The organism is Streptomyces sp. B21-105 (assembly GCF_036898465.1).
GTDB lineage: Bacteria > Actinomycetota > Actinomycetes > Streptomycetales > Streptomycetaceae > Streptomyces.
Map to the genome: position 1 here is coordinate 3,897,975 of NZ_JARUMJ010000001.1, position 57,671 is coordinate 3,955,645.

The following is a 57,671-nucleotide window of genomic DNA, read 5'->3' on the forward strand; positions in this document are numbered from 1 at the left end:
GTGCTCGGGATCCACGGCGGTCGGGCAGACGACGACCTCGGCGCCGTACGCCCGCAGCACGTTGATCTTGTCCGTGGACACCTTGTCGGGGCACACGAAGATGCAGTGGTAGCCCTTCTGCTGGGCCACGATGGCGAGCCCGACGCCGGTGTTGCCGCTGGTCGGCTCGACGATCGTGCCGCCGGGCTTCAGTTCCCCGCTCTGCTCGGCGGCCTCGATCATGCGCAGGGCGATGCGGTCCTTCACGGAGCCGCCCGGGTTGAAGTACTCCACCTTGGCCAGGACGGTCGCCCGGATGCCCTTGGTCACGCTGTTGAGCTTCACCAGCGGGGTGTTGCCGACGAGGCTGATCATCGAGTCGTGGAATTGCACCGTTGTCTCCGGTTGCTTGCAAAAACAGTGGTCGTAGTGGTTACGCCAGAGTACGGGGCGGGCTCCGACCGTAGCGGCATGTTCACCCCTCGTCGAGATTGGACGACCGTCCGTACGGGGCAAGGAGTGGGTGTAAGGACACGAGGAGGTGGCGTCGAGGCATGACGAGCATGTCGAGGGCGAGAGTGGCCCGGCGCATCGCGGCCGGCGCGGCCTACGGTGGCGGCGGTCTCGGGCTGGCCGGTGCGGCGGCGGCCGGTCTGGTGCTGGCGGAGATGCACCTGGCCCGGCGCCAGGTGAACAACGGGGCGCATCCGCACGTCCCCCAGGCGGACGGCCGCTACGGCGTCGCCTATGACGCCCCCGGGCCCGGCAGGGAGCCGCTGCGGCTGACGATGCTGGGCGACTCCACCGCGGCGGGCCAGGGCGTGCACCGCTCCGGTCAGACGCCGGGCGCCCTGCTGGCCTCCGGGCTGGCGGCGGTCGCCGAGCGCCCCGTGGAGCTGCGCAACGTGGCGCTGCCCGGGGCCCAGTCGGACGACCTCGACCGGCAGGTCGCGCTGGTCCTGTCGGACACCGACGGGGCGCCCGACGTCTGCGTGATCATGATCGGGGCGAACGACGTGACCCACCGGATGCCCCCGACCCGCTCGGTGCGGCATCTGTCCGCGGCGGTACGGCGGCTGCGCACGGCCGGCGCGGAGGTCGTCGTCGGCACCTGCCCGGACCTGGGCACCATCGAGCCGGTCCAGCAGCCCCTGCGCTGGCTGGCCCGCCGGGCCTCCCGTCAGCTGGCGGCGGCCCAGACGATCGGCGCGGTCGAGCAGGGCGGCCGCACGGTGTCGCTGGGCGACCTCCTCGGCCCCGAGTTCGAGGCGAACCCGCGTGAGCTGTTCGGCCCCGACCACTACCACCCGTCGGCGGAGGGGTACGCGACGGCCGCGATGGCGGTGCTGCCCACGGTCTGCGCGGCGCTCGGCCTCTGGCCGGCCGACGAGGAACGCCCGGACGCCTCCCGTCACGAGGGCTTCCTGCCGGTGGCCCGGGCGGCGGCGGAAGCGGCCTCGGAGCCCGGCACCGAGGTGACGGCCGCGATACCGACGGGCCCCCGGGGCCCGTGGGCCCTCCTGAAGCGCCGTCGCCGGCGGCGGGTGTCGGAATCGGAGCCGACCTCCTCGACGAACGCCTGACCGCCGAGCAGGCATACCAGCCCGTCCGGCGATCGAGGACGAGACCCCTTCAGGGCCGACAGGGGGCCTGGGGGCACAGCCCCCGGGCCGACCTGGGGGCACAGCCCCCAGGTCCGCCCGGCAACCCGCCCGCACGATTCCGGCCCCACCGCCGAAGGCAAAAGCAAGCGCTTAGTAAATTGCGGCCAGGGTCACACCGTCACCCCCGTGACCCAGCCCATACGTGCGGGTAACTTCCCAGGGAAGCCGTCCCCGTACGACGCCGTAAGAATCTCGCCAATGGAGCCGTGATGCCCGAAGCCGTCATCGTCTCGACCGCCCGCTCGCCCATCGGCCGCGCTTTCAAGGGCTCCCTGAAGGACCTGCGCCCGGACGACCTCACCGCCACGATCATCCAGGCGGCCCTCGCCAAGGTCCCCGAGCTCGACCCGAGAGACATCGACGACCTGATGCTCGGCTGCGGCCTGCCCGGCGGCGAGCAGGGCAACAACCTCGGCCGGATCGTGGCCGTGCAGATGGGGATGGACCACCTCCCCGGCTGCACGATCACCCGCTACTGCTCCTCGTCCCTGCAGACCAGCCGGATGGCGCTGCACGCCATCAAGGCCGGCGAGGGCGACGTCTTCATCTCGGCGGGCGTCGAGATGGTCTCCCGGTTCACCAAGGGCAACTCCGACAGCCTGCCGGACACGCGCAACCCCTTCTTCGCCGAGGCCGAGGCCCGCACCTCGGCCGTCGCCGAGCAGGAGGGCACGACCTGGCACGACCCGCGCGAGGACGGCCTGGTCCCCGACGCCTACATCGCCATGGGGCAGACCGCCGAGAACCTCGCCCGCACGAAGGGCGTGACCCGCCAGGACATGGACGAGTTCGGCGTCCGCTCGCAGAACCTCGCCGAGGAAGCCCTCAAGAACGGCTTCTGGGAGCGCGAGATCACCCCGGTGACGCTCCCCGACGGCACGGTCGTCGCCAAGGACGACGGCCCGCGCGCCGGCGTCACCCTCGAGGGGGTCCAGGGCCTGAAGCCGGTCTTCCGCCCCGACGGCCTGGTCACCGCCGGCAACTGCTGCCCGCTGAACGACGGCGCCGCCGCGGTCGTCGTGATGAGCGACACCAAGGCCCGCGAGCTCGGCCTCACCCCGCTCGCCCGCATCGTGTCGACCGGTGTCTCCGGCCTGTCCCCCGAGATCATGGGCCTCGGCCCGGTCGAGGCGAGCAACCAGGCCCTGCGCCGGGCCGGCCTCACCATCGACGACATCGACCTGGTCGAGATCAACGAGGCGTTCGCCGCGCAGGTGATCCCCTCCTACCGCGACCTCGGCATCGACCTCGACAAGCTGAACGTCAACGGCGGCGCCATCGCCGTCGGCCACCCCTTCGGCATGACGGGCGCCCGCATCACCGGCACGCTGATCAACTCCCTCCAGTTCCACGACAAGCAGTTCGGGCTGGAGACGATGTGCGTCGGCGGCGGCCAGGGCATGGCGATGGTCATCGAGCGCCTCAGCTGAACCAGCCCTGAGCGACGCGCCCGAAACCAGCCGTGCGTGACCTCTTCGGCACCTACTGTGACGAAATGGCCCGGAGTCCGGAAAGCACCCGGACTCCGGGCCGTTCTGTGATCCAATCTCCCCCAGGATGTGACCTATCTCCCTCCTAGGAGGGGTTCACCCAGCTCAGCGCCGTTCGGCAGTAAACCGGAGGACCAAAGTCCTGTCCGTTTCGTGACGTTACGCACTGACAGCTGGATAGTCCGCCCTTCAAGCTGATGTAGGAAGTCGGGGGTCGACTTGAAACCGGGAGTACGTCAGTGAGCGCCATGCCGATCGCGTTGCTGGTCACCACGGCCGCCACGGGCGCCGTGGGCGTCGCCGTCCTGCGCACCCTCATGCAGTTGCGCCGACAGGTCGCCGCCCTGCACCTCCAGCTCGCCAGGAATGCCGAGGACACGGCTGCGGATCTGCGCGGCTTCGTGCCGGCCGCCCGCACCACGGCCGACGCGGCCGAGATACGCGCGGCGGTCGCCGAGGCGCTCGCGGAGGAGCGGGAGCGGGAGCTCGCCGAGGCGCGGGCGTTCTGGGCCGCCCAGGAGGCGCGGGACGCCTCCGACGCCCCGTCGCTGCTGGGTCTGCCCGACAGCGAGCTGTTCCTGCCCCGCCAGGCCGACCTGCTGGGCCTGGAGCCGCTGGAGCCGGTGGCCGAGTCGGCCGCGGACGTTGACGAGTTCGCCGGGGAGCTGGCCGGAGAACTGACCGGGGACTCGCCCGAACTGGCCGCCGCCCGCCGCCGCCACCCGTCCCACCCGGACTTCGTGCCGGTGCAGTCACCCGTGGTGAACGACCACGAGCGCACGGTCGCCGCCCTCGAGGAGCTCGCCTCGTCGCAGATCGAGCTGACCGACGTCCGGCCGGGCCCGCTCGGCACTCTCGACGTCTACGTCTTCGCCGACGGCACCACGCTCTGCATGACCCCGGGCCACCGCGAGACGGCCGAACGGCTCTCCGCGGCCCTGACCGCGGGCCAGACGCCGTTCCTGCTGGGCGGGTCGGGCATCTCGGGCGCCTACACCCTGACGTTCCAGTGCGGCGGGGACAGCGTCTACATCCTGGCGGACCGCGTCATAGCGAGCCTCTGAGCGTTTGCCGGGTCCCGCGGGTCCCGGGCGTTTCTCGGGATCCGGGCGTCACACACCCGCCCGCTTCTGCGCCTGCGCCACCAACTCCACAGCCTCGTCGACCTGGCCCTCGTCCGTGAGTACGAGGGCCAGGTCGTGCGCGGCGACGGTGATCTGGTCGGCGGCGGCGAACATGCCGACGTCGGGCATCTCCCGCAGGGGCGTTCCGGGCTCCTCGACGATCTGGGCCCGCCGGGCCAACTCCCTGGCCAGAGCCAGCGCCTCGGCGGCCGCGCCGCGCTGCAGCCGGCTCTGCGGGGCGGCCCGCAGGCGATCGGCGAAGTGATCCACCGCACGGGTCAGGGACGTCGTATCAGCCACGCCGCGAGACTACGCGTCGCAGCGGGACTGTTGCCAACGGGCGAACAGTCAGGCACGGTGACCTGAGGACCGGCTTACATCCCCTTTGCTACCGGAGGCGCCGATGTCCCATGTCCTCTCCGAGGAGACCCACCGCAACATTCTCGCCCGCATCCCCCATTGCACCGGTCGTGAAGTCGCCGACTGGCTGCGCACCGTCGACGAAGGCCCCGCTCTCCGCTTCGAGGAGAAGGTCAGCTGGCTGCGCGCCGAGCACAATCTCGCGTACGGCCACGCCAAAGCGATCATCCACGAGTACGACCTGAGGAGGGCCGCGCGCAAACTGCTCTAGGCGCGCACGCGACAGACGAAGAAGGGCCCCGGGATCGTGATCCCGGGGCCCTTCTCACTCTCGTGCGCCGGCGCTCGCGCGCCGCCGGTCAGCCGCTGTCGGCTCAGTCGCTGTTGAGGATCGACAGGAGTCGCAGGAACTCCATGTAGATCCAGACCAGCGTCATCGTGAGGCCGAAGGCGGCCAGCCAGGCCTCCTCGCGCGGGGCGCCGTAGGCCACGCCGTCCTCGACCTGCTTGAAGTCCAGGGCGAGGAAGCACGCGCCGAGGATGATGCCGATGATGCCGAACACGATGCCGAGGCCGCCGCTGCGGAAGCCGAGGCCGTCACCGCCGCCGAAGACGGCGAACAGCAGGTTCACCATCATCAGCAGGACGAAGCCGATCGCGGCGGCCATCACGAAGCCGTAGAAGCGACGGTTGACGCGGATCCAGCCCGCCTTGTACGCCACGAGCACGCCGGCGAAGACCGCCATGGTGCCGAGCACCGCCTGGGCGACGACGCCGTCCGCGATGTACGTGGAGACCGCGCTGGAGATCACGCCGAGGAAGACGCCCTCGAAAGCGGCGTACGACAGGATCAGCGCGGGCGCCGGGCGCCGCTTGAACGACTGGACCAGGGCGAGCACCATCGCGACCAGACCGGCGCCGATGGCGATGCCGTACGACTTGCCGATGTTGGCCTCGTCGACGGGCAGCAGCAGCCACGACAGGATCGCCGTGACGACCACGGTGCCGAGCGTGGTCGCGGTGCGCGCGACGACGTCGTCCATCGTCATCCGGCCGGTGGCGGCCGGGGCCTGCGGCGGGGCGCCGTGCTGCAGGTCCTGCTGGGCGTACGGGTTCTGCGCGTACGGGTTGCCGGCCGGCTGGGCGTAGGGGTTGCCCTGCTGCGTGCCGACTGCGGGTCCCCCGGCCTGCGGCGCGGCGTTGAAGCCCGCGTAGCCGTTGTCGCGGCTGAACCCCCGTCGCGAGAAGACCGGGTTTCTGCTCCTCATTGCACTCCTCCATGGCCACACTGCGCGGCCTTGAGCTCAAGGGTAATGGGTAGGCAAAGGATTGACCCTAGTGCTTGGGGAGGATCTTTCCCTCGTAATGCTGCGCAACACGCTACGTGGCGTCGTGATTCCCGGCACGGAAGGGCTCCGATCATGACCAACCCGCGACATGCCCGGTATCTCGCGGAGACCGGACGCGTCACGGCGTTCGGTCATTCGAACGAGAACCCGGTGTACCCCTCCGCCAGATCGGTCTCGGCGGCCCGGGAGGAGGCGATCCGCTCGAGACGGGCGAGCTGGAGACGGCTCTCGAAGGGGTCCGCGTCCGGCGCGGGGTGCAGCAGGGTCGTCATGTCGTAGGAGAACCGCTCGGCCTGCCACACGCGCCGCAGACAGGTCGCGGAGTAGGCGTCCAGGAGCTCGGACGATCCCGTCTCCCGCAGATGGGTCAGCGCCCGGGCGAAGGTGACGACGTCCCCCACGGCCAGGTTCAGCCCCTTCGCCCCGGTGGGCGGCACGATGTGGGCCGCGTCCCCGGCCAGGAAGAGCCGGCCGTGCCGCATGGGCTCGTGGACGTAGGAGCGCATCGGGGTGACCGACTTCTGGGTGATCGGACCGCGCTCCAGCCGCCAGCCGTCGTCGGTGGCGAACCGCCGCTCCAGCTCGTCCCAGATCTCCTCGTCGCTCCACGACTCGGCGTCCGTGCCCTCGGGCACCTGGAGGTAGAGACGGGAGACGGACGGGGACCGCATGGACAGCAGCGCGAACCCGCGGTCGTGGCGGGCGTAGACCAGCTCGTCGTGGGAGGGCGGCACGTCGGCGAGGACGCCGAGCCAGCCGAACGGGTACGCCCGTTCGAAGGTGCGGCTCAGTTCGGCCGGGACGGCCTTGCGGGCGACGCCCCAGAAGCCGTCGCAGCCGACGACGTAGTCGCACTCCAGGACGCCCTCGACGCCCTGGTGCCGGAAGCGGACGCGGGGGCGGTCGGTGTCGGCGTCCTCCACGGCCAGGGCCTCCGCCTCGAACAGCAGCGGTCCGCCCTCCTTCAGCTGGAGGGCGATGAGGTCCTTGCACACCTCGGTCTGGGCGTAGACGGTCACCGACCGGCCGCCGGTCAGCGCGGGGAAGTCGACGCGATGACGTCGGCGGTCGAATCGCAGTTCTATACCGTCGTGCCGCAGGCCCTCGCGGTCCATGCGCTCCCCGGCGCCCGCCGCGCGCAGCACGTCCACCGTGCCCTGTTCCAGGATCCCGGCGCGCTGCCGCTGCTCCACATAGGCGCGGTCACGGCTCTCCAGCACGACCGAGTCGACGCCGGCGTTGTGCAGCAGACGGGCGAGGAGGAGGCCGGCGGGGCCGGCGCCGACGATGCCGACAGTCGTGCGCATCGGGCGTTTCCCTTCAAGGACGGGACGAGGACGGGACGAGGTGTGAGGAGGTGTGAGGAGGACGGCGTGGACCCGCGAGAGCCCGCGAGGAGCCGCCGAGCACTGTTCGCACAGTGAAAATTTCTTCACCATGTGATCCGAGTCGAGTCTGCGCTCCCGCTCCGCGGGTGTCAACGGTCAGTGGTCACGGCACACGTCGGGTACGCAACGCGCGTCAGGGGTCGACCGGCGACGGCCGGCGACCCCTTCGCAACCAAGCGTTCCCGCGCGTCACCCACGGTGACCGCGGAAGTGCCCAGAGCCGGACTTGAACCGGCACGCCCACGTAGGGGCAGCGAGGTTTAAGCTCGCCGTGTCTGCATTCCACCATCTGGGCAGGCCCAAGGCTCCGCTGGAGCTTCCGACCCTATCGGGATCCGTCCCCCGAACAGCGGACGAGCAGACCTCATGTTGTCTTATTTTATTGACGCCTGAGGGTGCATCAGCACACGGAATCGGCCATCCGCACTTGCCAGTAGCCTGACGCGCGGAAACCGCCTGCGCATACGGAATGACGGAATTTCACCGCCCGGACAAGGTTGCTCCACCGGTTCTTGACGAACCGTCGAGGCGAAATGTCCCCCAAGTCGGCCTGGTGACAGCGCCTCTCCGACCGTCTCCGAGACCGGGCGAAGCCGCTCCCGGGATCGCTCGAGACCGCCCCTTGGGGTCGCCCCCGAAGCCGTCACCGGAGGCCGCCCTTCCGGATCCGGGGTCATCCCCAGGTATGACATCGCGGCCTCTGGTCCGTCCCGAGTCTGCCCTCAGAACCGGAACAGCGGCTGACTACACGGCGGCGGACGGGCGGGACGATGGTGCACGTCCCCTTGGCACACCCCACCCTCCCGTCAGGAGCCCGTTTCCCGTGACCACCAGCCCCCTCGCCGAACGGACCACCGCCGTGGCCGCGCGCGCCACGGACCTGTCGAAGATCTACGGGCAGGGCGAGACCCAGGTGGTCGCCCTGGACCGGGTGTCGGTCGACTTCCGGCAGGCCGAGTTCACCGCGATCATGGGGCCCTCCGGCTCCGGCAAGTCCACCCTGATGCACTGTGTGGCCGGTCTCGACACCTTCTCCTCCGGCTCCGTCCGCATCGGCGACACCGAGCTCGGGTCGCTGAAGGACAAGCAGCTCACCAAGCTCCGCAGGGACAAGATCGGGTTCATCTTCCAGGCGTTCAACCTGCTGCCGACGCTGACGGCCAGCGAGAACATCACGCTCCCGATGGACATCGCGGGCCGAAAGCCGGAAAAGGAGTGGCTGGAAAAGGTCATCGCCATGGTCGGCCTCGCCGACCGGCTCGGCCACCGGCCCTCGCAGCTCTCCGGCGGTCAGCAGCAGCGGGTCGCCGTCGCCCGCGCCCTGGCCTCCCGGCCGGACATCATCTTCGGCGACGAGCCGACCGGCAACCTCGACTCGCGCTCGGGCGCCGAGGTGCTGGGCTTCCTGCGCAACTCCGTGCGGGAGCTGGGGCAGACCGTGGTGATGGTGACCCACGACCCGGTGGCCGCGGCCTACGCGGACCGGGTCGTCTTCCTCGCGGACGGACGGATCGTCGACGAGGTGCACGGCCCGACCGCCGAGTCGGTGCTCGACCGCATGAAGCGCTTCGACGCCAAGGGCCGCACCAGCTGATCCCGGTCCGGGGCCGGCACCAGCTGATACCCGGACCGGGACCGACCGCTCGCCGACGAGCAGGACTGAGAAGACGACACCCATGTTCCGTACCGCCTTGCGCAACGTGCTCGCGCACAAGGCCCGGCTCCTGATGACCGTGCTCGCCGTGATGCTCGGCGTGGCCTTCGTGTCGGGGACCCTGGTCTTCACCAACACCTTGTCCAACGCCCTCCAGAACAGCTCCGCCAAGGGCTTCGACCAGGTCGACGTCGCCGTCACCGCGGAGTCGCAGCCCGACGTCGGCGACCGCATCGTCAAGACGCCCGATCTGACCCAGGCCTTGCTGGAGCAGAGCGCGAAGGCCCCGGGCGCCGCGTCCGCGACCGGCGTGGTCACCGGCTTCACCGCGATCGCCGACAAGGACGGCAAGCTCGTCGGCGGCGGCTTCCAGTCGCAGGGCGGCAACTACTGGGGCGAGAAGGACGCCCGGTACCCGCTCGAATCCGGGCACGCCCCGAGCGGCCGCAGCGAGGTCCTGATCGACTGGCGGACCGCCGAGCGGGCCGGGTACGAGGTCGGCGACACGGTGCGGATCTCCGTGGACGGCCCCGTCCTCTCTCCGACGATCGTCGGCGTCTTCACCACCGACGACGGCAACGTCGCCGCCGGCGGCAGCCTCGCCCTGTTCGACACGGCGACCGCGCAGACCCTCTTCGGCAAGCCGGGCACGTACGACGAGATCGACGTCAAGGCGGCCGCCGGGACCTCGCAGAGCGCGCTGAAGTCGGCGCTGGACGCCGCCCTGCCCAAGGACCGGGTCGAGACCACCACCGGCCGTCAACTGGCCGACTCCCAGGCCGAGGCGATCTCCGCGTCGATGAGCGGGCTGAAGCAGGGGCTGCTGGTCTTCGCCGGCATCGCGCTGTTCGTCGGCACCTTCATCATCGCCAACACCTTCACGATGCTGGTCGCCCAGCGCACCAAGGAGCTCGCGCTGATGCGGGCCGTCGGCGCCTCCCGCCGGCAGGTCACCCGGTCCGTGCTGATCGAGGCGTTCGTGGTCGGCACGGTCGCCGGCGTGACCGGGCTGGTCGCCGGCATCGGCATCGGCGCCGGACTGCGCTCGCTGCTGGGGACGCTGGGGGCGACCGTCCCCGACGGGCCGCTCGTCGTCACCCCCGGCACGGTCGCCACCGCCATGGCCGTCGGCGTCGTCATCACCATGGTGGCGGCCTGGCTGCCCGGCCGCCGGGCCGCGAAGATCCCGCCGGTCGCCGCGATGAGCAGTGTGCACGCCGCCGCGACCACCAGGTCGCTGGTGCTGCGCAACACGCTGGGCGCGCTGTTCTCGGCGGCGGGCGTGGCCGTCGTCCTCGCCGCGACGACGATGGACGGCTCCGCCGGCCAGGCTCCGATGGGCCTCGGCGCGGTGCTGCTGATCATCGGTGTCTTCATCCTCACCCCGCTGCTGTCCCGCCCGCTGATCGCGGCCTCCGCGCCGGCCCTGCGGATCTTCGGGGTGTCCGGGAAGCTGGCCCGGCAGAACTCGGTGCGCAACCCGCGCCGCACGGCGGCCACCGCCTCCGCGCTGATGATCGGCCTGACCCTGATCACCGGCATGACGGTGATGGCGGGCAGCCTGCAGAAGTCCATCGACAAGATGGCGTCCGCCTCGATCAAGGCGGACTACGTCGTGTCGATGGCCAACGGCAACCAACTCTCCCCGGACGTCGACGCGAAGCTGAAGACCGCCGACGGGGTGACCGCCACCAGCCCGATGCGCAACGCGCCCGGCCGCATCAACGGCGAGACCGAGTACCTCACCGGCGTCAACGGTCCCGCCTTCGGCGAGCTCACCGACCTCCCGATGGCCAACGGCGCCTTCACGGTGGGCGGCTCGCAGGTCGTCGTCGACGCGGGCACCGCGAAGTACAACGGCTGGAAGGCCGGTTCGGCGTTCACGGTGCACTACGAGGACGGCAAGAGCCAGCGGCTGACGGTCGCCGGGGTGTACGAGAGCAACGAGCTGATCCGGGGCATCCTCCTCGACAACTCGGCGCTGACCCCGCACGTCGAGGACCCGTCCGACATGCAGGTCATGGTCAAGACGTCCGACGGCGTCTCGGACGGCACGAAGGACCGGCTGGAGAAGGCCCTCGGCTCCAACCCGGCCATCAAGGTGCAGAGCAAGCAGGACCTCTCCGACGAGATCGCGAAGATGTTCACGCTGCTGCTGAACATGCTCTACGGGCTGCTCGCGATGGCCGTGATCGTCGCGGTGCTCGGCGTCGTCAACACCCTCGCGATGTCCGTCTTCGAGCGCTCGCAGGAGATCGGCATGCTGCGGGCGATCGGCCTGGACCGGCGGTCGGTGAAGCGGATGGTCCGGCTGGAGTCGCTGGTGATCTCGCTCTTCGGCGGGGTGCTCGGCATCGGCCTCGGCGTGTTCTTCGGCTGGGCTGCGGGCGAACTGCTCGGCACGAAGATGCCCACCTACGAACTCGTCGTGCCCTGGGGCCGGATGGCGGTCTTCCTGGTGCTCGCGGCGGCGGTGGGCATCCTGGCGGCGCTCTGGCCGGCCCGGCGGGCGTCCCGCCTGAACATGCTGACGGCGATCAAGTCCGAGTAGCGGCGGAAGCGGTCGGGCCCGGTGTCGTCCTCACGACGCCGGGCCCTTCTGTCGTGTTGTCGGTCAGTTCCAGGTGCGGGCGCGCAGCGGCAGCCCACAGTGCCCGGAGTCGGGGGTCCGGACGGCCAGGACCTGGTTGACGCCGAGGCGGTTGCGTTCGAAGCCGACCGCGGAGGCGGCCATGTACAGCCGCCAGACGCGGGCGCGGGCGGGCCCGGCGAGGTGGACGGCCCGCTCCCAGCCGTCCTCCAGCCGGGTCACCCAGCGGCGCAGGGTGAGGGCGTAGTGCTCACGGATCGACTCGACGTCGCGGACCTCGAAGCCGGCTCGTTCGAGGTGGGCGACGGTGGTGCCGAGGGGGGCGAGTTCGCCGTCCGGGAAGACGTAGGCGTCGATGAAGGCGTCCACGTCGTAGGCCCTCTCGTCGCGTTGCGGGCGGCGGGCGATCTGGTGGTTGAGGAGCCGGCCGCCCGGCCGCAGCAGTGCGTGCAGGTCGCGCGCGTACGCGAGGTACTTGTCGGAGCCGACGTGTTCGGCCATGCCGATGGAGGAGACGGCGTCGAACGGGCCGTCGGCGACGTCCCGGTAGTCCTGGACGCGGATCTCGACCCGGTCGGTGAGGCCGGCGTCGGCGACCCGCTTGCGGGCGTAGGCCGCCTGCTCCCGGGAGAGGGTGATCCCGACGACGTGCGCGCCGTGCTCGCGGGCCGCGTGGATCGCCATCGAGCCCCAGCCGCAGCCGACGTCCAGCAGCCGCTGACCGGGTGTCAGGGCGAGTTTGCGGCAGACGAGTTCGAGCTTGTCGCGCTGGGCGTCCTCGAGAGTGCCGTCCGGGGTCTCCCAGTAGGCGCAGGAGTACACCATGGACGGACCGAGGACGAGTGCGTAGAAGTCGTTGCCGACGTCGTAGTGGTGGCTGACGGCGCGTCGGTCGGTGCGCCGGGTGTGCAGGTGCCGGGCTCTGCGGACCTCCTCGCGGGGCGGGGCGGGCGGCAGCGGGGGGCCGGCGAGCTTCAGCAGCCCGCGGACGGCGGCACGGAAGTCGGGGTCGCGCAGGGCCTGGGAGAGGGTGCGGGCGTCGTCGCCGCGCTCCCAGACGAGACCGGAGAGCAGGTCGACGGCGGTGTACAGGTCGCCCTCGATGTCCACGTCGCCGGCCACCCAGGCGCGGGCGAGACCCAGTTCGCCGGGTTTGAAGAGGAGACGGCGCAGGGCTCTGCGGCGGTGTGCGACGAGGACGGGGGCGCCGGGCGGGCCCGCCTGCGAACCGTCCCAGGCGCGGACGCGCAGCGGGAACGGGGCGCCCAGCAGCTGTTCGACGAGTCCATGGAGCCGCTGCGCGGCGTCAGCCATGATGCACACCTCCGTGACGGTGATCCCGGAATGTCCTGTCACCACGTAAACACGAAGGGGTGCGGTGTCCAGTCCCGCGACGCCGTCACGGCTGGGCAAAATACCTGCACACGACACACGCCGGACGCCACACGGCACACGCCGCACGCCGGTGCCGTCGGCGGAGACCGGAAACGGGGACGGACGCGTCAGAGCGCGTCGAGGGCTTCGGGCGTGATGTCGATGTCGATGCCGTAGGGCACGTCCACGTCGAGCAGGTCGCGGTGGGTGCCGGTGAATCCGTAGGTCCTGGTCACCGGGTCGAGCTCGAAGGTGCGGACCAAGGGCTGCTGGTTCGCCTCGGCCAGCTCGACCAGCCAGAAGTTCGGGATGCCTGCGGCTGCGTACTTGTGGGGCTTGGTGTCGCGGCCGCGGGCCTCGGAGTCCGGGGAGACCACCTCGACGGCCGGCAGGACGTCGGCTGCCTGGAAGCGGGTCCGGTCCAGGCCGGTGGCGGCCTCTGCGCGCACGACGCTGATGTCCGGTTCCGGGCCGTTGCGACGGCCGCGCCCCGGCCGCGGGACGCCGAAGGGGCCGTCCGCACCACGGATGGCGGACGGCCCCTTCGGGGGTGTTCAGTGACCGTGGGCCCGCAGGCCCGAGGTCGGGTGACCTGAGGTCAGGAAGCGTTGGCCTTCTCGTTCTCGGTCTTGACGGCGGCCGGCTTCGCGGCGACCGGGGCCGGCTTGGCGGCCTCGTAGAACTCCTCGCGCGGGGACTCCAGCGCGCCCAGCGCCACGACCTCGCGCTTGAGGAACATGCCGAGGGTCCAGTCGGCGAAGACGCGGATCTTGCGGTTCCAGGTCGGCATCGCCATGCCGTGGTAGCCGCGGTGCATGTACCAGGCGAGACGGCCCTTGAGCTTGATCTTCACCTTGCCCATGACGATCATCGCGACGCCCTTGTGGAGGCCGAGGCCCGCCACCGCACCCTTGTTGGAGTGCTCGTAGTCCTTCTGCGGGAAGCCCCGCATACCGGAGATCACGTTGTCGCCGAGAACCTTGGCCTGACGCAGCGCGTGCTGCGCGTTCGGCGGGCACCAGGCGTTCTCCACGCCGGCCTTGCGGGCGGCGACGTCGGGAACCTGGGCGTTGTCGCCCGCGGCCCAGATGTAGTCGGTGCCCTGGACCTGGAGGCTGGGGGCGGTGTCGACGTGACCACGCGGGCCCAGCGGGAGGCCGTAGCGGGCGAGGACCGGGTTGGGCTTGACGCCGGCCGTCCACACGATCGTGTGGGAGTCGACCTCGAGTCCGTTCTTCAGCACGACGTGGCCGTCGACGCAGGAGTCCATGGAGGTGGAGAGGTAGATCTCCACGCCGCGGCTCTCCAGGTGGGCCTTGCCGTACTGGCCGAGCTTCGGGCCGACCTCGGGGAGGATCTTGTCCGCGGCGTCGACGAGGATGAAGCGCATGTCCTCGCGGGACACGGTCTTGTAGTACTTGGCCGCGTCGCGGGCCAGGTCCTCGACCTCACCGATGGTCTCGGCGCCGGCGAAGCCGCCGCCGATGAAGACGAAGGTGAGCGCCTTGCGGCGGATCTCCTCGTCGGTCGTGGAGTCGGCCTTGTCCAGCTGCTCCAGGACGTGGTTGCGCAGGCCGATGGCCTCCTCGACGCCCTTCATGCCGATGCCCTGCTCGGCGAGGCCGGGGATCGGGAAGGTGCGGGAGACCGCGCCGAGCGCGATCACCAGGTAGTCGAAGGGCAGCTCGTACGCCTCGCCCACGAGCGGGGCGATCGTGGCGACCTTGCGGTCCTGGTCGATGGTGGTGACCCGGCCGGTGAGGACCTCCGCCTTCGGCAGCACGCGTCGCAGCGGGACGACGACGTGGCGCGGGGAGATGTTGCCGGCGGCGGTTTCGGGGAGGAAGGGCTGGTAGGTCATGTACGACCGGGGGTCGACGACCGTGACGGTCGCCTCGCCGTAGCGCATCTTCTTGAGAATGCGCCGAGCTGCGTACAGGCCTACGTACCCACCGCCTACTACGAGGATCCTGGGACGCTCCGTGGTGCTCATGCCATCGAGTATCCACCCGGTTCAGGGGGGTCGCTCGTGAGCCCCTTCACAAGCTTGTCGGGGGTGTGTGCTATCCTCCGCGGCCCACGTGATCCACATCATGACGGAGAGCGGGAACCCGCGTGCAGGGCATGGCGTTGTCAATGCCGCGTGAGCTGCCTCTCCGGCTCCGGAAGGCCTCTGTGAGCGTCCCGCGACAGGCCTCGCGAGGCCCTCGTGAGAGACCCGCGAGACGCCCCCGTCCGTCGCTTTTGAACACGTTCACACGAGGGTTGGGCCCGCGGAAGGGTCAACCGGGACACGATCGTCCTCCGACAGGGCCGAATTCCTTGTGAAGAACTTCACGAACTTTCCCGGCGGGCTGTCGCGCGGACGCACCGAAGGGGCCCCGAAGGGCCCCCAGGACCGCTCATCCGCGCATCCTGCCTGCTCAGCAGAGTGCGCGGAGCGGCCCGGCCGAGGACTACGCGACCGACCACGCGATGCCGTCGAGGATGTCGTGTTCGCTCACGACGACCTCCTGTGCGCCGGTCCGCTCCATGATCGCCAGCAGTACCAGGGCGCCCGCCCCGATCACGTCCACCCGGCCGGGGTGCATCGCGCCGATCGCCGCCCGCTCGGCGTGCGTCGAGCGCAGCAGCCGCCCGGTGATCGCCCGGACCTCGTCGTGCGAGACGCGCGAGTGGTGGATGGCCGCCGAGTCGTACTCCGGCAGTTGCTGGGCGATCGCCGAGACCGTGGTGACCGACCCGGCCAGGCCGACGAGGGTGCGCGCCTCGCGCAGCGGGACCGTCCGCTCGGCGAGGTCCAGGGCGGCCTCGATGTCGGCGCGCATCGCCGCGATCTGCTCCTCGGACGGCGGGTCGGTGACCTTCCCGTCCACGACCAGGTGCCGCTCGGTCATCCGCACGCAGCCGACGTCGACCGAGCGGGCCGCGCGCACCCGGTCGTCGCCGACGACGAACTCCGTCGAGCCGCCGCCGATGTCCACGACCAGGTAGGGCCGGGCCAGGTCGTCGCGGCCGGTGAGCTCCTTCGTGGCGCCGGTGAACGAGAACTCGGCCTCCTGGTCGCCGGTGATGACCTCCGGCTCGACGCCCAGGATGTCCAGCACCCCGCGCACGAACTCCTCCCGGTTCTCGGCGTCCCGGGAGGCGGACGTGGCGACGAACCGCAGCCGCTGCGCGCCGAGTTCCTTGATGGCGGCCGCGTACTCCCGGCAGGCGGCGAACGTCCGCTCCAGCGCCTCGGGCGCGAGCCGGCCGGTGCGGTCGACGCCCTGGCCGAGCCGGACGATCGTCATCCGGCGGTCCAGGTCGACGAGTTCGCCGGTCTCCGGGTCCGCGTCGGCGACGAGCAGCCGGATGGAGTTCGTGCCGCAGTCGACGGCGGCGACCCGCGTCACGGGGCCTCCCCCTCGACCGGCTGGGGAAGGGTCACGCAGGCGCCCTTGCGCCACCACTCGGGGAGCATCTCCAGCGCCTCGTCGCCGAGCGGGTTCACGCCCGGGCCCGCGGCCAGCGAGTGAGCCACCAGAACGTGCAGACACTTCACCCGGTCCGGCATGCCGCCCGCGCTGGGGAAGTTCCTCAGCTCCTCGATCTCGTCCCGGCGCCGGACGTAGTCCTCGTGCGCGGCCCGGTAGGCGGCGGCGAGCCCGGGGTCGGACTGCAGCCGCTCCGTCATCTCCTTCATCACGCCGTTCGCCTCCAGCGTGCCGATCGCCGAGTTGGCCTTCGGGCACGTCAGGTAGTACAGCGTCGGGAAGGGGGTGCCGTCGGGCAGCCGCGGGGCCGTCTCGACGACGTCCGGATGGCCGCACGGGCAGCGGTGCGCGATCGCGCGCAGGCCGCGCGGCGGGCGTCCGAGCTGCTGCTTGAAGGCCTCGACGTCCGCGTCGGTGGGCTCGGTGCGCGGAGTGGTCGGCGGGGGCGTCTGCATACCTGTCTTTCCATCGGTCAGTCGGTCGGGCGGGCGGGCGCGACCGGTCACTCGGGCGATCCGGTCGATCGAGCGGGCCACCGGTCAGTCAGTCAGCCAGTCGGTCGGTCCATCGGTCGGTCGACCGGAGCGGCCGGTCGACGGAACGGCCGGGCGACCGGTCAGTGGTCGGAGGCGTCGGACTTGTCGACCCCGTCCCAGACATTGGAGTACCAGGGGCGGTCGGCCGCCCCGAGGTCGGCGCGCGACTGCCTGGCGGCGTCCGGGTCGACGACGATGTAGCCGGTCTCCCCCGGCAGCACGTAGTGCAGCCGCAACCGGATCTGCTGCTCGGCGTACGCGTCGTCCTGCCAGCGCGCCTTGAGGTCGCGCAGCTGCTCGACGCGTTCGCCGGCCTGCTGCTTCTCGCGCTCCAGCTCGGCGATCTCGGCGCGCTGGGAGACGTACTGGCGCATCGGGTAGGCCAGGGCCACGATCAGCGTGCACAGGACGAGCGCCAGCAGGGCCGCGCGGCCGGTGAGGCGGGAGCGGCGGGCCTGGCGCTTGGTCTGCGAACGGTAGACGCGGGCCGCGGTCTGCTCGCCGAGCAGCTTGATCCTGGTCGCGGTGGAGAAACGGTCCCGGTCCTTCACGGCCATGTGCTGCGCCTCCCGTCTCCCACGTGCGTACGTCCCCGCACACGGTACGGGACCGAGTACGGGGACGTTCGTGCGACTGGCTAAGCCTTACCCCGGGTGGGGTCAGCCGTTGCTGTGCTCAGCGGTTCGCCGAGCCGCGCTCAGTGGTTCGCGGAGCGGAACCGCGGGAAGGCGGAGCGGCCGGCGTACACCGCGGCGTCGTCGAGGATCTCCTCGATGCGCAGCAACTGGTTGTACTTGGCGACGCGGTCCGAGCGGGCCGGGGCGCCGGTCTTGATCTGGCCGCAGTTCACCGCGACGGCGAGGTCGGCGATGGTGACGTCCTCGGTCTCGCCGGAGCGGTGGGACATCATGCACTTGAAGCCGTTGCGCTGGGCCATCTCGACGGCGTCCAGGGTCTCGGTCAGCGAGCCGATCTGGTTGACCTTGACGAGCAGGGCGTTGGCGGAGCCCTCCTCGATGCCGCGGGCCAGGCGCTCCGGGTTGGTGACGAAGAGGTCGTCGCCGACGATCTGGACCTTGTCGCCCAGCTTGTCGGTGATGACCTTCCAGCCGGCCCAGTCGTCCTCGTACAGCGGGTCCTCGATGGAGACGAGCGGGTACGCGGAGACGAGCTCCTCGTAGTACTCGGTCATCTCGGCGGCCGAGCGGGACTTGCCCTCGAACTCGTACTTGCCGTCCTTGTAGAACTCGGACGCGGCGACGTCGAGCGCGAGCGCGATCTGCTCGCCGGGGACGTAACCGGCCTGCTGGATGGCCTCGATGATGAGGTCGAGCGCGGCGCGGTTGGACTCCAGGTTCGGGGCGAAGCCGCCCTCGTCGCCGAGGCCGGTGGACAGGCCCTTGGTCTTCAGCACCTTCTTGAGGGTGTGGTAGACCTCGGCGCCCCAGCGCAGCGCCTCGGAGAAGGACTCCGCGCCGATCGGGGCGATCATGAACTCCTGGATGTCCACGTTGGAATCGGCGTGCGAGCCGCCGTTCAGGATGTTCATCATCGGAACGGGCAGCAGGTGCGCGTTCGGGCCGCCCAGGTAGCGGAAGAGCGGCAGGTCGCTCGCCTCGGAGGCGGCGTGGGCGACGGCGAGCGAGACGCCGAGGATCGCGTTGGCGCCGAGGGAGCCCTTGTTGTCGGTGGCGTCCAGGTCGAACATCGCCTGGTCGATCAGGCGCTGCTCGGTGGCGTCGTAGCCGACGAGCTCCGGGCCGATCTGCTCGATCACGGCCAGGACGGCCTTCTCGACGCCCTTGCCCTGGTAGCGGTTCGGGTCACCGTCGCGCAGCTCGATGGCCTCGAAGGCGCCCGTGGAGGCGCCGGACGGGACGGCGGCACGACCCGTGCTGCCGTCGTCGAGGCCGACCTCGACCTCGACCGTGGGGTTGCCTCGGGAGTCCAGGATTTCCCGGGCTACGACGACGTCGATGGACGGCACGAGCATCTCCTTCATGGGATGTGACGCTGAAAGTGCGCGGCGCGTGGCCTTGCGCCTAGAGCCTAACCGTCTCCGGAGCGTCGGCCACCGACCGACCGTCCCGTGGACGGACTGACCGTACACATTGTTCCCGCTCGGAACAAAGCAGCAAGGGAAAGCGGCCGAAAAGGCCAGAAAACACCGCGCACTCCGGAAGGGTCGCAGCCGGAGCGCACGAAAGGGCCGCGGGCGGCGGCGGGCGGCGGGCCGGAAGGGCGCAAGAGAAAACCCCGTCCCGGTGCGTACGGGGGAACACGCACCGGGACGGGGGATCAGGGTGGCCGTGGGCCAGGGGGACGAGAGACGAAGAGACGAGGGGGGACCCTCACCAGGTCCTCAGGCGCCGGCCTTCACCAGGCGGGCACGATGGCTTCGTCCGCGGCCGGCTGTCACTTCAGGTGGAGCTGCTGACCCGGGTAGATGAGGTCGGCGTCCTGGACGATGTCCTTGTTCAGCTGGAACAGCTTCTGCCAGCCGCCCTCGACCTTGTGCTTCTCGGCGATGGAGCTGAGGCTGTCGCCCTTGACGACCTTGTACTCGCCGTCGCCCTTCTTGACCTTCTTGCCGGTCGGGGTGGTGACCGTCTTGGACTTCTTGGCGGCCGCCGGACGGTCGGTGGAGCGGGAACTGCTCTTCTGCTCGGTCGAGCGGGTGCTGCTGCCGCTGTCCGACGAGCCTGAGGAGTTGGAGGAGCCGGAGTTCGAGGAGCCGGCGCCGGCGCCGTCGTAGGAGGCACCGGACAGGCCCTTGCCGCAGACCGGCCAGGCGCCCTTGCCCTGGCCCGCGAGGACCTTCTCGCCGATGGCTATCTGCTGGGCCTTGGAGGCCTGGTTGGCCTGCGAGGCGTACTGCGTGCCGCCGTACGCGGCCCAGGTGGAGGACGAGAACTGCAGGCCGCCGTAGTAGCCGTTGCCGGTGTTGATGGACCAGTTGCCGCCGGACTCGCACTGGGCGACCGCGTCCCACTCGGAGGCGGTGGCGGCGGAGGCGTTGCCGGTCGCGATCAGCGGGGCGGCGATGGCGACACCGGTCACGCCGGCCATGGCGGCGGCGCGGCTGGCCTTGGACGGACGACGGTGCTTGCCCTTACCGGAAAACAGCATGGTGGATCCCCTCACCGACGCCTGCGAGGTGAGCTGTCGGGTTCGGGCCGTGTGAGTTGCCCGGCCACTCCTCCGCCGGAGACTGCGCTCCGTGGGAGGGGTGACTTCACCCCGAGCCGCTCCGGCGACTTCCCGGCGCGGCACTTACCTTGGGTCCCCCGCTCCTGCCTACGGCGCTTGACGCGACGACTGTTCCCGGGGAGCCGCTGGCAGGATTCGGCGTTGCGGCGGCCGGGGCTCGGATTGCCGAGCGGTCACGACCGTAGACACGCGATCCACGGAATTTCAAAGACGATCAGGGCTTCTGAGACTCATCCCACACTTTCGCCAAATCGGACATTCGGCGCGAAGCATGTCGTGAACTCCCGCTGTCCTTCTTGGGCTTTGCGCCCTATTGGGCCCCTGTGTCGAGGGTCTGACCGGGCAGGATGTCGCTCGGGTCGGCGCCGATGACGTCCTTGTTCTCGGCATACAGGGCGCGCCATCCGCCGTGGAGGCCAAGGGAGTCGGCGATGGAGGCGAGAGAGTCTCCCTCCTGGACCACATAGGTGGCGGCGGCATGCCGGCCCGCCGAGGCGGTGGACGTGCCGCCCGTCGAGGGGTCGGCGCTCTTGGCCGCGGGCTCGTCGGCCGTGGCGCCGCGATGGCGGCCGGAGCCGAGGGAGCCGGTGTCGACGAGGCTCCAGGAACCCACCTCCTGGCCCGACTTGTCCGAGTCGCCCGCTTCCGGGGTGTCCGCGGGTGAGCCGCCGCCGGCCTGAGGGTCGCCCTGGCCGCCGGTGCCGTCGGAGTCACCCGTGACGACAGATGGGGATGAAGGAGATGAAGGCGACGGTGAGGATGAACTCGGAGAATCACCGGACGAGTCGGACGACTCGGACGAGCCCGATGATCCGGTCGAACCGCTGGAACCGCTGGAACCGCTGGAACCGGTCGAGTCGTTGCCGGAATCCGAAGAGCCCGACGAACCCGACGGACCCGAGGACCCCGAGGAACCCGAAGAGCCCGACAAGCCCCTGGACAGATCAGACAAACCAGAGGAGCCAGACGTTCCTGACGAATCGCCCGCCACGCCGGTGTCCACGGTCAGCGCGCCGTTCTCCTTGGTGAGCCCGGAGGTCAGCCCGCACGTGCCCCACGCGCCGATGCCCTTGGCGGCGAGCACCTTCTGCGCCACGGCGATCTGCTGGTTGCGGCTGGCCAGGTCGGGGCTCGCCGCGTAGTCGAGTCCGCCGTAGGTGTTCCAGTCCTGCTGGGTGAGGCTCAGGCCGCCGGACTCGCCGTCGCCGCCGTCGTCGGCACTCCACGAGCCCCCGGTCTCGCACTGCGCCACCTTGTCCCACACCGTGCCGTCCGCAGCGCTCGCGCCGGAGGCGGCGAGCAGCGGGATGGCGATGGCGGAGCCGGTCACCCCGGCCGCGACGAGCAGCGCGGGGGCCTGGCGGGGGCGACGGTGACGGCCGTTCCCGGAGAGCATGCGAGGGCCTTTCTCTGGACAGCAGTGCCGGCGCGGGCGAGTGAGCTGACGCGTCGCGCTGACGAGTGAACGTATCGGCAGACGATCACTTGTCACAAGTTAATGCCGCGCAGATCACGTGAAGATCACAGACTTGAGGATCGGTCACGTTCGCTTCGCCACATGGTCACAATCCGGGCTGGCACCCGGTCAGACCCGCCCCTGCCGTTCCGGTCCGGACGGGAGCGTCAGGCGCCGGAGCGTGCGGCGGGCTCCGGGGCGAACTCGACCGGGAGCGTGCGCAGGCCGCGCATGATGAGGCCGCCGCGCCATCTCAACTCGGCCGGGTCCACCGCCGGTCGGAGGTCGGGAAGCCGGGTGAGCAGCGTGGCCAGCGCGGTCTGTCCCTCCAGCCGGGCCAGCGGGGCGCCCAGACAGTAGTGGATGCCGTGGCCGTAGCCGAGGTGCTGATTGTCACTGCGGGAGAGGTCGAGGGTGTCGGGGTCCGTGAAGCGGGCCGGGTCGCGGTCGGCGGCGGCCAGCACGACCAGGACGGGATCGCCGGGTGCGATGTCCTGACCGCCGATGCGGACCGGCTCGGTCGCGAACCGCCAGGTGGCGAGCTCGACGGGACCGTCGTAGCGGAGCAGTTCCTCGACGCCGGTGGCGAGCAGGGAGCGGTCGCCGCCGTCCTCGGTGAGGGAGCGCTGAAGAGCCTCGCGCTGGGCGGGATGGGTGAGGAGGGCGTACATGCCGTTCCCGATGAGGTTCACGGTCGTCTCGAAGCCGGCGAACAGCAGGATGAAGGCCATCGCGGCGGCCTCGTTCTCCGTGAGGTGCTCGCCGTGGTCGGAGGCGCGGATGAGACCGGAGATGAGGTCCTCGCCGGGGGCCGGTTCCGCGGGCAGCTCCGCGCGCTTGCGGTGGATGAGCTCCAGCAGGTAGCCGCGCATCTTCTTCACCGACCGGGCGACGCCGCCGCGGGGGCCTCCGCCGTGCCGGATCATCATCCCCGCCCAGTCGCGGAAGTCGTCCTGGTCCTCCTCGGGGACGCCGAGCAGGTCGCAGATGGCGTAGATGGGGAGGGGGAAGGCGAAGTCGTGGATGAGGTCGGCCCGGCCCTCGGCGGCGAACCGGTCGATCAGCCGGTCCGTCAGCTCCTGCACGCGCGGCGCGAACTCGGCGACGCGGCGCGGGGTGAAGGCCTTGCTCACGAGCCGCCGCAGCCGGGTGTGGTCCGGCGGGTCGATGTTGAGCAGATGCGTCATCAGCTCGGCCTTGCGCTCGCCGGGGATACCGGTCCGGCCCTTGGCGTGGGCGGGTTCGTCGTGATGCGCCGGATTCTTGGACAGCCGCTGGTCGGCGAGGGCCTGCTTGGCATCGGCGTACCGGGTGACCAGCCAGGCCTCGACCCCGCTCGGCAACTCGGTCCGGTGCACCGGGGCGTGCTCCCGCAGCCAGGCGTAGGCCGGGTAGGGATCGGTGGCGAACTCCCAGGTGAAGAGCTCGGGTGCGGGCGGAGCGGCTGCCGGGGGCTGCCGGGACAGGCGGGTCGGGTCGCTCGCCGCGTTCGGGTCGATGTGGTGGATCGGGTCGCTCACTCCCCGACCGTAACGGGCTTCTCGAGGTGCACGGTCACGCTCACTCGCCCGAGGACGGGGCCTGGGCCGGGGGCGGGGCCGGAGACGAAGGGGAGGACGAGGACGGAGACGCGGGCGGAGATGAGGGCGGAGTTGAGGAGAGACCGTCGAGGGTCCCTTCGGTGACCCGGATCGCGTCCCGATAGGCGCGGGCCGCCGCCCGCAGCGCCGCCTCCGGGTCGACGCCCTCCGACTCGGCCCGGGCGGCGAGGGCGAGCAGCTCGTAGCCGACGCCCTCGACGGCCGGCAGCGGTACGTCCAGCCCCGCCGTCCGGGCCCGCGCGGTCAGCTTCGCCGCGAGAGCCAGCGAGGGCTGGTGCAGCGGAACGCCGTCGGTCACCGACGCCCGGCGCTTCTCGACCGCCTTCGTGCGCAGCCAGTGCTCCTTGACCTCCTCCGGTGTGGTGGCGGTGGCGTCGCCGAAGACATGGGGGTGGCGGTGGACGAGTTTGGCGACGATGGTGCCCGCGACGTCGTCGACCGAGAAGGGGGACTCCTCGTCCTCCTCGGCGATGCGGGCGTGGAACACCACCTGGAGCAGGACGTCGCCCAGTTCCTCGCGGAGTTCGTCGCGGTCGCCGTCCTCGATCGCCTCGACCAGCTCGTACGCCTCCTCCATCGCGTACTTCGCCAGGCCCTGGTGGGTCTGCTGCGAGGACCACGGGCACTCGTCGCGGATGCGGTCCATGACCTGGACGAGGTCGAGCAGCCGGGCGCCGGGCAGGTCGTAGGAGGCGGGGAGGAGTTCCAGCTCCGGCATCGACACCCGGCCGGAGCCCGCCAGCCGGGCCAGGCCGTCCGTGAGGGCCGGTTCGCCCTCGCCGGTCGCCACCACCACCGCGGTGCGGCCGCCGGCGCAGACGGCGACGAGCTCCTCGGCGGTCGGGGAGGTCTCCTCGACGGCTATGCCCGCGTCCCGCAGATAGGGCAGCTGCGGGTGCGCGCCGTCCGCGCACAGCACCCGGTCCGCCGCGCGCAGGGCCTGCCAGGCGGGCCAGGACAGCAGGCCGGGGGCGACGCGGTGGCTGGTGGTGAGCAGGACGACGCGTCCCGGGGCGGTGACTGCGGCGTGGGCATCGACGGAGCTGTTTGCGTTCACACCCCGAACGTAACCCACGCCCGTCGACAGCCCCAGGAGTTGTCCACAGGGCAGGCCCACCGGTCACACCATCACACGATCATGTCGTCTGCTGCTTGGTCCCGGACGCCGTGACCTCCCGCACCCACGGGGTCTTCGCGTCGACGCGGGCCACCTTCTGCGCGTCCCAGCTGCCGTAGCGCGGGTTGAGGTCGACGCCGAGGGCCTTGGACGCCTTGGACAGGGCGTTCCAGAAGGCGGGCTGGCTGGTGTTCGTGCCGAGCTGGGCGGCGAGTTTCTGGGCCTCCAGCTGGAGGCGGAGGTTCTCGTCGAGGCGCTGCGGCGGGATGCCGTACTGCTGCAGCCACGCCGTCTCCAGGCCCTTCGCACCGCCCGCCTGCTGTTCCAGGCCGGTCCGCATGTCCTGGACCTCACGAGGGGTGACGGTGATGCCCGCGTCCTCGGCGGCGCGGTGCAGCACCTGGTCGAGGACCATGCCGTGCAGGGTGTCCCGGGTCAGCGCGCCGGTCTGGCTGATGACCTGCGCGTACTGGGTGTCGTCGGTGACGGCCGCACGCTGCGCGGAGCGCACCTCGTCCACCCGGCTCTCCAGCTGCGCGACGGTGATCCGCTGACCGCCCACGACGGCCGCCGCGCCCGGATGCGCGTCGTTGCCGCAGGCGGTGAGGAGAGGGGCCGCCGCGATCACGGCGGACAGCAGGAGCGCGGTGCGACGACGGCGGTGCAAGGAAGCCTCCCGAGGAGATTGTGCGGCGGTGCACAAGGTCTTGCGGTGATCGATGGTAGGCAGTGGCGCGGCTGCGGCCAACCCATTCGACCAACGATTCGCCAGGACTTCCCGCACCGCCGCGCCCGCCGGCCACCCGCTCGTCGGTGCGAGCGGTCGGCCGGACGGGTCCGGCGCGCCGGCAACCGCCCCGGGACGGTGTCAGCCGACCAGGGCGACCGGCGCGTCCCAGGAGTCCCGGTCCACGGTGATCGTGTAACCGCCGCGGGTCTCCTTGCTGTTGACCATGTACTGGTGGCCGCGGCTGTGGCCGGTGAACTGGGTGGCGCCCCACGGCCAGTCCGTGGTCGTGGTGTCCTTCTTGTCCCACAGGGCGTACCAGAGGTTGCCCGGCAGGTCCGTCTTGTTCGTCGCGGTGGCGATCGCCTTGGCGCTGGAGCTGCTGAACCCGTAGTAGCCGGCCCGGTACGTCTTGGCACGCAGCGTCTTGCTGAAGGAGCGGACGTACGCCAGCACGGAGTCGTTGCACGACTTGTTCGTGATGTCGTACGCCTCCATGTCGAGGTAGACCGGGCTGCCGGCCTTCATGCCGAGCGCGGAGGCCTTGGCGACGGCGTCCGCCGCGTCCTTGGCGCCGAGGGAGGTGGCCGTGGAGGCGGTGATCTTCTCGGGGCTGGAGCCTGTCTGGCACGGCGGCTGCGCGCCGACGTAGAGCGGGATGAGCTTCCAGCCCAGCGTGTTGACCGACTTCACCCAGGACGCGGTCAGGTTGGGCTGCGCGCAACCGCGGTTCTTGCCCCCGATGTAGACGGCGGCGCCGCCGTAGTAGCCGTCCTTCTTCCAGGCCTTCATCGCGGCCAGCGAGGGCGCGGTGCAGGCGTCGAAGGCGCGCCCGGTGTACGTCTTCTGTGCCGGCCAGACGGTGGCCGCCATCGAGGTCTGCGCCGCTATCCCGGCGCCCGCGAGGACGGCGGCGCCGGCCACGCCCCACGTGATGTATCTGCGCTTCCTGGACTGCCGGTGCTCGGCCATGCGATCCCCACCCCATCGTTCGTCTGTGCGTACGACGGCCTCGGTGTCACGGCCCCGTCGTACGTGCGTCTCCCCTTGACCGGTACGACGATACGGCGTCGGCTCGACGCCCTGGGCACCGGAGGCGGATCGCACCGTAACCCGTGGCGCCCCCGCGAACGGGAAAGGGGGCGTCCGCAGCGCCACAAGATTCACTTACGTCACGGTAAAGAAGCGGCGGCCTGATGCGGGCCTCCCATGTCCTACCCTTGCTCCCTGGTGACCTTGGGGGGCGACATGACGATGCCGACGACGACCGTGACCGGCACGGTGAGACGGCTGGAGGGCGGCTGGTTCGAGCGGTTCGCCTGGGTGCTGCTGGTGTGGCTCTCGCTGGGTTTCCTGGCGTGGGTGCCGTTCCTCTACGTGGGGATCCGCCGCGGGCTGTCCTCGGACTGGCTGGCCTTCGGCTCGTTCGCGCTGTACGAGGTGGCGATCATCTGGAGCACGGCGGCCACCGACGACGACGGCTCGAACACGTACTTCGGCGGCATGTTCCTGATCACCGTGATGATGGCGACCGGGATGCTGCTGTTCGCGATGTTCGACAAGAAGACCCCCAGAACGGCCCTGGCCTACGGACCGGGCCACCCCGGCCCCAACCCGTACCAACAGGGCTACCCGTACGGCCGCTAGCCGCCAGCCGGTACGGCTCACCCGGAACGCAGTGGCCGTGCCCCGTCAGCCGTCGCCCTCGGGTGCGCTCACCCCGCGTGGAAACGGCCCGGGGCCTTGGTCGGGTTGCCCCCGCCGGGCAGTCGCTGCCCGGGGCAGGCCGCCAACACCTTCTCCATCGCGGACTTCTCCGCCCCGGTGACCCACAGCTCGTACTTCCGCTTCACCGCGACCTGCGCCGCGACGTACGTGCAGCGGTAGGCCTTGTTGGGCGGCAGCCACGTCGCCGCGTCACCGTCCCCCTTGGAACGGTTGGTGCTCGCGTCAACGGCCAGGAGGTTGAGCGGGTCGTTGGCAAGCGCTATCCGCTTGGCGGCGTCCCAGTACTTGGCGCCCTTCTGCCAGGCGTCGGAAAGGGCGACGACATGGTCGATGTCGACCTTGCTGCTGCCCCGCCGGTAGGTCACGGCCTTCCCCGAGTACGGATCCGATTCCAGCACCCCGGAGGACACCTTGCAGACGCCGCCGGTGAACTCAACCTTGTCCAGGTCCCGCTTGAGGATGTCGTCGCGGGTTATCTCTATCTCTCTCCTCAACGCGATGCACATGAGGCACAGCCGTAACCGATCCCTGTCCCTTGCCGTTATCAGTCACACCATGAGGCACATGAGTGATATCGGAGACAGAGGGCAGATCCCGTGACGTTACGCACAGAGAAGGCCGTATCGCCCACCACCGGCGAGATCACCTGGCTCCTGGTCGACGAGGAGACGTACGCGCCTCATCCCGAGGCCCGCGAGTTCTCCCTGTATCTGCGCGGAGCAGGTCGATCGCCACAGACACAGCGCGCGTACATCCCCAGGGTCGGTCGCTTCCTCAGCTGGTGCGCGGAGCGAGGCATCGACTGGAAGACCATCCGGCTCGGTGACATGAGCCTGTTCAAGTTCCACGTCGAACGGACACCGACACGACATGGCCGGCCTCCGTCCGGAAAGACGGTCAACGCCACGCTCACCGCGGTGTGCGAGTTTCTCCGCTTCTGCGCGGTCCAGGGCCATGTGGATCACGAGGTCGCGGCGCGTCTCAGCGAACCGCGCTTCCTCACCCATGCCCCGGCCGGCTTCGACCCCGGCGAGGGCGGCCAGCATCTGATGGTCAAAGCCCGTGTCCTCAAGGCGCCGGAGATCGAGCGGGCGCCACAGACTCTCACCGGTGCCCAGATGGACCAGATGCTCGATGCCGCTCGCACCGCGCGTGACCGGCTGCTGCTGACCGTCCTGGTGGAGGCGGGCCTCCGCATCGGCGAAGCCCTCGGGCTGCGGCGTGAGGACATGCACCTGCTCCCGGACTCCACACATCTCGGCTGCCGGACCGGTGGTGCCCACCTGCACGTCCGTCCCCGCCAGGACAACGAGAACGGGGCACGCGCCAAGGCCGGCCGGCACCGTGCGGTGCCCCTAGTTCAGACCGCCGTTCACCGGTACCGCGAGTATCTGGCCGAGCGGGAAGACGTTTCCGGAGCGGCAGGCTGCGACTACGTATTCGTGAATCTCGTCGGCGGCTGGGCGGGCCGTCCGATGTCGTACTCGAACGCGAAGCAGGTCATCGAGCGCATCGGGGACCGTTGCGGCCTGCGTGCCCGACCGCACGTGATGCGGCATACAGCGGCAACCCGCTGGATCCGCAGCGGCGTGGCACCCGATGTCGTACAGACCTTGCTGGGGCATGCGTCGTCGGCCAGCACGGCTGTCTATCTCCACGCTCAGGACGAGGACCTTCGATCGGCCGTCGACAGCCTCACCCTGGAGATCGCGCGATGACATCGAGCCCCGTGCTCGCCACGATTCCCTCGCAGTCAACCGCGCTCGCCGACTGGTCCGCCTGGCTCGCGAAACGCCTCGCTTCCGATTGGCGAGCGACCGAATGGGATCCGGCCAAGGCACTGTTCACAGCTGATCCAGACAATCCGACGACCCACGTGTTCACCTGCGTAGTCGCGGCTTGCTCCACGCACGTCGGAAGTAATGGCAGTCGCTGCGACGCCTGCCGCAAAGCCCGTCTCCTCAGAAAAAATCCTGCGGACTTCGACACGACGTACGCCCCGGTGGTGACTCGTCGACGGCCGAACGTCACGGACGGAGTGAAGCCAGGGGTCTCCCAGTTCTCGCTGGCACGGGTCTCCCCGGCCGTGCGACACGAGATTCTGTATGGGCTTCAGCAACGCGACGACGCTGGAATCAGCCTCGTCCCCCAACGCGTGCGCCGCATCGTGGCCAGCCTCCCGCAGGAGCTCGACTCCCTCCTGAGCCTCGACTCCGGCTTCTCCTCCAAACTCCCCGCCGCTGCCAGAGGCGTCCTCAACAGCGTCCTCCTTCACATCCGATGTGCCCGGGCGGAGTTCGAATGTGCCGACCCCACCTCGGGCGACGTCTGGGAATGCGCGCTGGTGGGCCTCACTGCAGGTCGGGGCAGAAAGTACAAAGCCGTTCATGGCGTGATCGACTTCCGGCCCGCACGACAGACGTGGCTGCGGGAACTCGTCAAGGAGTACAGGCGCACTGCACGACCCGATGTTCTGGAGCTGAGGCAGACCGTGTACGCCGCGACGATCGCGTCGGCCGCTCTGTCTCACCGCCCCGAGGGAGACGCCCCTGAGCGGCTGTCGATGGCGGACATGAACGCCGTAGTGGACCACTTCCGCATCAGCAAACGCCCCGAGGACGGGCACGACCACTCGACGAGCCACAGGCGAGCGCTGCTGCGGCGCTGGCGTGCGTTTCTGGAGTTCGCCCGGCAAGCCGGGATGATGGACCACATCCCCGGCGGGTTCGCCGTCAATCCCCGCTTTCACGCCATCGCGGCGATCGAGGTGACCGAGGACGACATCGGCCGAGCAGTTCCCGAACATGTCATCGCCCAACTCGATGCGCACATCAACCTGCTGGGCAGGTCCACGGCCTACGAGAGCGGCGGTTGGGCCACTGCGGACTTCGCCCGCATGTACCAGGTGGTCTACACAGTCCTGAGGGACACAGGGCGCCGCCCGGGCGAGGTCACCAGCCTGCGGCGAGACTGCCTGGAGTGGATCGACGGCAAGCCGACGCTGATCTACGACAACCACAAGCGTCGCCGACACGGCCGCCGCCTGCCGATCTCCGAGAGCACCGCCCGGGAGATCGAGGCCTGGCAGAGGGAACTGAAGGCTCTCCCCCCGGTGCCGGCCTGCACCCAGTGGCTGTTTCCCTCTCCCGGTCAACGCAACCGTCCCCGCCGCCGTCACCTCACTGCGTCACAGTTCTGCAGCCGCATCTTCCGTATCTGGGTCGACGAGCTGATCCCCACCATCTGGGACGAGCGCCTGGACGACAACGGCGAACCACTGGCATATGACCGCACCAAGATCGTCCCCTACGGCTTCCGTCACGCCTACGCTCAACGCCACGCAGACGCGGGCACTCGCCCCGATGTCCTTCGAGAACTGATGGACCACCGGTCGCTGGACGTCACCATGGGGTACTACAAGGTCTCCCTCAGCCGGAAACAGGAAGCCGTACGAACGGTCGCGTCGCTCGCCGTGGACCGGCACGGAGAATCCCGTGGCTTCAGCGACCCACTGGCCTACGAAGTGGAGAGCGTCGGGGTTCCGTACGGCGGCTGCACCGAGCCGAGCAACGTCAAGGCCGGAGGCGGGCACTGCCGCATCCGCTTCCAGTGCGCGGGCTGCGACTTCTACCGGCCCGACCCCTCCTACCTCCCGGCCCTGGAACAGCAGATCGCGGACCTGCGGGCCGACAAGGAAGCCGCTCTAGCGATGGAGGCAGCGGACTGGGTTGTTCGCAATCTCGATGACCAGATCCTCGCGTACTCGAAGTCGGCCGACGAGATGCGAAGGAAGCTCGACGCGCTGCCCGCCGAGGAGCGCGCGGTCGTCGAATCCGCCTCGCGCGAGCTGCGCAAGGCCCGCTCCGCAGCGGCCTTCGTCCCCTTGCAGGCACTGACGACACGGAGCCCCGAATGAGAAGTCCCGCCGCCTCCGGCAGCAATGACCGGAACACACGGGTCGAGCGCCTGCGCGCCAGCCGCGCCAAGGACAGCGAGGACAAGACCAAGCGCGCGCTCGATGCAGTGGACGGCCTTCTCCGCTCGGGACTGCGTATCACCGTAGCCCAGGTGGCGCGGGACGCGGCGGTGTCCACGTGGTTCGTCTACAACCAGCCCCAGGTGCACCAGGCCGTTCAGGACGGCACCGCCGCCCAGCGAGAGCGTGTGCGTGTGCGTGACAAGTTCCCCGTTCCGGAGACACGACAGGTCTCCTCTACCGGGCTGCGGACGGATCTCGCCCTGGCACGCGAAGAAATCAAGGACCTCAAGAAGGAACGCGACCGCCTCCGGACCCGGGTCCGGCTGTCTCTCGGCGCCGAGCTGGACGAGGTGGACCGAAACGAGCTGATCGAGCGGGTGCAGCAATTGGAGCAGCGGAACACCGCCCTGAGCCAGGAGCTCTCAGAGGCCAAGGCCCGGATCACCTCCCTGGAAGGCCAGTTGAGTCGGACAGAAGACGATCTCACCGCCGCGCGTGTCAGTCTCCGCCGTGCCATGCGGGCCGTTCCGTCTCCGTAGATCCATGCTGTGCCGCCGCCCCTCGTGGCTGTCTGGCTTTCGTGCCGTCTGCCGGACAGCCACGAGGAACACCGGCGCAAAATGGTCAGGACTTCGCCAATGCACAGTCCAGGTCATGCTCAATCGGTGTCCGTCGCGGCCAACATTGCCAGCCGTCGGCGTTCCGGAGAGACCGCGGCGAGACCGATGTCCCAGGCCACACGCTCGAACCACTTGGTTTCGGCCCCGAAGCCATACCAGGCGCATTCCCGTGCACGTGCCTCGACCTCCTCCACAGGGTCGCCCTCTGCGATTCCGGAGAGGCTGGCCAGAGACTGCCACGCGGCCAGACGGCCGTAGGCCCCACGGATACCAGAGTTGTAGGCACCTCCCGTGGACGCGGCAGCGAAGAGGACCCGCCACGCCTGGTCCGGTGGGCAGGCCGCGACCGAGAGGGCGGTCTTCTTCCCCGCTCCCTTCAGGCACTCCAGCCCCAGTCCCAGCAACATGCTCGGTACCGACTCGGCCTCCAGAGGAGCTGCCAGATCGAAGACTCGTGCCTCGATCCGACCGTTCGACTCCTCGGCCCAGTTCGCCACAGCAGCGCCGATGCCCTTGGCCGCGGCTTCGGTCGTCGTCTCCTCGGCCGAAGGCACATGCGCCCCAGCATCGCCCCGCACCTTGCTGCCTGCCGACGGGTCGTACGGCATCGAATGACTGCCGCCGCGGGCACCGTAGCTCGGCAGATCCGGCTGTCCTTCCACATCGGACAGCGCCAACGGCAGCCATCCCAGCGGATGGTGCCTCCAGTGCGGCGACATCGCCCACCCTGCGATCCCCGGGGTCTCCATAACGCCGGCACCCCTGAGCACCAGCTCATGGACCAGGCACGCACGCAGTTCCTCAGTGGCGTGTCCGGTGAACGCCACCGCCAGTTCCTTTGCCGGTTGGCTGGAGGCCAGCAGGGAGGCCGCGTAACGGTCCAGCTTCCCGTCAGCAGCCCCCGCAGAGGAGACCAGCCGCAACGCCTGGGCGACGTTCCCGGGACCGGACGTGGTGGCCAGCAGCCGGAGCAGATAGTCGAAGACGCTCCTGCACTGCCAGATCCGCCCGGCGTCGGAGCCGTAAGCACCTGCGAGCGCGATGCCGAGGTCCGCGAGGAACGCGGCATCCCCCCTCGCGAGACTGCGGTCAGCCACCTTCCACACGTCAGTGACACTCTTCAGGTCCGGCAGCTTCGTCACGATCTTCTGTATGCGGTCAGCCACGGTACGGAGCGTACGCGTCACACAGCCCGAAGCTCGATCGCATTTTCCCAGGTCACTGCAGCCCCATCAGTCCTCGCACTGCTTCAGCATCATCGCCTTGTCCGCCGGGGTAACCGGGAGGTCGTACTTCAACGACACCTGAGCAAAGCGCACCACGTAGGAGCAACGGATCTGCTTGTTCGGGGGCAGCCAGGTCGCGGGCCCCGAGTCGCTCTTCGCGCCATTGGTCGGTCCGTCCACCGGGATCAGGTTGAGCGGGTCATTGGCGATATCCTCCCGCTTGCCCTTCGTCCAGCGCGAGGCACCCATCTGCCAGTCGTACGACAACGGCATGACGTGGTCTATCTGGACTGTCGTCGCGCGGGACTTGGCCCACTCGATCGTCTTCCCGGTGTACGGATCGTGCAGCGTCATGGTGGTGACGATGCAGTCAGAGCCAGCCCGGAAGCGGACACTCTCGCCATCGCGTTTCAAGAGATCGTTTCGCGAGTCACACCCATTGCGGGCGAAGGGAATGCCGCCCGGAGCCGAATCCATCCAGGCGTAGCCGAACTTGTCCCGCTCGTACCCCGTCTTGGGGCCGCGCCCCTTCGTCGCCACCTTCTCGATCAACGACCGCGCCTTGGCTTCATCCGCGGTGGAGGTGATCGCCGCCAGCCCTGGCTTCGTGCCGTCCGGATTGTCCAGCGGGTTCACAGCCCGACCGTTGCCGACGGCCGAAGCGGCAGGGCCGGAAGGTCCGCTGTCCGCAGGTGGAGCAATGTCCTTGCAACCGGTGGCCACAAATCCGGCGGCCACCACGACGGCGGATGCCATGAGGACACGCCGTCCTCCACTGCTGTGCCTCATGTGCCTCTCAGTAGGCATACCACACCACCCCCTGGATGAGCTGCGAAAAGTCCGCGATGGCGCCGCGAAGCATAGAGATAACGCGGGTGTCGCACGAGTTGGAGTCCGTGTCCGCCCAGGCGGAGCCGAACCGGTCGCGGGCGTAGCCGGTCTTGGGGGCGCGCCCCTTCACCGGCAGCGACTCGGCCGCCGCGAGGGCCGCCCCGTCGCCTGCCTTTCCGGCGCCCGCCGTGGCGCCCGGGCCACCGGAGCCCGCACCGCCGGAATCCGCGCCGGTGGTCTGCTGCTTGCAGCCCGTCAGCGGCACGGCGCACATCAACGCGACGGCGACCGCCGTCCCAGCCCTCAGACGTCTCACGCGTCCCTCCCCTGCATGGCCGCTGCCCGCCCCGCACGGGGCGGATTCCCCTGACGTGGTCCGGACACACCCTAGCGAGGGGGCGTTCGGAAGCAGTCGGGAGGTCCAGACCACAACGGTCCCAAGTGGGCATATCGCACATCACGGGAATATCGTCGGTGGAGAGTCACCTTCGGGAAGGGAGCTCTGGATGGGCATCTTCGACAGGTTCAAGAGCAACAAGGCGGCGCAGGAAAAGACCAGGGACATGTCCGACGCCGCGGAGCGGCGGATCAACGAGAAGACGGGCAACAAGTACGAGTCCCAGGTCGACTCCGGGCAGCAGCAGCTGCACGAGCGCATGGGGATGGACGAGGACCGGCCCGAGAACCCGAAGTAGCACGCCGGGTTTCCTGCCGAGACCGGCCCAGTCGGCCGATCCCCCCGTCCGGTCCGTGAGCTGTCGTGACCGTCCGCGGAGCTTGCCGCTCCGCGGACGGTTCAGCGTGAGAAGCGTGACGTGAGAAGAAGAGAAGGCCCGGCCTCCTTCCGTTGCTCAGAGCCTCAGCGGCTCTCAGCATTCCGGGCATTCCGGCCCGGAAGGTCCGTCTCATCACCAGAGCGTGAGGGCTTCGGCTTGAGTACGGTCTCTCGCTTCCGTCTGCCGCTGGTGCGGCAGGGTTGCGCCACCTGCCCGCCCCGCGCTCGCCTTGCGGCGGGGGCGGGTGGCGCGGGTCTTGTGGTCGGCTCCACGAGGCTTCGACACCGCCGGGGCGGTGTCCTGGTCTCCGGCCACTCCGGTACCAGTCACGCAGGCTGCCGCGAGAGCGGCGAGGTTGAGTGCGGCGTTGTCGTCCCGGTCGAGAACCAGGCCGCAGGCGTCGCATTCGTACGTCCGGACGTGCAGCGGCAGCTTGGCTTTCACCGCGCCGCACCCGGAACAGGTCTTCGAGGACGGGTACCAGCGGTCCGCGACCACCATGCGGGGGCGTGGCGCTGGAGGGTCTTGTAGTCGAGCTGGCGGCGAATCTCCCCGAACCCGGCGTCGGCGATACGGCGGGCCAGGCGCCGGTTGCGGAGCATCCCGGCGACGTTGAGGTCCTCGACGACGACAGTGCCGTACTCGGCCGCGACACTCGTGGTGAGCTTGTGCAGGGCGTCTTCGCGGAGGTTCGCGACGCGGTGGTGGACCTTGTTCCGCTGGGCGTTGGCCTTCTCCCACCGCTTCGAGGGCTTCTGGCCGGTCCTGCGGTCGGGGCCCTGGCGGCGGGAGACGACACGGGACGCGCGGCGCAACTGTTTGCGCGCCTGGTCGTAGTGTCCGGGGTTCGCGACGGTGCGGATCTCGCCCGTGCTGTCGGCCGTCACCGCGAGGGTCTTCACCCCGAGATCGATGCCGACCGTCACGTCCGGGCGCGTGACGCGCTCGAGGTCGTGCTTCACCTCTGCCTGGAAGGACACGAACCAGCGTCCGCGTTCATGCCGGACCGTCGCGGACAGGATCCGGGCCGTCCCGCCCTGGACACGGTTGAGGAGCTTGTGCGTCGGCTCGTGGACGCGGACCGTGCCCAGCCGGGGCAGCGTCACGTGCCGGCCGTCGGTGTCGACACGGATCGTGCCGGTGGTGAACCGGCAGGACGGACGAGCCTTCCGCTTCGACTTGAACCGGGGCGCGCCCACCCGCTTGCCGCGACGCTTGCCGTTCTTCGACTTCGCGTAGTTGTCGAACGCGGCCGACGCGTTGGCCAGGCCGGTGCTGTACGCCTCCTTGGAGTTCTCCTGCCACCAGGACGCGAAACGCGGGTCGGTGTACTTGGCGGTGTTGAACGCCTTCCGCAGGGCGGGCAGCGACCACGGCCGCCACTCGGCCAGGTCCTCCTCGGGGACGCCGTAGGTCTCCTCGGCCTTCCGCTGCCACCACGAGGCGGTCACCCAGCCGACAGCCCAGTTGTACGCGGCCCGCGCGGCACCGCAGTGCGAGCGCGACGCGGCCTCCTGGGCGGCGTTCGGGTCCAGGGCGAAGCGGAACGCCTGGACCACGAACCCGGACTGCGGCTGGAACTTCTTCACTCGGCGGCCTCGCCGGTCGCTACGGCCACCGCGCGGGCGGCCCGGTTCTTCGCAGCCCGCCGCCCGTACAAGCGCGCACACATCGACGTCAGTACCTCGGTGATGTCCCGCACCAGGTCATCGGCGGTCTCGGCGGGGTCGAGGACGACCAGCCGCCGCCCGGACGCCGATAGCACGGCCTCCAGGTGCTCGACGCCGAACCGGGCCAGCCGGTCGCGGTGCTCCACCACGATCACCGCCGCTTGCGGGTCGGACAGCAGCCGGTGCAGCTTGCGGCGCCGCCCGTTCAGCCCCGAGCCGACCTCGGTCACGACCTGCGCAACCGGCAGGCCGAGCCCGGTAGCTCCTTGGACCACGCGGGCGACCTGCCGGTCAAGGTCCGGCTTCTGGTCCGCCGATGAGACCCGGCAGTACGCCACGACCCGGCCGGATGCCTCCGAGGCGGGCTCGTCGACCAGCCACGTCCCGGATGGCGTCTGGCGCACAGGGACCGGCATACGGCCCTCTTTCGCCCACGCCCACGCGGTCTGGTAGTGCACGCCGTTGCGTGCCGCCCACTCGGAAAGCTTCACACGATCAAGATAGCAGATGAGAAACACTGAGGTTTACTGATGAACCACGCAGCAGTTGTCAGCCCCCTCTGCTACGAACCCAGGACCGTCGCCAGGAACTCGCCCACCCAGCCCAGGAGTTCCCGTCCGACCAGCGGCTTGCCGCCGACCTTCGCGGTCTTCGGGCGGGGCACGAGGACCTGGTGCGCGGCCGGCTTGATGACCGACCCGGGGTACAGCCGCTTCAGGCGCAGTTCCTGCGACTCGCGCAACTCCACCGGCGCGAAGCGGATGTTGGCGCCCTGGAGCACGATCTCACCGACGCCGCACGCGCGGGCCAGCATCCGCAGCCCCGCCACCAGCAGCAGGTTCTCCACCGGCTCGGGCAACTTGCCGTACCGGTCGACGAGTTCCTCACGGACCGCCCTGACGTCGTCCTCCGAGTTGGCGGAGGCGATCGCCCGGTAGGCCTGCAGCCGCAGCCGCTCACCGGGCGCGTAGTCGTGCGGGACGTGCGCGTCGACCGGCAGCTCGATCTTGACCTCGAGCGGCGGCTCCTCCTCGATCTCGCCGGTCTCCAGCTGACGCCGGTAGTCCGCGACGGCCTCGCCGACCATCCGCACATACAGGTCGAAGCCGACGCCCGCGATATGGCCGGACTGCTCGCCGCCGAGCAGGTTGCCCGCGCCGCGGATCTCCAGGTCCTTCATCGCCACGTACATGCCGGCGCCCATCTCGGTGTGCTGGGCGATCGTCGCGAGCCGCTCGTGGGCGGTCTCCGTGAGCGGCTTCTCCGGCGGGTACAGGAAGTACGCGTAGCCGCGCTCCCGGCCACGGCCCACTCGGCCGCGCAGCTGGTGCAGCTGGGACAGGCCGAAGGTGTCGCCGCGCTCCACGATCAGCGTGTTCGCGTTGGAGATGTCGATGCCGGACTCGACGATCGTCGTCGAGACGAGCACGTCGAACTTCTTCTCCCAGAAGTCGACGACGACCTGTTCCAGCGCCGACTCCGACATCTGGCCGTGCGCGGTGGCGATGCGCGCCTCGGGGATGATCTCGCGCAGTCTCGACGCCGCCCGGTCGATCGACTCGACCCGGTTGTGGATGTAGAAGACCTGGCCCTCGCGGAGCAGTTCACGGCGGACGGCGGCGCCGATCTGCTTCTGCTCGTAGGGGCCGACGAAGGTGAGCACCGGGTGGCGCTCCTCCGGGGGCGTGGTGATCGTCGACATCTCGCGGATGCCCGTCACCGCCATCTCCAGCGTCCTCGGGATCGGGGTCGCCGACATCGTCAGGACGTCCACGTTCGCCCGGAGCTTCTTCAGCTGCTCCTTGTGTTCGACGCCGAAACGCTGCTCCTCGTCGACGATGACCAGGCCGAGGTCCTTGAACTTCGTCTCGGAGGAGAACAGACGGTGGGTGCCGATGACGACGTCCACGGAGCCCTCGCGCAGCCCCTCCAGGGTGGCCTTCGCCTCCGCGTCCGTCTGGAAGCGGGACAGGGCGCGCACCTTCACCGGGAACTGCGCGTACCGCTCGCTGAACGTGCCGAAGTGCTGCTGCACCAGCAGGGTCGTCGGCACGAGGACGGCGACCTGCTTGCCGTCCTGGACGGCCTTGAAGGCGGCCCGCACCGCGATCTCCGTCTTGCCGTAGCCGACGTCGCCGCAGATCAGGCGGTCCATCGGGACCGTCTTCTCCATGTCGTCCTTGACCTCGGCGATGGTGGTGAGCTGGTCGGGCGTCTCCGCGTAGGGGAAGGCGTCCTCCAGCTCGCGCTGCCAGGGCGTGTCGGTGCCGAAGGCGTGGCCGGGGGCCGCCATCCGCGCGCTGTACAGCTTGATCAGGTCGGCGGCGATCTCCTTGACGGCCTTCTTGGCGCGCGCCTTGGTCTTGGTCCAGTCAGCTCCGCCGAGCCGGTGCAGGGTGGGGGCCTCGCCGCCGACGTACTTGGTGATCTGCTCCAGCTGGTCGGTGGGGATGTAGAGGCGGTCGCCGGGCTGGCCGCGCTTGGCGGGCGCGTACTCCACGACCAGGTACTCGCGCGTGGCGCTCTGGACGGTGCGCTGCACCATCTCGATGTAGCGGCCCACGCCGTGCTGCTCGTGGACGATGTAGTCGCCCGCCTCCAGGGTGAGCGGGTCGATGGTCTTCCTACGGCGCGCGGGCATGCGCGCGCCGTCCTTGCCGGCCGCTTTCTGCCCGGTCAGGTCGGTCTCGGTGAGGACGGCGAGGCGCAGCGCGTGGTCGACGAAGCCGTAGTCGATCGAACCGCAGGAGACGTGCACGACGGACGGGCTCAGCTCGGTCAGGTCGCTGTCGAGGCGGGCGGCGACGCCCTCCCCGCCGAGCACCTCGACCGTGCGGGCGGCCGGGCCGTGCGCCTCGGTGACGAAGGCGACGCGCCAGCCGTCGGCGAGCCAGCCCTTGGTGTCGGCGAGGGCCTTGGCGGTGTCGCCGCGGTAGGTCTCGGGTGCGCGCATGCCGAGCTTCAGCGTGCCGTCGTCCAGCTCGTCGTCGGCCGCGAACGGCGACACCGACCACCACATCATGTCCAGCTCGCGCGCGTGTTCGCGGACGTCGGCGATCGACCACAGGGAGGCCGCGCCGACGTCGATGGGCGCCTCGCCGCCGCCCGCCGTGGCCGCCCAGGAGGCCTGCAGGAACTCGTGCGAGGTCGCCACCAGGTCGGCGGCGCGGGTACGGACCCGCTCCGGGTCGCAGACGACGGCCATCGCGCCCTTGGGCAGGACGTCGATCAGCAGTTCCATGTCATCGACGAGCACCGGGGCCAGGGACTCCATGCCCTCGACGGCGATGCCCTCGGCGATCTTCCCGAGCAGTTCGCCCAGCTCGGGGTGCTGTTCGGCGAGGACACCCGCGCGCGTGCGGACGTCGTCCGTCAGCAGCAGTTCACGGCAGGGCGGGGCCCACAGGCCGTGTGCGGCGACTTCCAGGGAGCGCTGGTCGGCGACCTTGAAGTAGCGGATCTCCTCGACGTCGTCGCCCCAGAACTCGACGCGCAGGGGGTGTTCCTCGGTGGGCGGGAACACGTCCAGGATGCCGCCGCGGACGGCGAACTCGCCGCGCTTCTCGACGAGCTCCACGCGCGCGTAGGCGGCCGCGGCGAGCGCTTCGACGATCTCGTTCAGGTCGGCGGTCCCGCCGGAGCGCAGCGCCACCGGTTCCAGGTCGCCGAGGCCCTTGACCTGCGGCTGGAGCACCGAGCGGACGGGTGCGACGACCACCGAGACGGGGCCGGTCTCCGGGTCGTCGGGGCGCGGGTGGGCCAGTCGGCGCAGCACGGCGAGGCGGCGGCCGACGGTGTCGCTGCGCGGGCTGAGGCGCTCGTGCGGGAGCGTCTCCCAGGAGGGGTACTCGACGACGCCGTCCGGCGGGAGCAGTGAGCGCAGGGCGGCCGCGAGGTCCTCGGCCTCGCGGCCGGTGGCGGTCACCGCGAGGACGGTGCGGCCGGTCTCGCGGGCGAGGGCGGCGATCGCGAAGGGGCGGGCCGCCGGAGGACCGACCAGATCGACGTGCATGCGGTTGCCGTCGGCGGCCGCGGGGATGGCTTCCGCGAGGGCGGCGTCCTTGACGACGGCGTCGAGCAGACCGTGCAGGCTCATGGAGGGCTTTCCGTCCGAGGGACCGGGGTACGTCCGGGGGTGCGGGCGTAGCCGGTCCGGGGTGGGCAACACGAAGGGCCCGACGCGTGTCACGGGCCGGGGGTGTCCAGAGTACGACGGGGGCGGTGCGGTTCGCCGGGGGCTGTGGACAACCCGGCCGAGGGCTGTGGACAACCCCGGGGGCGGCCTGCCCCTGAGGGCCTCGTCCTCAAGCGCCTCCGAGGGCGTCCTCAAGCGCCTCCGATGGCCTCGTCCTCAAGCCCCGGACGGGCCCAAGTGCCGGACGGGCGGGAACAGCACGGACGGCCCGGCGCTGAGAGGACCCCCGTCCGTCTCAGTGCCGGGCCGTGCCTGTGCCCCGCGGGTTGTGCGTCAGTCCGTCGCGATCGCCTTGAGGACGTTCATGCGGCCCGCGCGGAACGCCGGGATCAGCGCCGCGAACAGGCCCACGAACGCGGAGCCGATGAACACGCCGATGATGGTCGGCCACGGGATGTCGAGGACGTCCAGCCCCTGGAGGGCGAGGAGCTGCTGGGCGGTCGCGCCCCAGCCCATGCCCAGCCCGAGGCCGAGCAGGGCGCCGAACAGGGCGATCACGACCGACTCCATGCGGATCATGCGGCGCAGCTGGCGGCGGGAGAGACCGATCGCCCGCATCAGGCCGATCTCCCGGGTGCGCTCCACCACCGACAGGGCCAGGGTGTTCACCACGCCGAGGACGGCGACGATGATCGCGAGGGCGAGCAGGCCGTAGATCAGGTTCAGCAGCTGCCCGATCTGGTCCTTCAGCTCCTGCTTGTAGTCGGTCTGGTCGCGCACGACGTACTGCGGGTAGTCGTGCAGCGCCGCCCTCAGGGCCGTGTACGCGGCGTCCTGCTGCCCGTCCTTCGCCGAGGCGAAGACCAGCTGGTCCAGCGGCAGCTTGCCGGCCGGGACGTACTTCTTCAGGGTGTCGATGGAGGTGTACATCGCGCCCTGGTCGATGACGCCGTCGCTGCTGGTGATCGCGCGGACCGTCAGCCGGGCGGTGGATCCGTCCTTGAAGGCCACGGAGATCTGGGAGCCCAGCTTGATCTTGTGGTCCTCGGCGAACTTCTCGTGGACGGACATCGAGTCGAGGCGGTAGGCGTCGGCGAGCTTGCCGGCGACGGTCTCGACGCGCAGGTCGGTCGCGTAGGTCGGGTCGGCCGCCGTGATCGACGTGTCGTCGAGGGTCTTGCCGTCGGGGGTGGTGAAGTCGGCCTGGGTCCCCTTGTACTCGGTGACCCGCTCCAGACCCGGGACCGACTTGATCGCCTGCACCGCGTCGGCGGTCATGCGCTGGCCCCTGTCGCTCTGGATGATGAAGTCCGTGCCGACGCTTTTGTCGAGTTCCTCGGTGGCCGAGGCGACCATGGACGAGCCGACCACCGACAGGCAGGCGACGAGCGCGAGGCCGATCATGAGGGCCGCGCCCGTGGCCCCCGTGCGGCGCGGGTTGCGCAGCGCGTTGCGCTCCGCCATCCGTCCGACCGGGCCGAAGGGTTTCAGCAGGACCGTGCCGAACACCCGGACGACCGCGCCCGCCAGCAGCGGGCCGATCACCACGAAGCCGATCAGGCTCAGCACCACGCCGACGCCCAGCCACATCGAGCCCTCGGCGGCCTTGTCGGCGACGGAGGCGAGGTAGAGGCCGACGCCGCCGCCGGCGGTGAGCAGCAGACCGATGACGGCCCGCACGACGCCCGCCTTGGCGTCGGCCGGGGCGCCGGCGTCGCGCAGCGCGGCCATCGGGGAGACCTTGCCGGCGCGGCGGGCCGGGAGGTAGGCCGCCAGCACCGTGACGACGACGCCGAGGACCATGCCGAGCACCGGCGTCGTCCAGGCGACCGTCAGGTCGTCCGTGGACAGGTTCATGCCGGTCATGCCCATGAGTTTCATGAGGCCGACCGCGACGCCGATGCCCGCGCCGACGCCGAGGACGGAGCCGACGACGCCCAGCAACAGGGCCTCCACGAGCACGGACCGGTTGACCTGCTTGCGGCTGGAGCCGATGGCCCGCATCAGGCCGATCTCGCGGGTGCGCTGCGCGACCAGCATCGAGAAGGTGTTGATGATCAGGAAGATACCGACGAGGAAGGCGATCCCGGCGAAGCCGAGCATCGCGTACTTCATCACGTCCAGGAAGCTTCCGACGTCCTTGCGGTTGGCGTCCGCGGTCTCCTTGGCGGTCTGCACCTTGTAGTCGGCGCCGATCCCGGCCGCGACGTTCTTCTTGAGCTGTTCGTCGCTGACCCCGGCCGCGGCCGTGACGTTGACGTTCGTGAAGACGTTCGCCTCGCCGACCAGCGTCTTCTGGGCGGTCGCGGTGTCCAGGTAGAAGATCGCCGCGCCGGGGTTGGTGACCTGGAAGGCGGCGATGCCGGAGATCTTCGCGTGGTGCGTGCCGACCGCGGTGATCACGCCGATATCGTCGCCGAGCTTCAGGTCGTGCTTGTCGGCGGTGTCCTCGTCGACCATGATCTGGTCGGAGCCCTTGGGCGCCGCGCCTTCGGTGATCTTCATGGTGCGGGCTTCGTTGGCGTTCCAGCCGCCGACGATGGTGGGCGCGCCGCTGGACGGCGACAGGTTGTCCTTGTCGGCGTCGACGACGGTCGCCGCACTGGTGAAGACCGATCCCTCCGCGGACTTCACGCCCGGCGCCTTGCGGACCTCGTCGAGCACGGAGGCCGGCATGACCGGCGGCTTCCCGTTGTCGGCGGTCGTCTCGCCGCTGTCGGAGGCGCCCTTGGCGCTCACCGTCACATCGGAGGAGGTGGCGGCGAACAGCTTGTCGAACGTCGTGTTCATGGTGTCGGTGAACACCAGCGTCCCGCAGACGAACGCCACGGACAGCAGGACCGCCACGGCCGACAGGGCCATGCGTCCCTTGTGCGCGAAGAAGTTGCGCATCGAGGTCTTCAGCACGGTCATGACGTACGCCCCCGCGCGTCGAAGTCCTTCATGCGGTCGAGGACGGTCTCGGCGGTCGGCTTGAACATCTCGTCGACGATCCTGCCGTCCGCGAGGTACAGCACCCGGTCCGCGTAGGAGGCGGCGACGGGGTCGTGCGTGACCATCACGATGGTCTGGCCCAGGTCGTCCACCGAGCGGCGCAGGAAGCCCAGGACCTCGGCGCCGGCGCGCGAGTCGAGGTTTCCGGTGGGCTCGTCCCCGAAGATGATCTCCGGGCGGGCGGCGAGGGCGCGGGCCACGGCGACGCGCTGCTGCTGACCGCCGGAGAGCTGGGTGGGACGGTGCTTGAGGCGGTCGGCGAGCCCGACGGTCTCCACGACCTGGCTCAGCCACGCCTTGTCCGGCTTGCGGCCGGCTATGTCCATGGGCAGCGTGATGTTCTCGAGCGCGTTCAGGGTGGGCAGCAGGTTGAACGCCTGGAAGATGAACCCGATCCGGTCCCGGCGCAGCTTGGTGAGCTTCTTGTCCTTCAGCCCGGTGATCTCGGTCTCGTCCAGGTAGATCTGGCCCGACGAGACGGTGTCGAGACCGGCGAGGCAGTGCATCAGCGTGGACTTGCCGGACCCCGAGGGGCCCATGATCGCGGTGAACTGGCCACGGTTGATGTCCACGTCGACGTGGTCGAGGGCGACGACCCGGGTCTCCCCGGACCCGTACGCCTTGACGACCTGTCGCGCTCGGGCGGCAACGGCCGTACGCCCTCCAGTGCCCCCGTGCCTGGGAATGGTCACAGCCGAAGTCACGGTCAGTCTCCTCAGTCGAAAGTCAGGATCTGCGGTGGACGAGCAGCGCGTCGGCCCGGTGGTGCCGAGCAGTGCCCGGTGGTGCCGAGCGGTGATGCGCTACGTCGAGAAGTGTGTCGGCGGGAGGCGGTCCCGCGCGCTGGTGCCCGGGCCCGTCTTCCCGGGGGGTTAACCCCACCCCCCGTGGGTGGGCTTGTCCGCCCCGCCGGTCCCCGTACGCCCCCCGTCGACGGCGTAAAGCCAGGTTAAGGACGGCGGCGGGGGGTTCTCCTCCTCCGACGGAAGGAACCCACCCCCAGCCGTAGTGCGGAGAGACCCCTAGGGGCTGTCCACCGCCAGGTGGAGAGGCACTCGGGGGTCTCTCCACCCTCCGCTCCGCACAGACTGCGCCCTCCCGTCACGTGAGGATCAAGTGGAAAGCCGAGTTCCGGCAGATGGATGCAAGGGGCACGCAGATGCACGGGGCGGGGCGCGGAGGACACGGAGGGCTCGAGGGCGCGGCGGCGCGCGAAGGACACGGAGGGCACGGAGGGCACGGAGGGCGCCTCGTCGGCCGCGCGGTGATCGCCCGGGCGGACCCCGTGGCAACACCGCCTACCCGCTGGGCTCCCGGGCCGCGTTCGGCGCCGAGAGGTCCACCGTCGAGACCCTCCTCTCCACCACCGTCACGACGGCGATCTTCCTCACCGTCCTCGCCTCGGTCGCCGGCATGATCCTCGTCTGCGCCAACTCCCTCGCCCACAGCTGGTGGCCCGGCTGTCCGCCCTCGCGGTCGGCGTCCCGACGATCCTGGGCATCGTCACCGTCCCGCTGGGCTTCGCCCTCGGCTGGCTGGGGACGGTGCTCTCGGGCCACCGCAAGGCCGAGGAACACCGCCGCCGGTACGAGGAGGTGGAGGGCTCGATCCTGGCGGGCGCGGTCCGCAGGGGCGACTGAATCCCCCTCACGTGCGGGCGGGACGAACAAGCACGGAGATCGTCGGGCGACCGGATCACCGGCCGCCGCACCGCGCGGTGGGGTGGGCGCGGCGGGGGCGGGGCGGTCGTCAGTCCATCGCGCGGCCGGTGAGAGCGGTCAGGCTGTTGCGGACGTGATCCATGTGCGCCTGGACGTCCTCCCCGCGCGCGCCGTGCTCCCGCAGGACGCGCTCCGTCTCCCGCTCGGTGCACTCCTCCCGGGCGCGCGCCTCGACGAGGATCGCGGCCGCACGTGCGTGTGCGTCCTCCTGACCGCGTCGCGCGCACTCCTCGGCCTCGGCGAGCGCCTGCTTCGCCTCGGACAGCGCCGCCTCGGCGCGCCCCACCGCCCCGGCATGCCGCGCGTCGAGGGCGGCGGCCCGCTCGGCGGCCTCCTGTTCCACCGCCGCCCACCGCTCGGCGTGCTCCCTGTGCTGCTCGGCGAGCATCGCGGCGGTGCGCTGCCGCACCTCGCGCAGGGCGGCCAGCGCCTCCCCCCGGTACTCCTTCACCTCGCGCCGGGCGTCGATGCGGACCTCGTCGGCCTCGGCGCGCGCCGCGAGCAGCCGCTGGCGGGCGCGTTCCTCCGCCTCCGCGCGCAGCGCGTCGGCCGCCTCCTGCGCCACCCGGCGCGTCTCGAGGGCGCACGTCTCGGCGTGCGCGACATCGTCCGCCGCCGCACGCCGCGCACGCGCGCGGACGTCCGCCGCCTCTTCGGTCCCGAGCTGGAGAAGGCGCTGCGCACGCTCGCCCAGGGCCTCGTAGGTCTGCGGCGCGAGCCCTGTCACGACCTCGCGCAACCGCTCGGCCTCCTCCTCCATCTGCCGCGCGAGGACGGTGAGCCGGGCGGCCCGCTCCCACGCCGCGTCCCGGTCGGCACAGAGCGCGGCCGTGTACGCCTCGACCTGCTCGGGACGGTAGCCGCGGCCGCGAACGGTCACGAACCCCGGCGGTGACACCGATGCGCTGCTCATCCTGGAACCCCTCGCCACCCGACGGACACGACATGATGATTTCGCGCATATCTTGATGTATCGGGCGTAAGTGTTCATAACGCGACACTCCGCGTACAGGTCACGGTCAACGGCGACACCGACCCGGCACCACCCGGACACAAAAAGGTCGGACCCGGTCTCCCGACCGGACCCGACCCCTTCACCGCCCTGCGCCCTGCGCCCTGTGTGCTGCGGGGCTCAGCGACGACCGGTCACAACAGTCCGTCCCACATCTGCTCCAGCAGCACCGACCACCAGCTCTCCGGCGAACCGAGCGCCGCCGGGTCGAGCGAGGCCAACTGGGCCTGGAAGTCGACGGTCCAGCGACCCGCCTGCTCCTGGTTCAGACCGAACCGCAGCCGCCACATCCGCCCCAGCAGCGCCAGACAGCGCGCGAACTCCGGCAGCCCCGTGTTCACGAACTGCGGCGGCACCGGAGCACCGCCCAGACCCGCCTCCACCGGCACCGCGACGATGTTCGCCGTCCCGTACTGCACACAGATCGCCTTGCCGAAGTCGCTGCCCATCACGAGGTACGACCCCGCGTCCGACGCCGGCTGCACACCCCGCTCCGCCGCCAGCTCCGCCAACGTCGGCACCGGCCGCCCCGGCTGGGCCTGCGCCCAGAAGAACGGCCCCATGTCCGCCGGCAGACCCGCCACCACCAGCGTGTGCGCCACCACCGGCGGCACACCCTGCCGGGACACCGCCGCCTGCTCGAACCGGAACACCGCCGGCCCGAACACCGCCGCCAGCTCCTGCCCGATCGCCTCCGGCGGCACGGGCGGCACCGGCTGCACCGCGGCCAGCGGCGCACGCACCGGCCCCGGACGCGCGGGACCGTCCGCCACCTGGTGCAACTCGCCCTGATGCGCAAGCAACTGCTGCATGCCCTGCTGCCGGCTCGCATGATCCGTGCCGTACGGCGCAATGCTCGTGATCCGCGCCTGCGGCCACTGCTCCCGGATCATCCGCGCGCAGTACGCACCCGGCAGCTCGCACGACTCCAACTCCGTGTGAAGCTCCAGCACCTGGTCCGGCGGCACGTTCATCGCCCGCAACTCGTGGAAGATCTGCCACTCCGGGTGCGGGGTGCCCGGCGCCGAACGCCGGATGAGCTGCTGCTCCGAACCGTCCTGCGCCCGGAAGCGCAGCACGGCCTGGTAACCGGGCCCGACCGTCGGCAGACCCTGCTGCTGCGGATACCCGTACGACGGCGGCTGCCCCGGCACCGGCCCGCCCGGCGGCGGCGGCATCGCACCGGGCGGCATCGCACCGGGCGCGGGCGGCATCGGAGGCTGCGGGACGCCCGGAGGCGTCCCGGGAGGCCCCGGCGGCACACCCGGACCGCCACCCGGGAAACCGGGAGCACCGGGGGCCTGCGGCGGGGGCGGGGGCGCGCCCGGGCCGCCGGTCGACGGAGGGGCCAGCATCGTCGCGGCATGGTGGACGGCGCCCTGCCCACCGCCCGCCGAGCCGTTCCCGCCGGGAGCCCCCGGCGGCTGCGGAGCGGCACCCGGACCCTGCTGACCCGGGTCGGCGAACATGGTCGCGGCATGATGCACCGCGCCGGGAGGCGTCCCGCCGGGCGGGTTCGGCGCACCGGGCACCTGCGGAGCACCGGGCGCACCAGGAGGACCCGCAGGACCGGAACCCGCCGGACCACCCGGACCGCCAGGAGCACCCGGGCCACCGGGAGCACCCGGAGCACCCGGCTCGAGGGCGGAGATCAGCTGCGTCGGCACATAACCGCCCGCCGGAGTGCCCGGCGCACCCGGGCCGGACGGCGCGGACGGCGGCGGAGGCGGGCCGCCCGGCCGCCCGCCCGGCGCACCGGGCAGCCCCGGCGGAGGCGGCGGCGCACCCGCACCGCGATTGCGACGCGGAGGCGGCGCGGCCTTGCTGGTCGCCGCATCGGCGATGTCCCCGGCGTTCGGCGCGAGCGAGCGCGCGGCGGCGCCCGGACCGGCCGGCGGCTGCGGACCACCCGGCGCACCAGGAGCACCAGGAGCATCCGCACCCTGCGGATAGCCGTACGACGACCCCGCCGGACCCGTCGGCGGAGGCGTCGGAGCCGCGGGCGGAGGCGTCGCGGACGGCCCGGCCGGAGCGCTCCCCGACGCCGCCTGCTGCGCACCCCGCGCACCCGAAGCACCCGGATCGCCGAGCGCGGGCGCGACGGCCGTCGCCGGAAGCTGACTGCCACCCGACATCAACGCCGTCTTGGCGTCCGGCGCGGCCGTCGGCGGCCGAGTCTCGTCGTCGGACCCGCTCAGCGGAGGCGCGAACACCGTCGCGGGCAGCGGCACGGAACGGTCGTCACCGGCGTCGGCGTTGGTGTCCGTCCCGGCCCACGGCGTCGCACCGGCCGGAGCAGCGGCAGGGGCAGGGGCAGGAACAGGCGCGGGAGCACCGGCACCCGGCGCCGGACCCGTCGGCACCCCGGCGTGCGTCTCGGGCAGCCCGCTCCCGGGCACACCCCCCTGCGTCCGAGGCAGCGACGGATCACCACCGACAACCGCACCCGCACCCGCACCCGCACCGAACCCCGAACCCGGCCCCGACGACGCCCCCGAACCCGAACCCGCGTCCGACGCCGCCCCCGACCCCGGCTCCCGCCGATCCGGAATCCCCATCCGGTCCGCCGCCTCCTGCAACCACTCCGGCGGCGACAACAAGAACGACGTCTGATTCAGATCCACCCGCGCCGCAGGCGCCGGCACCGCGTCCACCGGCCCCTCCGGACGGCCGTACTCCTCCTCGTACCGGCGAATCACCTCACCCACCGGCACCGAAGGCCACAACGTGGCCTCCCCGCTGTCCCGGGCGATCACCAGCCGCTGCGCACCCCCGTCCGACCGCGGCCCCTCCGCACGGTCCTCCGCCCACACCACGAACCCGAGCTCGAACTCCCGCACCCGCACCTCACGATGCTGATACGCCGGCACATCCCCGTTGACCCACTCCTCGGCGCGCTCCTGCGCCTGCGCGAACGTCACCATCGCCAGCTCACTCCCCCGCCGAAGACGCCGAAGACGCCGGCACCGCCCGCGCGAACCCGCCGTCCACCATCAGATTCGCCACCGTCGCCAACTCCGGCGGATTACCCGCCAACCGCGACAGAAAGACGTCGAAGTCCTCACCACACGGCAACAACAACCGCTCCATCCGCTCCGCCGGCGACCACCCGGGATCCACGTCCCGCACATCGTCGTACGAGCAGAACCACACCGAACCGGCCCGCTCGCCCCGCACCTTCACCGCCAGCAACCCGCCCTGCACGAAACCGACGCTCAGATAGTCCTTCGTCAAATGGTCCCGCAGACACTTGTTCACATACACCAGGTCATTGACCGCCGCCTCGTCCCGCACCGTGAAGAACGGCTGATCCACCAACAGACCCAACTCCGCGTCCAACGCCGCACCCACCGGCGCACACCCGCCCGCCGCCTTCAAGAACGACCGGTATGCCCCTGGCAGCCGATACCCCAGATCCTCCTCAACCCCCTGCACCTGCGACTCCGACACCGCCACACCCGACTTCGGCAGACCGAAATGCGCCGGACGCGTCTCCTGCAACGGACGCGTCCCCCGTTTCCCCTGATCCACCAACGCCGTCGACACCCCACCGTGATGCCTGAGCAACGCCTTCACCTCGACCGGAACCAACTCCAGCCGCCGCGAACCCACCACGTGATGCCACGTCCAGCCATGCGGAGTCGCCACCGCCGGCACCGTGTCCCACAACTCGTGCCCCGACGCCGCCGACGCCGCGTTCGCCGACACATAATCCGTCAACCGCAACTCGTCCACACCGAAACCCTCCGGCGGATCCGCGATCTCCGCGACCGCCCGCGCATACGGCGAGAAATCCGGATAACCCCGCTCATCCACCCGCACACCCCTCGGGTGCCGCGCCGCCCGGACCGGATCCGGAAAATGCACGACCTGCCCCGCATAGGCCGCATTCGGCGGCGTCCCCTGTCCCCCCACCTGGCGGCCGGGAGGAGCCCCCAGCCCGAGCCGACCTGACGTCATGGCGGTTGCCCCCTGCGGCACTCTGTACGACCCGCGACAACCGGCTCCGCTTCCGGACCCGAACCGCCACGACCCGTATCGACTGTCTCCAACGATCTCCGACGCGCGTCAACCACGCGCTCACGGGGCGACAGCCTATGCGGTACGACGACAGCGGTCACCGGCCCTCCACTTCCGTGACCAGCCGTCACCCCGCCGTGACGACCCACCCCACCCCCTGGCGTGTCGCACCGCCCCAGCTACCGCACCAGCCCCGCCATTTGGCACCCTGTGACCTCCGGGGGGATGCACGGAGGGGAAACGATCATGAACACCACACAGACGGGGCCACACACCGGCAGGCCGGACGACCTGCACACCGCCCACACCGGCGACCCCCGCATCGGCTGGTCCGCAACCACCACACCCCACCCCCCAACCCTCCACCACCGCCGCGACGGCATACTCCCCACCGTCGCCGCCGCCCTCTCCGTCCGCGGCACCACCCTCACCGGCACCGCCGCCCGCGGCGACCAACCCCCACCCCTGCACCCCCTCGTCCAGGACTTCCTCGACACCCTCACCAGCGCCCAACGCGACCGCTCCACCGGCCGCTGCGCCGAAGCCCTCCTCATCTCCCGCCACATCACCGCCGCCGACGCCACCCGCAGCAGACGCGCCGCCCGCCGCCCCATGACCAACGGCGAAGCCAGAAAAACCCTCAAACAAGCCAAACTCACCACCCGCCACATCCGCGAGGACGGCGACCCCCTCCACGGCAGCTTCGCCACCCCCTGCCGCGCCTGCACCGCCCTCAGCGCCCACTTCGGCGTCCGCGTCGTCAACCCCGCAAACGACACCTGAACCACCCCCCGCCCCCACCCGCACCCGCACACCCACCCGCACCCGCACCCGCACCCGCACCCGCACCCGCACCCGCACCACGAACGAAGGGCAGATGCACCCCGACCGCACCTCCACCACACGCTTCCCCGTACCCGTCGACGCCGCCCTACGCGCCGCCGGCTGGCAACCCGGACGCTGGGACATCAAACAAGCCGAAATCTGGGCCGACACCCTCCGCGAACACACCTCACCCGCCGGCCACCGCCACGCCGTCTTCCCCGCCGCCGTCGAAGCCTGGGCCGAATTCGGCGGACTCACCATCACCCCCACCGGACCCGGCCGCCAGATCGCCCCCACCACCCTCCACATCGACCCCCTCCACGGCCTCCACCTCGCCCGCACCCTCGCCGACCTCGGCCGCGCCCTCGACACCGAAGTCGCCCCCCTCGGCGCCGAAGCCGACGACCGCGCCCTCCTCGCCATCGACGCCGAAGGCCGCGTCTACGCCCTCGACCACACCGGCGACTGGTACCTCGGCCCCGACATAGACCAAGCCCTCCACGCCCTCACCGCCGGCACCCAACCCACCCGCCTCACCGCAACCTGACCCCCGACCCACGCCCGCGCGCCAAGCGGACAGGACACACAGCCACCACCCCACCCGCCTACGACGCCGGAATCACCGCCGACACCCGAAAACCCCCCGCCTCCGTCGGCCCCGACACAAACACCCCGCCCAACGCCACCACCCGCTCCCTCATCCCCACCAGCCCATTCCCCCCCGACGGCAACCCCGCCGACGACGCCGACCCCGCCTCCGGCGGCGCCCCGTTCTCCACCTGCATCGCGATCTCCCCCACCCGATGCGCCAACCGCACCTGCGCCTTCGCACCCCCCGCATGCTTGTGCACGTTCGTCAACGCCTCCTGCACCACCCGATACGCCGTCTGCTCCACCTCCGGCGCGTACGACCGCACCTCGCCCTCCACCGACAGATCCACCACCATCCCCGCAGCCGCCGACTGCCCCACCAACTCCTCCAACTCCGCCAGACACGGCCCCTCACCCTCCTCCACCACCACCGCGGCCACCCCCACCACCACCGAAGCCGCCGCCACCCGCTCCACCCCGCTGCCACTCCCACTACGCAACACCCCGAGCATCTCCCGCAACTCGGTCAACGCCTGCCGCCCCATGTCACCCACCAGCGCCGCGTTACGCACCGCCTTCTCCGGATCCTTCCGCGCCACCGCCTGCAACGCCGCCGCATGCACCACCATCAGACTCACCCGATGCGCCACCACGTCGTGCATCTCCCGCGCGATCCGCGTCCGCTCCTCGTTACGCGCCCACTCCGCACGCTCCTCCGCCCGCTCCGCGAGCAACTGCAACTCCCGCTCAAGACTGTCCGCCCGCTCCCGCAAGCTCTCCATCAACCGCCGCCGCGCCCCCACATACAGCCCCAGCAACAACGGCGGCGCCGTCAACCCCAACGACGTCGTGATCGCCGCGAACGGAATGAACCAGTCCCCGATCGTCAGACGTCCCTGATCCAGACTCTGCCGCACCCGCACGAACGTCACGATCAACGTCCCCACCAACTGCATCCCCGCCAACGAGGCGATGATCCGCCGCGGCAACTCCGACGCCGCCAGCGTGTACAGCCCCACGATGCCCATCAGGTAACCCATCTGCGCCGGCGTGATCGCGATCGCCACCAGCACCACCGCGATCGGCCACCTCCGCCGCACCACCAGCACCGAACCCGCCAGCAGACCGAACACCACCCCCACCGCCACAGGAAGCCCCGCGTCCCGCGCGAACGGCACCCCCTCCACCGCGCACTCCACAGCCGACACGAGCCCCAGCCCCGAGTCGAACACCGCGCTACGCCGTCTGGCCCACCACAGCGGCCCTCCCCGGACCGCCGTGTCCTCTTCCCCCGTCATGGTCATGCCCCCAGCCTACGGGCGCACCCCCCGCCTTTTCCGGCGACTTTCCGCGACCGCCCCCCACCACGCACCGTAACCGAACGCATCGAAACCCCCGCTATCCCTCGAACGGATGAACCAGAACCGTTCGACCCCGGAACCCCACATTCCGCCCGGACGGTATGCGTATGACACATGCGACTGGCAAGTACGCCGACTTCGAGGGGCTGCGGGAACGGGCGCTGGCCTTGCGCCGGGCAGGGCTCAGCCTCCGGCAGATCCGCGACGAGCTTCAGGTCCACAACAAAGAGACGCTGCAACGACTCGTCGAGGGCGAGCCACCCCCTGAATGGACGAAACGCCCGCGCGCTAAGGACGACCTCCGCGAGAGGGCGCGAGAGCTACGACAGCAAGGCTGGACGTACAACCAGATCCAGGCGGAACTGGGATGCTCCAAGAGTTCGGTGTCACTCTGGGTACGAGATCTGCCCCATCCGGAGCCCAAGTGCACACCCGAGGAACAACGAGAACGCATGAACGCGGGACTGGCGCGGCTCAGGGCCTCTCGCGAGCAGGAGCGCGAGGCCGCAAAGCGGGAGGCGGCTGCAGCGATCGGGGCCCTGTCGGACCGGGAACTATTCCTCACGGGTGTCGCCCTCTACTGGGCCGCACGATCCGCAGACCGGGCGCAAGAACACGGGAGACACCTACCGCGGGCGCTTCGGCATCAAAGTACGGCAAGGAGTTGACCTGTACCGTCGCATCGAGGGTGCCTGGTACGGCATAGTAGGTGCTGCCTGTCCGAGTGATCTACGAAATCGGACATAAGGGTAATCCCGGGTCGTCTAAGGGCAAGACGTCAGATTTTGGATCTGATCATGGGGGTTCGAGTCCTCCCCCGGGAGCAAAGCACAGTTCGGGTCCTGCCCCAACATGGGGGCGGGGCCCGCTCTCATGTCCGCCGGAAAACGCCCCGGTATCCTTCGGATGTCCCCACCTCTCCACAGCCGAAGGGCAACTCCGTGAGCGCCATCCGCCCGGCAGCCGTCGTCGTACTCGCAGCGGGTGAGGGAACCCGTATGAAGTCGGCCATACCGAAGGTCCTCCACGAGCTCTGCGGCCGCAGTCTCGTGGGCCACGTGCTGGCCGCCGCCCGTGAACTGGACCCCGAGAACCTGGTCGTGGTGGTCGGACACGCGCGCGAGAAGGTCACCGCGCACCTCGCCGAGGTCGACGCCGCCGTGCGCACCGCCGTGCAGGAGGAGCAGAACGGCACCGGGCACGCCGTGCGGATGGGGCTCGAGCAGCTGGGCGGCGGTGTGGACGGCACGGTGGTGGTCGTGTGCGGTGACACGCCGCTGCTGACGGGTGCGACGCTTGCGGAGCTGGCGGCGACGCATCACGCGGACGGCAACGCGGTCACCGTGCTGACCGCCGAGGTGCAGGATGCGACGGGGTACGGGCGGATCGTGCGGAACGGGGCTTCCGGGGCCGTGACGGCGATCGTGGAGCACAAGGACGCGGATGACGCGGTGCTGTCGATCCGGGAGATCAATTCCGGGGTGTTCGCGTTCGACGGGCAGCTGCTCGCGGACGCGTTGAAGAAGGTGCGCACGGACAACAGTCAGGGCGAGGAGTATCTGACGGACGTGCTGGGGATTCTGCGTGAGGCCGGTCATCGGGTGGGTGCGTCGGTGGCCGCCGATCACCGGGAGATCGCCGGGATCAACAACCGGGTGCAGCTGAGCGAGGCGCGCCGGATCCTGAACGACCGGTTGCTGGCCGCGGCGATGCTGTCGGGTGTGACGGTGATCGACCCGGCGACGACGTGGGTGGACGTGACGGTGACGTTCGAGCGGGACGCGGTGGTGCATCCGGGTACGCAGCTGCACGGGAGCACGCATGTGGGCGAGGGCGCCGAGGTGGGTCCGAACAGCCGGCTGACGGACACGGTGGTCGGTGCGGGGGCCCGGGTCGACAACACGGTGTCGAACGACTCGGAGATCGGGGCGGGCGCGTCGGTGGGTCCGTTCGCGTATCTGCGTCCCGGTACGCGGCTGGGGGTGAAGAGCAAGATCGGTACGTTCGTGGAGGCGAAGAACGCGTCGCTCGGTGAGGGGACGAAGGTTCCGCATCTGTCGTACGTGGGTGACGCGACGATCGGTGAGTACAGCAACATCGGTGCGGCGAGCGTGTTCGTGAACTACGACGGGGAGAGCAAGCACCACACCACCGTCGGCTCGCACTGCAAGACGGGTTCGGACAACATGTTTGTGGCTCCGGTCACGGTCGGGGACGGTGCGTACACCGCGGCCGGGTCCGTGATCACGAAGGATGTGCCGCCCGGTTCGCTGGCCGTGGCCCGTGGTCAGCAGCGGAATATCGAGGGCTGGGTGGCCCGTAAGCGTCCGGGCAGTGCGTCGGCGAAGGCGGCCGAGGCGGCCTCTCGTCAGGGCGAAGGCGAAAGCTGACCGGAAACGGGCACGTCGAACACGGCGTACCGTGATAAGTGCACACCCGCACCCCACCAGCTGAGACGGCCCCGTCGCGCCCAGCGGCGAGGTTTCTCGACATCCAGCTGAGACACCTCTGAGGAGACAGTGCTGTGACCGGGATCAAGACGACCGGCGAGAAGAAGATGATGTTCTTCTCCGGCCGCGCCCACCCCGAGCTTGCCGAGGAGGTCGCCCACCAGCTGGGTGTCGGGGTCGTCCCGACGAAGGCCTTCGATTTCGCCAATGGTGAGATCTATGTTCGCTACCAGGAGTCGGCGCGCGGTGCGGACTGCTTCTTGATCCAGAGCCACACGGCTCCGATCAATAAGTGGATCATGGAACAGTTGATCATGATCGATGCGTTGAAGCGGGCTTCGGCGCGTTCGATCACCGTCATCGTGCCGTTCTACGGCTATGCGCGTCAGGACAAGAAGCACCGTGGGCGTGAGCCGATCTCGGCGCGGCTGGTCGCGGATCTGATGAAGACGGCGGGTGCGCACCGGATCCTGACCGTGGATCTGCACACGGACCAGATCCAGGGGTTCTTCGACGGTCCGGTGGATCATCTGTTCGCGTTGCCGCTGCTGGCGGACTACGTGGGCCGGAAGGTGGACCGCGACAAGCTGACGGTGGTGTCGCCGGACGCGGGCCGGGTGCGGGTGGCGGACCGCTGGTGCGACCGTCTGGGTGCGCCGCTGGCGATCGTGCACAAGCGGCGTGACAAGGATGTGGCGAATCAGGTGACGGTCCACGAGGTCGTGGGCGAGGTCAAGGGCCGTGTCTGTGTTCTGGTGGACGACATGATCGACACGGGTGGCACGATCTGTGCGGCTGCGGACGCGTTGTTCGCGCATGGTGCGGAGGACGTCATAGTGACGGCGACGCACGGTGTGCTGTCGGGTCCGGCGGCGGATCGTCTGAAGAACTCGAAGGTGAGTGAGTTCGTGTTCACGAACACGCTGCCGACACCGGGTGAGCTGGAAGTGGACAAGATCACGGTGTTGTCGATCGCTCCGACGATCGCGAACGCGGTGCGTGAGGTGTTCGAGGACGGTTCGGTGACGAGCCTGTTCGACGAGCAGTGACGGCTGCCCTTCGGGGCATGCTCCGGGGCGTCCTCCGGGGCGTCCTCCGGGGCAGGTTCTAGATCGATTTCGTGTACGGCCTTCCCGCTGCGTAAGCTGTGACAGTTGCTCGGCGAGGGAGGCCGTACGCGTGTGTGTGGCGCGTGTGTACGGCGGTCCGTTATCGACGCGCTCTTCGTAGCAGGCCGATGGTTTGGCCGGGTGACCACCTTTCCCCCGTTCTACGAGGAGTGAACATGGCTGAGCTGAAGCTTGCCGCCGAGTCCCGGACCGAGTTCGGCAAGGGCGCTGCCCGTCGTATCCGTCGTGCCAACAAGGTTCCGGCCGTGGTGTACGGGCACGGTGCCGAGCCGGTGCACATCACGCTGCCGGGTCACGAGCTGCAGCTGGCGCTGCGTACGCCGAACGTGCTGCTGAGCCTGGAGATCGAGGGCAAGACGCAGCTGGCGATCCCGAAGGCCGTGCAGCGTGACGCGATCAAGGGCTTCCTGGACCACGTCGACCTGCTGCTGGTGAAGCGCGGCGAGAAGGTCAACGTCGAGGTGTTCGTGCACACCGAGGGCGACCTGGCGCCGGGTGCCTACCTGCTCGAGCACGTGCTGAGCACGCTGAACGTCGAGGCCGAGGCCACCCACATCCCCGAGTCGGTCACCGTCTCCATCGCGGGCCTGGAGGCCGGCGCGGCCATCCTCGCCAAGGACATCCCGCTGCCCGAGGGCACGACGCTGGCGACCGACGAGGACGCGGTCGTTCTGCAGGTTCTGGCCGCTCAGGCGGAGGAGGCTCCGGCTGAGGCCGAGGCCGAGGCCACCGAGGCCTGATTTTCCGGTAGCTCATTCTCCGTCGGCCGCCGTTCCCTTCGGGGGGCGGCGGTCTGCGCGTATCAAGGAGACATGCAGGTGACGATGGATGCGAACGCGCCGTGGCTGCTCGTGGGTCTCGGCAATCCGGGGCCGGAGTACGCGATGAACCGGCACAACGTGGGGTTCATGGTGGCGGATCTGCTGGCGACGCGGATGGGGGGGCGGTTCAAGCGGGCGGGGAAGGCGCAGGCGCAGGTGGTGGAGGGCCGGATCGGTCCGCCGGGGGTGGGGAGCCGGCGGGTGGTGCTGGCGAAGCCGATGTCGTTCATGAACTTGTCGGGTGGTCCGGTGAACGCGTTGCGGGAGTTCTACAAGGTGCCGCTGGCGAACGTGGTGGCGGTGCATGACGAGTTGGACATCGATTACGGCGTGCTGCGGTTGAAGCTGGGTGGCGGGGACAACGGGCACAACGGTCTGAAGTCGATGACGAAGGCGATGGGTGCGGAGTATCACCGGGTGCGGTTCGGGATCGGGCGTCCGCCGGGGCGGATGCAGGTGGCGGATTTCGTGCTGAAGGATTTCTCGTCGGCGGAGCGCAAGGAGTTGGACTACTTCGTGGACCGGGCGGCGGATGCGATGGAGGCGTTGGTGCTGGAGGGTCTGGAGGGGGCGCAAAGCACGTACAACTCGTGACTTGTCTCCCGGCGAGGTTGACGTTGGTTCAGTGATGGCTGATGATCCCGGCCATGTCTGGCTCTGCAGTCTCGTCGCATCGCCGTGGG

45 protein-coding genes, 2 tRNA genes, 5 pseudogenes and 1 riboswitch (1 of these 53 only partly in view) are annotated in these 57,671 nt (G+C 70.2%); of the genes and pseudogenes, 20 read left to right on the top strand and 32 right to left on the bottom strand.

All coding sequences use genetic code 11. The annotated features are described in order from the left end of the window. Nucleotides 1-372, bottom strand: partial view of a cystathionine beta-synthase gene (locus QA802_RS17405; RefSeq protein WP_057578588.1) — the start only. Its footprint begins 1,017 nt before the window's first position; the window shows 372 of its 1,389 coding nt (coding positions 1-372); its start codon is at nucleotides 370-372; the stop codon falls past the left edge of the window. A 161-nt stretch (nucleotides 373-533) separates the two neighbouring features. Between QA802_RS17405 and QA802_RS17410 the strand changes: the two genes are divergently transcribed. From QA802_RS17410 to QA802_RS17420, 3 genes are all read left to right on the top strand, one after another. Continuing rightward, a complete protein-coding gene (locus tag QA802_RS17410) occupies nucleotides 534-1,562 on the top strand; it encodes an SGNH/GDSL hydrolase family protein (protein WP_334523391.1) in 1,029 nt (342 codons plus the stop codon). Between the two features lie 290 nt (nucleotides 1,563-1,852). Next, nucleotides 1,853-3,073, top strand: a complete 1,221-nt coding sequence (locus QA802_RS17415; protein ID WP_334523394.1) for an acetyl-CoA C-acetyltransferase — start codon at nucleotides 1,853-1,855, stop codon at nucleotides 3,071-3,073. Between the two features lie 308 nt (nucleotides 3,074-3,381). After that, complete coding sequence (locus QA802_RS17420) at nucleotides 3,382-4,197, top strand: hypothetical protein (RefSeq protein ID WP_334534713.1); 816 nt, start codon at nucleotides 3,382-3,384, stop codon at nucleotides 4,195-4,197. Between the two features lie 48 nt (nucleotides 4,198-4,245). Here QA802_RS17420 and QA802_RS17425 read toward each other — a convergent pair whose 3' ends face one another. Then, nucleotides 4,246-4,557, bottom strand: coding sequence for a hypothetical protein (locus QA802_RS17425; RefSeq protein ID WP_334523396.1), 312 nt, complete (start codon nucleotides 4,555-4,557; stop codon nucleotides 4,246-4,248). Between the two features lie 103 nt (nucleotides 4,558-4,660). Here QA802_RS17425 and QA802_RS17430 point away from each other — a divergent pair, with 103 nt between their 5' ends. Then, a complete protein-coding gene (locus QA802_RS17430) occupies nucleotides 4,661-4,888 on the top strand; it encodes a DUF4287 domain-containing protein (RefSeq protein WP_020128488.1) in 228 nt (75 codons plus the stop codon). A 103-nt stretch (nucleotides 4,889-4,991) separates the two neighbouring features. On the opposite strand, the gene QA802_RS17435 is transcribed toward QA802_RS17430, so the two are convergent. From QA802_RS17435 to QA802_RS17445, 3 genes are all read right to left on the bottom strand, one after another. After that, the gene (locus tag QA802_RS17435) at nucleotides 4,992-5,885 is read right to left on the bottom strand and encodes a Bax inhibitor-1/YccA family protein (RefSeq protein WP_306951772.1); all 894 of its coding nucleotides are present in this window, start codon (nucleotides 5,883-5,885) and stop codon (nucleotides 4,992-4,994) included. Nucleotides 5,886-6,097: 212 nt separating this feature from the next. Beyond that, nucleotides 6,098-7,273, bottom strand: coding sequence for a 4-hydroxybenzoate 3-monooxygenase (locus tag QA802_RS17440; protein ID WP_334523402.1), 1,176 nt, complete (start codon nucleotides 7,271-7,273; stop codon nucleotides 6,098-6,100). 292 nt (nucleotides 7,274-7,565) lie between these two features. Further along, nucleotides 7,566-7,649 (bottom strand) — tRNA-Leu (locus QA802_RS17445). A gap of 528 nt (nucleotides 7,650-8,177) precedes the next feature. Here QA802_RS17445 and QA802_RS17450 point away from each other — a divergent pair. Together QA802_RS17450 and QA802_RS17455 are read left to right on the top strand one after the other, a co-directional pair. Continuing rightward, nucleotides 8,178-8,948 (top strand): ABC transporter ATP-binding protein, encoded by a 771-nt coding sequence (locus tag QA802_RS17450; RefSeq protein ID WP_319166904.1) that lies wholly within the window; start codon nucleotides 8,178-8,180, stop codon nucleotides 8,946-8,948. A gap of 82 nt (nucleotides 8,949-9,030) precedes the next feature. After that, nucleotides 9,031-11,559, top strand: coding sequence for an ABC transporter permease (locus QA802_RS17455; RefSeq protein WP_334523406.1), 2,529 nt, complete (start codon nucleotides 9,031-9,033; stop codon nucleotides 11,557-11,559). A gap of 63 nt (nucleotides 11,560-11,622) precedes the next feature. Here the strand turns inward: QA802_RS17455 and QA802_RS17460 are convergent, their stop codons facing one another. The 13 genes and pseudogenes from QA802_RS17460 to QA802_RS17520 form a co-directional block, all read right to left on the bottom strand. Continuing rightward, nucleotides 11,623-12,912, bottom strand: a complete 1,290-nt coding sequence (locus QA802_RS17460; RefSeq protein ID WP_334523409.1) for a class I SAM-dependent methyltransferase — start codon at nucleotides 12,910-12,912, stop codon at nucleotides 11,623-11,625. 188 nt (nucleotides 12,913-13,100) lie between these two features. Further along, a pseudogene (locus tag QA802_RS17465) lies at nucleotides 13,101-13,454 on the bottom strand (Uma2 family endonuclease); the annotation flags it as partial. 116 nt (nucleotides 13,455-13,570) lie between these two features. Beyond that, complete coding sequence (locus QA802_RS17470; RefSeq protein WP_334523412.1) at nucleotides 13,571-14,965, bottom strand: NAD(P)/FAD-dependent oxidoreductase; 1,395 nt, start codon at nucleotides 14,963-14,965, stop codon at nucleotides 13,571-13,573. Nucleotides 14,966-15,428: 463 nt separating this feature from the next. After that, on the bottom strand, nucleotides 15,429-16,370 hold the full coding sequence (locus QA802_RS17475; RefSeq protein ID WP_334523415.1) for a Ppx/GppA phosphatase family protein: 942 nt from the start codon (nucleotides 16,368-16,370) through the stop codon (nucleotides 15,429-15,431). Further along, nucleotides 16,367-16,906 (bottom strand): DUF501 domain-containing protein, encoded by a 540-nt coding sequence (locus QA802_RS17480; protein WP_334523418.1) that lies wholly within the window; start codon nucleotides 16,904-16,906, stop codon nucleotides 16,367-16,369. Before QA802_RS17480 ends, QA802_RS17475 begins: the two co-directional genes overlap by 4 nt. Nucleotides 16,907-17,067: 161 nt before the next feature. Beyond that, nucleotides 17,068-17,544: an FtsB family cell division protein gene (locus QA802_RS17485; protein WP_334523421.1), complete on the bottom strand. Its 477-nt coding sequence runs from the start codon at nucleotides 17,542-17,544 to the stop codon at nucleotides 17,068-17,070. Between the two features lie 140 nt (nucleotides 17,545-17,684). Continuing rightward, nucleotides 17,685-18,980, bottom strand: a complete 1,296-nt coding sequence (gene eno, locus QA802_RS17490) for a phosphopyruvate hydratase (RefSeq protein ID WP_057578620.1) — start codon at nucleotides 18,978-18,980, stop codon at nucleotides 17,685-17,687. Nucleotides 18,981-19,402: 422 nt separating this feature from the next. Continuing rightward, the gene (locus QA802_RS17495; protein ID WP_319166893.1) at nucleotides 19,403-20,116 is read right to left on the bottom strand and encodes a transglycosylase family protein; all 714 of its coding nucleotides are present in this window, start codon (nucleotides 20,114-20,116) and stop codon (nucleotides 19,403-19,405) included. A 3-nt stretch (nucleotides 20,117-20,119) separates the two neighbouring features. Next, a riboswitch (cyclic di-AMP (ydaO/yuaA leader) is annotated at nucleotides 20,120-20,302 on the bottom strand. 205 nt (nucleotides 20,303-20,507) lie between these two features. Next, a complete protein-coding gene (locus QA802_RS17500; protein ID WP_334523425.1) occupies nucleotides 20,508-21,593 on the bottom strand; it encodes a LysM peptidoglycan-binding domain-containing protein in 1,086 nt (361 codons plus the stop codon). A gap of 227 nt (nucleotides 21,594-21,820) precedes the next feature. Further along, on the bottom strand, nucleotides 21,821-23,119 hold the full coding sequence (locus QA802_RS17505) for a cytochrome P450 family protein (protein ID WP_319166950.1): 1,299 nt from the start codon (nucleotides 23,117-23,119) through the stop codon (nucleotides 21,821-21,823). 94 nt (nucleotides 23,120-23,213) lie between these two features. Beyond that, nucleotides 23,214-24,311, bottom strand: a complete 1,098-nt coding sequence (locus QA802_RS17510; protein ID WP_334523428.1) for a nucleoside triphosphate pyrophosphohydrolase — start codon at nucleotides 24,309-24,311, stop codon at nucleotides 23,214-23,216. Nucleotides 24,312-24,390: 79 nt separating this feature from the next. Continuing rightward, the gene (locus tag QA802_RS17515) at nucleotides 24,391-25,038 is read right to left on the bottom strand and encodes a SurA N-terminal domain-containing protein (protein ID WP_319166886.1); all 648 of its coding nucleotides are present in this window, start codon (nucleotides 25,036-25,038) and stop codon (nucleotides 24,391-24,393) included. 201 nt (nucleotides 25,039-25,239) lie between these two features. Continuing rightward, on the bottom strand, nucleotides 25,240-26,070 hold the full coding sequence (locus tag QA802_RS17520; RefSeq protein ID WP_319166884.1) for a glycoside hydrolase domain-containing protein: 831 nt from the start codon (nucleotides 26,068-26,070) through the stop codon (nucleotides 25,240-25,242). 276 nt (nucleotides 26,071-26,346) lie between these two features. On the opposite strand from QA802_RS17520, the gene QA802_RS17525 reads away from it, so the two are divergent. Continuing rightward, nucleotides 26,347-26,745, top strand: a complete 399-nt coding sequence (locus QA802_RS17525; protein ID WP_334523433.1) for a hypothetical protein — start codon at nucleotides 26,347-26,349, stop codon at nucleotides 26,743-26,745. A 68-nt stretch (nucleotides 26,746-26,813) separates the two neighbouring features. Here the strand turns inward: QA802_RS17525 and QA802_RS17530 are convergent. Beyond that, a pseudogene (locus tag QA802_RS17530) lies at nucleotides 26,814-27,299 on the bottom strand (HNH endonuclease family protein); the annotation flags it as partial. 123 nt (nucleotides 27,300-27,422) lie between these two features. Between QA802_RS17530 and QA802_RS17535 the strand changes: the two are divergent. Genes QA802_RS17535 through QA802_RS17545 form a run of 3 tightly spaced genes read left to right on the top strand, consistent with a single transcriptional unit; the run spans nucleotide 27,423 to nucleotide 31,344 of the window. Next, nucleotides 27,423-28,544 (top strand): tyrosine-type recombinase/integrase, encoded by a 1,122-nt coding sequence (locus QA802_RS17535; RefSeq protein ID WP_334523435.1) that lies wholly within the window; start codon nucleotides 27,423-27,425, stop codon nucleotides 28,542-28,544. Nucleotides 28,545-28,555: 11 nt separating this feature from the next. After that, nucleotides 28,556-30,742: a tyrosine-type recombinase/integrase gene (locus QA802_RS17540; protein ID WP_334523438.1), complete on the top strand. Its 2,187-nt coding sequence runs from the start codon at nucleotides 28,556-28,558 to the stop codon at nucleotides 30,740-30,742. Next, entirely contained in the window at nucleotides 30,739-31,344 is a 606-nt protein-coding gene (locus QA802_RS17545; protein WP_334523441.1) for a DUF6262 family protein, read from the top strand. Before QA802_RS17540 ends, QA802_RS17545 begins: the two co-directional genes overlap by 4 nt. 119 nt (nucleotides 31,345-31,463) lie before the next feature. On the opposite strand, the gene QA802_RS17550 is transcribed toward QA802_RS17545, so the two are convergent. From QA802_RS17550 to QA802_RS17560, 3 genes and pseudogenes are all read right to left on the bottom strand, one after another. Next, complete coding sequence (locus tag QA802_RS17550; protein ID WP_334523444.1) at nucleotides 31,464-32,591, bottom strand: DUF6183 family protein; 1,128 nt, start codon at nucleotides 32,589-32,591, stop codon at nucleotides 31,464-31,466. 66 nt (nucleotides 32,592-32,657) lie between these two features. Next, complete coding sequence (locus tag QA802_RS17555; RefSeq protein ID WP_334523447.1) at nucleotides 32,658-33,407, bottom strand: HNH endonuclease family protein; 750 nt, start codon at nucleotides 33,405-33,407, stop codon at nucleotides 32,658-32,660. A 115-nt stretch (nucleotides 33,408-33,522) separates the two neighbouring features. Next, nucleotides 33,523-33,756, bottom strand: a pseudogene (locus tag QA802_RS17560) (hypothetical protein); the annotation flags it as partial. A gap of 232 nt (nucleotides 33,757-33,988) precedes the next feature. Between QA802_RS17560 and QA802_RS17565 the strand changes: the two are divergent. Continuing rightward, nucleotides 33,989-34,177 (top strand): antitoxin, encoded by a 189-nt coding sequence (locus tag QA802_RS17565; RefSeq protein ID WP_334523449.1) that lies wholly within the window; start codon nucleotides 33,989-33,991, stop codon nucleotides 34,175-34,177. Between the two features lie 213 nt (nucleotides 34,178-34,390). Here the strand turns inward: QA802_RS17565 and QA802_RS17570 are convergent, their stop codons facing one another. The 6 genes from QA802_RS17570 to QA802_RS17595 all read right to left on the bottom strand — a co-directional run bounded on the left by QA802_RS17570 (nucleotide 34,391) and on the right by QA802_RS17595 (nucleotide 43,761). Beyond that, nucleotides 34,391-34,702, bottom strand: a complete 312-nt coding sequence (locus QA802_RS17570) for a zinc ribbon domain-containing protein (RefSeq protein WP_334523451.1) — start codon at nucleotides 34,700-34,702, stop codon at nucleotides 34,391-34,393. After that, nucleotides 34,699-35,847, bottom strand: a complete 1,149-nt coding sequence (gene tnpB, locus QA802_RS17575; protein ID WP_334523454.1) for an IS607 family element RNA-guided endonuclease TnpB — start codon at nucleotides 35,845-35,847, stop codon at nucleotides 34,699-34,701. The genes QA802_RS17570 and tnpB overlap by 4 nt, the downstream gene beginning before the upstream one ends. Then, a complete protein-coding gene (locus QA802_RS17580; RefSeq protein ID WP_334523457.1) occupies nucleotides 35,844-36,419 on the bottom strand; it encodes an IS607 family transposase in 576 nt (191 codons plus the stop codon). The genes tnpB and QA802_RS17580 overlap by 4 nt, the downstream gene beginning before the upstream one ends. Before the next feature lie 71 nt (nucleotides 36,420-36,490). Then, complete coding sequence (mfd, locus tag QA802_RS17585; protein ID WP_334523460.1) at nucleotides 36,491-40,024, bottom strand: transcription-repair coupling factor; 3,534 nt, start codon at nucleotides 40,022-40,024, stop codon at nucleotides 36,491-36,493. Between the two features lie 372 nt (nucleotides 40,025-40,396). Beyond that, nucleotides 40,397-42,976 (bottom strand): ABC transporter permease, encoded by a 2,580-nt coding sequence (locus tag QA802_RS17590; protein WP_334523463.1) that lies wholly within the window; start codon nucleotides 42,974-42,976, stop codon nucleotides 40,397-40,399. After that, the gene (locus QA802_RS17595) at nucleotides 42,973-43,761 is read right to left on the bottom strand and encodes an ABC transporter ATP-binding protein (RefSeq protein WP_319166872.1); all 789 of its coding nucleotides are present in this window, start codon (nucleotides 43,759-43,761) and stop codon (nucleotides 42,973-42,975) included. Before QA802_RS17595 ends, QA802_RS17590 begins: the two co-directional genes overlap by 4 nt. A gap of 545 nt (nucleotides 43,762-44,306) precedes the next feature. On the opposite strand from QA802_RS17595, the pseudogene QA802_RS17600 reads away from it, so the two are divergent. Continuing rightward, a pseudogene (locus QA802_RS17600) lies at nucleotides 44,307-44,697 on the top strand (hypothetical protein); the annotation flags it as partial. A gap of 109 nt (nucleotides 44,698-44,806) precedes the next feature. On the opposite strand, the gene QA802_RS17605 reads toward QA802_RS17600, so the two are convergent. The 3 genes from QA802_RS17605 to QA802_RS17615 all read right to left on the bottom strand — a co-directional run bounded on the left by QA802_RS17605 (nucleotide 44,807) and on the right by QA802_RS17615 (nucleotide 49,750). Beyond that, nucleotides 44,807-45,691 carry a coiled-coil domain-containing protein gene (locus QA802_RS17605; RefSeq protein ID WP_334523466.1) on the bottom strand — a complete coding sequence of 295 codons (885 nt, stop codon included), beginning with the start codon at nucleotides 45,689-45,691 and terminating at the stop codon, nucleotides 44,807-44,809. 233 nt (nucleotides 45,692-45,924) lie between these two features. Next, entirely contained in the window at nucleotides 45,925-48,714 is a 2,790-nt protein-coding gene (locus tag QA802_RS17610; protein ID WP_334523469.1) for an SUKH-4 family immunity protein, read from the bottom strand. A gap of 7 nt (nucleotides 48,715-48,721) precedes the next feature. Further along, nucleotides 48,722-49,750: an SMI1/KNR4 family protein gene (locus QA802_RS17615; protein WP_334523472.1), complete on the bottom strand. Its 1,029-nt coding sequence runs from the start codon at nucleotides 49,748-49,750 to the stop codon at nucleotides 48,722-48,724. 306 nt (nucleotides 49,751-50,056) lie between these two features. Here QA802_RS17615 and QA802_RS17620 point away from each other — a divergent pair, with 306 nt between their 5' ends. Beyond that, complete coding sequence (locus QA802_RS17620; RefSeq protein ID WP_334523475.1) at nucleotides 50,057-50,593, top strand: YwqJ-related putative deaminase; 537 nt, start codon at nucleotides 50,057-50,059, stop codon at nucleotides 50,591-50,593. Between the two features lie 94 nt (nucleotides 50,594-50,687). Beyond that, nucleotides 50,688-51,182, top strand: a complete 495-nt coding sequence (locus tag QA802_RS17625) for an SUKH-3 domain-containing protein (RefSeq protein WP_319166862.1) — start codon at nucleotides 50,688-50,690, stop codon at nucleotides 51,180-51,182. A gap of 58 nt (nucleotides 51,183-51,240) precedes the next feature. On the opposite strand, the gene QA802_RS17630 is transcribed toward QA802_RS17625, so the two are convergent. Continuing rightward, nucleotides 51,241-52,530, bottom strand: a complete 1,290-nt coding sequence (locus QA802_RS17630; RefSeq protein ID WP_334523479.1) for a sensor histidine kinase — start codon at nucleotides 52,528-52,530, stop codon at nucleotides 51,241-51,243. A gap of 164 nt (nucleotides 52,531-52,694) precedes the next feature. On the opposite strand from QA802_RS17630, the pseudogene QA802_RS17635 reads away from it, so the two are divergent. From QA802_RS17635 to pth, 6 genes and pseudogenes are all read left to right on the top strand, one after another. Next, nucleotides 52,695-53,334 (top strand): annotated as a pseudogene (locus QA802_RS17635) (helix-turn-helix domain-containing protein). A 6-nt stretch (nucleotides 53,335-53,340) separates the two neighbouring features. Continuing rightward, nucleotides 53,341-53,411: transfer RNA gene (locus QA802_RS17640), tRNA-Gln, on the top strand. A gap of 117 nt (nucleotides 53,412-53,528) precedes the next feature. Then, on the top strand, nucleotides 53,529-54,977 hold the full coding sequence (glmU, locus tag QA802_RS17645; RefSeq protein WP_334523482.1) for a bifunctional UDP-N-acetylglucosamine diphosphorylase/glucosamine-1-phosphate N-acetyltransferase GlmU: 1,449 nt from the start codon (nucleotides 53,529-53,531) through the stop codon (nucleotides 54,975-54,977). Nucleotides 54,978-55,111: 134 nt separating this feature from the next. Continuing rightward, nucleotides 55,112-56,086 (top strand): ribose-phosphate diphosphokinase, encoded by a 975-nt coding sequence (locus QA802_RS17650; protein WP_319166854.1) that lies wholly within the window; start codon nucleotides 55,112-55,114, stop codon nucleotides 56,084-56,086. Between the two features lie 236 nt (nucleotides 56,087-56,322). Then, nucleotides 56,323-56,907 (top strand): 50S ribosomal protein L25/general stress protein Ctc, encoded by a 585-nt coding sequence (locus tag QA802_RS17655; RefSeq protein ID WP_319166852.1) that lies wholly within the window; start codon nucleotides 56,323-56,325, stop codon nucleotides 56,905-56,907. Between the two features lie 72 nt (nucleotides 56,908-56,979). Then, complete coding sequence (pth, locus tag QA802_RS17660; protein ID WP_334523486.1) at nucleotides 56,980-57,582, top strand: aminoacyl-tRNA hydrolase; 603 nt, start codon at nucleotides 56,980-56,982, stop codon at nucleotides 57,580-57,582. Nucleotides 57,583-57,671: the final 89 nt, after the last annotated feature.

Excerpts from the sequence above, each read along its gene's own strand:
- QA802_RS17410 (WP_334523391.1), top strand. The coding sequence starts at position 534 with ATGACGAGCATGTCGAGGGCGAGAGTGGCCCGGCGCATCGCGGCCGGC.
- QA802_RS17415 (WP_334523394.1), top strand. The coding sequence starts at position 1,853 with ATGCCCGAAGCCGTCATCGTCTCGACCGCCCGCTCGCCCATCGGCCGC.
- QA802_RS17420 (WP_334534713.1), top strand. The coding sequence starts at position 3,382 with ATGCCGATCGCGTTGCTGGTCACCACGGCCGCCACGGGCGCCGTGGGC.
- QA802_RS17430 (WP_020128488.1), top strand. The coding sequence starts at position 4,661 with ATGTCCCATGTCCTCTCCGAGGAGACCCACCGCAACATTCTCGCCCGC.
- QA802_RS17435 (WP_306951772.1), bottom strand. The coding sequence starts at position 5,885 with ATGAGGAGCAGAAACCCGGTCTTCTCGCGACGGGGGTTCAGCCGCGAC.
- QA802_RS17440 (WP_334523402.1), bottom strand. The coding sequence starts at position 7,273 with ATGCGCACGACTGTCGGCATCGTCGGCGCCGGCCCCGCCGGCCTCCTC.
- QA802_RS17455 (WP_334523406.1), top strand. The coding sequence starts at position 9,031 with ATGTTCCGTACCGCCTTGCGCAACGTGCTCGCGCACAAGGCCCGGCTC.
- QA802_RS17460 (WP_334523409.1), bottom strand. The coding sequence starts at position 12,912 with ATGGCTGACGCCGCGCAGCGGCTCCATGGACTCGTCGAACAGCTGCTG.
- QA802_RS17470 (WP_334523412.1), bottom strand. The coding sequence starts at position 14,965 with ATGAGCACCACGGAGCGTCCCAGGATCCTCGTAGTAGGCGGTGGGTAC.
- QA802_RS17480 (WP_334523418.1), bottom strand. The coding sequence starts at position 16,906 with ATGCAGACGCCCCCGCCGACCACTCCGCGCACCGAGCCCACCGACGCG.
- QA802_RS17485 (WP_334523421.1), bottom strand. The coding sequence starts at position 17,544 with ATGGCCGTGAAGGACCGGGACCGTTTCTCCACCGCGACCAGGATCAAG.
- eno (WP_057578620.1), bottom strand. The coding sequence starts at position 18,980 with ATGCTCGTGCCGTCCATCGACGTCGTCGTAGCCCGGGAAATCCTGGAC.
- QA802_RS17495 (WP_319166893.1), bottom strand. The coding sequence starts at position 20,116 with ATGCTGTTTTCCGGTAAGGGCAAGCACCGTCGTCCGTCCAAGGCCAGC.
- QA802_RS17500 (WP_334523425.1), bottom strand. The coding sequence starts at position 21,593 with ATGCTCTCCGGGAACGGCCGTCACCGTCGCCCCCGCCAGGCCCCCGCG.
- QA802_RS17520 (WP_319166884.1), bottom strand. The coding sequence starts at position 26,070 with ATGGCCGAGCACCGGCAGTCCAGGAAGCGCAGATACATCACGTGGGGC.
- QA802_RS17525 (WP_334523433.1), top strand. The coding sequence starts at position 26,347 with ATGACGATGCCGACGACGACCGTGACCGGCACGGTGAGACGGCTGGAG.
- QA802_RS17545 (WP_334523441.1), top strand. The coding sequence starts at position 30,739 with ATGAGAAGTCCCGCCGCCTCCGGCAGCAATGACCGGAACACACGGGTC.
- QA802_RS17555 (WP_334523447.1), bottom strand. The coding sequence starts at position 33,407 with ATGGCATCCGCCGTCGTGGTGGCCGCCGGATTTGTGGCCACCGGTTGC.
- QA802_RS17565 (WP_334523449.1), top strand. The coding sequence starts at position 33,989 with ATGGGCATCTTCGACAGGTTCAAGAGCAACAAGGCGGCGCAGGAAAAG.
- mfd (WP_334523460.1), bottom strand. The coding sequence starts at position 40,024 with ATGAGCCTGCACGGTCTGCTCGACGCCGTCGTCAAGGACGCCGCCCTC.
- QA802_RS17590 (WP_334523463.1), bottom strand. The coding sequence starts at position 42,976 with ATGACCGTGCTGAAGACCTCGATGCGCAACTTCTTCGCGCACAAGGGA.
- QA802_RS17605 (WP_334523466.1), bottom strand. The coding sequence starts at position 45,691 with ATGAGCAGCGCATCGGTGTCACCGCCGGGGTTCGTGACCGTTCGCGGC.
- QA802_RS17610 (WP_334523469.1), bottom strand. The coding sequence starts at position 48,714 with ATGGTGACGTTCGCGCAGGCGCAGGAGCGCGCCGAGGAGTGGGTCAAC.
- QA802_RS17615 (WP_334523472.1), bottom strand. The coding sequence starts at position 49,750 with ATGACGTCAGGTCGGCTCGGGCTGGGGGCTCCTCCCGGCCGCCAGGTG.
- QA802_RS17620 (WP_334523475.1), top strand. The coding sequence starts at position 50,057 with ATGAACACCACACAGACGGGGCCACACACCGGCAGGCCGGACGACCTG.
- QA802_RS17625 (WP_319166862.1), top strand. The coding sequence starts at position 50,688 with ATGCACCCCGACCGCACCTCCACCACACGCTTCCCCGTACCCGTCGAC.
- QA802_RS17630 (WP_334523479.1), bottom strand. The coding sequence starts at position 52,530 with ATGACCATGACGGGGGAAGAGGACACGGCGGTCCGGGGAGGGCCGCTG.
- QA802_RS17655 (WP_319166852.1), top strand. The coding sequence starts at position 56,323 with ATGGCTGAGCTGAAGCTTGCCGCCGAGTCCCGGACCGAGTTCGGCAAG.
- pth (WP_334523486.1), top strand. The coding sequence starts at position 56,980 with ATGCAGGTGACGATGGATGCGAACGCGCCGTGGCTGCTCGTGGGTCTC.